Raw genomic sequence first — 56,596 nt, 5'->3', positions numbered from 1 at the left:
CCGCCCGGGGCGCCCGCGTCACCCTGATCGCCGCGAACACCGCGATGCCGGACCCGGCGGGCGTCGACGTCATCCAGGTCGGGACGGCCGTGCAGCTCCGCGAGGCCGTGCTCAAGGCCGCCCCGGACGCCGACGCCGTGGTCATGGCGGCGGCGGTGGCGGACTTCCGGCCCGCTGCATACGCGTCGGGAAAAATCAAGAAGAAGGACGGCCAGGAACCGGAACCGATCGTTCTCGTTCGAAATCCGGACATCCTCGCGGAGATCTCCGCGGACCGCGCCCGCCCCGGTCAGGTCGTCGTCGGTTTCGCCGCCGAGACGGACGACGTGCTGGCCAACGGCCGGGCGAAGCTCCTGCGCAAGGGCTGCGACCTCCTCGTCGTCAACGAGGTGGGCGAGCGCAAGACCTTCGGCTCCGAGGAGAACGAGGCGGTCGTGCTGGGCGCCGACGGAAGCGAGACCCCTGTGCCCCACGGGCCCAAGGAAGCACTGGCCGAGACTGTGTGGGACCTCGTGGCGCGCCGACTCGTGTGAACGCCCCAACAACTTCAGGACACCCCGGCCGTCGCACGCGGACACCACTTTTCACCGGCGCACAAGGGTGTGGGAACCTGGCGGAGACGGTAATTCGTGTCGCAGAATGCCCGTGCCGCAGGTCACAGCGCTTCCGAGAGGCGAGACAGTAGCCCCGCGACGGAGCGCGACCGATAAACTGTTCTCGGACGACGCCGGGCGCAGCTCCCGGCCGTCCGCCAATGATCAGCCAGCAGCCGCTGCAACCACAGGGAGCGTTGTGTCCCGTCGCCTGTTCACCTCGGAGTCCGTGACCGAGGGTCACCCCGACAAGATCGCTGACCAGATCAGCGACACCATCCTCGATGCGCTTCTGCGTGAGGACCCGTCCTCCCGGGTCGCCGTCGAGACGCTCATCACGACCGGCCTCGTGCACGTGGCCGGCGAGGTCACGACCAAGGCCTACGCGCCGATCGCGCAGCTCGTGCGCGACAAGATCCTCGAAATCGGCTACGACTCCTCGAAGAAGGGCTTCGACGGCGCGTCCTGTGGCGTGTCCGTGTCGATCGGCTCTCAGTCCCCGGACATCGCGCAGGGCGTCGACACCGCGTACGAGAAGCGGGTCGAGGGCGACGAGGACGAGCTGGACAAGCAGGGCGCCGGCGACCAGGGCCTGATGTTCGGCTACGCGACGGACGAGACCCCGGAGCTGATGCCGCTCCCGATCCACCTCGCGCACCGCCTCGCGCGACGCCTCTCCGAGGTCCGCAAGAACGGCACGATCCCGTACCTGCGCCCCGACGGCAAGACCCAGGTCACCATCGAGTACGACGGCGACAAGGCGGTCCGGCTGGACACCGTCGTCGTCTCCTCGCAGCACGCGTCGGACATCGACCTGGACTCGCTGCTCGCGCCCGACATCCGCGAGTTCGTGGTGGAGCCCGAGCTGAAGGCGCTCCTGGACGACGGCATCAAGCTGGAGACCGAGGGCTACCGCCTTCTGGTCAACCCGACCGGCCGCTTCGAGATCGGCGGCCCGATGGGTGACGCCGGTCTGACCGGCCGCAAGATCATCATCGACACCTACGGCGGTATGGCCCGCCACGGTGGCGGCGCGTTCTCCGGCAAGGACCCGTCCAAGGTCGACCGCTCCGCCGCGTACGCCATGCGGTGGGTCGCCAAGAACGTCGTCGCCGCGGGCCTCGCCTCCCGCTGCGAGGTCCAGGTCGCCTACGCGATCGGCAAGGCCGAGCCCGTCGGCCTCTTCGTCGAGACCTTCGGCACCGCCAAGGTCGACGCGGAGAAGATCGAGACGGCCATCTCCGAGGTCTTCGACCTCCGCCCGGCCGCGATCATCCGCGACCTCGACCTGCTGCGGCCGATCTACTCCAAGACCGCCGCGTACGGCCACTTCGGGCGCGCGCTGCCGGAGTTCACCTGGGAGAAGACGGACCGGGTGGACGCCCTGCGCAAGGCGGCGGGCCTCTAACCTCCCGCTTCCACGCCTCGTGCGCTCGCGCGCACACGGCGGAGGCCCAGCTCCTCCGCCGCACGGCTTGCACCGAGACCCGGCCTTCCCGCTTGAGGGGGGCCGGGTCTCGGCGTTTCAGGGCGGCCGACCGACCTCGGGTGGTGTGTCGAGGGGGTGGTGTCGGCCAGTGCTTCGGGGTGTTCGTGGTGTGTGGGTGGGGTGGTGGCGGGCGGGTGGGGGTGTCAGTGCGGTCTGGTAGGAATGCTGCTGTGAGCAGCGACGACGGGCAGACGGGTGGCGGGGCCGACGGGGCGCCGCCCGAGCAGCTTGCGTTGATCCGGGATGCCGTGCGCAAGGCGCCGCGGGCCAAGCCGCGGACCTGGCGCGGGGCCGCGGTCGCCGAGCATCTGCCCGTCGCGCGGGTGCTCGTCGACAAGGGCGTGCTGCATCTCGACCGGTACTTCGACTACGCCGTGCCCGAGGAGCTGGACGCCGACGCCCAGCCCGGGGTGCGGGTGCGGGTGCGGTTCGGGGCCGGGCGGCACCGGGTGCGGGAGGGGCGGCGCGAGGGCGGCGGGCTGATCGACGGGTTCCTCGTAGAGCGGCTGGCCGAGTCCGACTACTCGGGACCCCTGGCGGCCCTCGCCCAAGTGGTGTCGCCGGAGATCGTGTTGAGCGAGGAGTTGCTCGGCCTCGCGCGCGCCGTCGCCGACCGGTACGCGGGAAGCCTGGCCGACGTACTGCAACTGGCCGTCCCGCCGCGCAACGCCCGCGCCGAGGGGAAGCCTTCCCCCGAGCCGCTGCCCGTGCCCGAGGCGCCGGCGGTGGGGTCCTGGGCCAGGTATCCGCGGGGGCCCGCCTTCATCGAGTCGCTCGCGGGCGGCGGGGCACCCCGGGCCGTGTGGAACGCGCTGCCGGGGCCAGGCTGGGCCGAGGAACTGGCGCGGGCCGTCGCGGCGACGCTCGCCTCCGGGCGCGGCGCGCTCGTCGTCGTGCCCGACGGGCGGGCCGTCAGCCGGGTGGACGCGGCCCTCACCTCGGTGCTGGGGGAGGGGCGGCACGCCGTGCTGACCGCCGAGGCCGGCCCCGAGAAGCGGTACCGGCAGTGGCTGGCCGTGCGGCGCGGGTCCGTACGGGCCGTGGTGGGGACCAGGGCCGCCATGTTCGCGCCCGTACGGGATCTGGGGCTCGTGGTCATCTGGGACGACGGGGACGGCAGCCACAGCGAACCGCACGCCCCGCAGCCGCATGCCCGCGAGGTCCTGCTGCTGCGGGCCGCCCATGACAAGTGCGCGTTCCTGCTGGGGAGTTGGAGCTGCACCGTCGAGGCCGCGCAGCTCGTCGAGAGCGGCTGGGCGGCTCCGCTCGTCGCCGAGCGGGAGCAGGTGCGCGCGGCGGCTCCGCTCGTACGGACCGTCGGCGACCAGGACCTCGCGCGCGACGAGGCGGCGCGGGCCGCGCGGCTGCCCACCCTCGCCTGGCAGGCCGTCAGAGAAGGGCTGAAGACGGGGCCCGTACTGGTACAGGTTCCGCGCCGGGGCTACGTACCCCGCATGGCCTGTGCGCAGTGCCGGGCGCCCGCGCGGTGCCGGCACTGTGCCGGGCCGTTGGAGGGGCAGGACGCCGGGGGGCTGCAGTGCGGGTGGTGCGGCCGGGAGGAGAACAGCTGGCACTGTCCCGAGTGCGGTGGGTTCCGGCTGCGGGCGCAGGTCGTGGGGGCGCGGCGGACCGCAGAGGAGCTGGGGCGCGCGTTCCCGGCCGTCCCCGTGCGGACCTCCGGACGCGAACAGGTGCTGGACACCGTGCCGGGGACGCCCGCGCTCGTCGTCAGCACGCCGGGCGCGGAGCCCGTGGCCGAGGGCGGCTACGCGGCGGCGCTGCTGCTCGACGGCTGGGCGATGCTCGGACGCCCCGACCTGCGGGCCGGCGAGGAGGCGCTGCGGCGGTGGATCGACGCGGCGGCGCTGGTACGGGGGCAGCCGGACGGCGGGACCGTGGTGGTCGTGGCCGAGCCGACGCTGCGGCCCGTGCAGGCGCTGGTGCGCTGGGACCCGGTCGGGCACGCCGTGCGTGAACTGGCCGAGCGGGCCGAGCTGGGGTTCCCGCCGGTGTCGCGGATGGCGTCCGTGTCCGGGACCGCGGAGGCGCTCGCCGGATTCCTCGCCACGGTCGAACTGCCCGGCGAGGCCGAGCTGCTGGGACCGGTGCCGGTGGTCCCGGCGGACCCGGGGCGACCGCGGCGGGCGGGGGCGCCGCCGCCCGGCGAGCAGTGGGAGCGGGCGCTGATCCGGGTGCCGCCGGGGAAGGGGGCGGCGCTGGCGTCCGCGCTGAAGCATGCGCAGGCCGCGCGGATGGCTCGCGGGGGGAGCGCCCGTGGAGGCAGTGGGGGGAGCGGGGGGAACGGAGGCAGTGGGGGTGGCCGGGGTGGTGGCGGGAGTGAAGCGGTGCGGATCCGGATCGATCCGCCCGACATCGGGTGACCTGCGCGGACCAAGAGAGACGGGGAGACGGGGGAGATACGCGTCTGCCCCCGAAGTTCTCGGGGGCAGACAGGGGGACCGCTTCGAGGGCGCTCCGGTGAGGGCGTCAGCCGTTGCGCGGGCCGGGGAACGCGTTCGGCCTGGCCTCCTCGCGGAGGGTGGGGCTGCCCGCCGTCGGCTGGGTCGGCAGCGGCATGGGCATCGGCATCGGCATGGAACGGGCGGCCGGGACCGTGGGGATACCGGTGTTGACGCCGACCGCGCGGGTACCCGACGGCTCGGTCGCGCGCTCGGCCTCCGCGGCGGCCTGGGCGGTCGCCCGGCGGGCGCCGTAACGGCGGTGCACCGCCTGTTTGGTGACGCCGAGAGCCGAGCCCACCGCGTCCCACGAGAAACCCAGTGAGCGGTCGAAGTCCACGGCGGCCGTGACCAGGGTCTCGACGCTGTCCCGCAGCTCCTGGGCGAGGCGGACGGTCGGAGCGGGAGCGCGTCCGTAGACGACGAAGCCCGTGGAGGGGCCGGAGCGGCGCGGGCGGTAGACGTTGCCCAGCTGGGCTGTCAGCGTGCGCAGTGCGTCCACCTGCCGGCGGACCCGCTCGATGTCCCGCACCAGCAAGTGCAGGCTGGCCCGAGCCTGGGCGTCGTGGGTTGCGTGGTCGGCCATGAACAAGCCTCTCGAACCGGCGTTGAAAAGGACCGGGCCGCGAGTGCGGCCCGTTTTGGTCAACTCTTTCTTGACCAACGCGTTTCGGGGTGAGTGGTCACGCACCAGGGGCGTGGAGGCATATGCGTACGCCCCCGGCGGCCGGTTCGGGGGTACTTCGGGTGAGAGTTCCGGCTGCGGGTGCGGTGGGAGCCGGTCGCGCAGTTCCCCGCGCCCCTGGGAGCCGGGCCGCGCCCCATAGACTGGTGCGCTGCCCGTTGTGAATTCGACCGAGAGGCCGACTGCCACCCATGAAGCTCGTCTTCGCCGGTACCCCCGAGGTCGCCGTTCCCGCTCTGGACGCCCTGATCGCCTCCGGGCGGCACGAGGTGGCCGCCGTCGTCACGCGGCCCGACGCGCCCGCCGGACGGGGGCGCAGGCTCGTCGCGAGCCCCGTCGCCCAGCGCGCCGAGGAGGCCGGGATCGAGGTGCTCAAGCCCGTCCGGCCGCGGGACGAGGACTTCCTCGCGCGGCTGAGGGAGATCGCCCCGGACTGCTGCCCCGTCGTGGCGTACGGCGCGCTGCTGCCGCGGGTCGCGCTCGACATCCCCGCCCACGGGTGGGTCAACCTGCACTTCTCGCTGCTGCCCGCCTGGCGCGGGGCGGCGCCCGTGCAGCACGCCGTCATGGCCGGGGACGAGATCACCGGGGCGTCCACCTTCCTCATCGAGGAGGGGCTCGACTCCGGGCCGGTGTACGGGACCGTCACCGAGGAGGTGCGGGCCACCGACACCAGCGGGGATCTGCTGACGCGGCTCGCCTTCGCCGGGTCCGGGCTGCTCGCGGCGACGATGGACGGGATCGAGGACGGCACGCTGAAGGCCGTGCCGCAGCCGGCCGACGGGATCACCCTGGCTCCGAAGATCAGCGTCGAGGACGCGCATGTCGACTGGGCCGCGCCGGCGCTCCGGGTCGACCGGGTCGTACGGGGGTGCACGCCGTCGCCCGGGTCGTGGACCGTGTTCCGCGGGGAGCGGCTGAAGCTGATCCAGGTCGTGCCGGTTCCCGAGCGGACGGATCTTGCGCCGGGGGCGTTGGCGGTCGGGAAGAACAATGTGTACGTCGGTACCGGGTCGTACGCGGTCGAGTTGTTGTGGGTGCAGGCGCAGGGGAAGAAGCCGATGCGGGCGGCTGACTGGGCCCGGGGGGTTCGGATCGCCTCCGGCGAGGTGGTGGGGGGCTGAGTCTGTCGCTCCGCGGGCGGGACTGTTTTCGGCTGCGGGGTCGGTGGGGGCGGTTGCGCAGTTCCCCGCGCCCCTTGAGGGGGTGGAGGGGGGGCCAGGCCTGGAGGTGTGCGGGTCTGTTGTTGTGGGGGTTGCGCAGTTCCCCGCGCCCCTTGAGGGAGTGGAGGGGAGCCGGGTCTGGAGGTGTGCGGGTCTGCCGCTGTGGGAGTCGCGCAGTTCCCCGCGCCCCTAAGGGTGGACGTGCGCAGTTCCCCGCGGCCCTTTCGGGGCGCGTAACCTGGGGATGTATCTCTTCCCTTGAGCCGGAGCACCTTTTTCGTGAGTGAGCAGACTCGTCGGCCCCGTCAGCAGGGCAAGCCCTACCGTCGTCCCAAGAAGGACCCGGTGCGGATGCTTGCCTTCGATGCTTTGCGGGCGGTGGACGAGAGGGACGCGTATGCGAATCTCGTGCTGCCGCCCCTCCTGCGGAAGGCGCGGGAAGAGGGCGACTTCGACGGGCGCGACGCGGCACTCGCGACGGAACTGGTGTACGGGACACTGCGCAGGCAGGGGACGTACGACGCCGTCATCGCCGCATGCGTCGACCGGCCGCTGCGCGAGGTCGACCCGCCGGTCCTGGACGTGCTGAGCCTGGGTGCGCATCAATTGCTCGGGACGCGGATCCCGACGCACGCCGCCGTGTCCGCGACCGTCGACCTCGCGCGGATCGTGCTCGGCGACGGGCGGGCGAAGTTCGTCAACGCCGTGCTCCGCAAGATCTCCCGGCAGGAGCTGGACGCCTGGATCGAGCAGGTCGCGCCGCCCTACGACGAGGACGCCGAGGACCATCTCGCCGTCGTGCACTCGCACCCCCGGTGGATCGTCTCGGCGCTGTGGGACTCGCTGGGCGGCGGACGCGCCGGCATCGAGGACCTGCTGGAGGCCGACAACGAACGGCCCGAGGTGACCCTCGTCGCCAGGCCGGGCCGTTCCACCGCCGCGGAGATCCTCGGTGAGGTCGGTGAGGAGACCGCGCTGCCGGGCCGCTGGTCGCCGTACGCGGTGCGGCTGTCCGAGGGCGGGGAGCCGGGCGCCATCGACGCCGTACGCGAAGGACGGGCCGGCGTCCAGGACGAGGGCAGCCAGCTCGTGGCGATCGCTCTCGCGAACGCGCCCCTCGACGGACCCGACAGGGCATGGCTCGACGGTTGCGCGGGACCGGGCGGCAAGGCGGCCATGCTCGCCGGGCTCGCCGCCGAGCGCGGGGCCGTGCTGCTCGCCTCCGAGAAGCAGCCGCACCGCGCCAAACTGGTCGCGAAGGCACTCGCCGGGAACCCCGGCCCGTACCAGGTCATCGCCGCCGACGGGACCCGGCCGCCGTGGCGCTCGGGGACCTTCGACCGTGTACTGATGGACGTGCCCTGCACCGGGCTCGGTGCCCTGCGGCGGCGGCCCGAGGCGCGTTGGCGGCGGCGGCCCACGGACCTGGACGGGTTCGCGCCGTTGCAGCGCGGACTGCTGCGCACCGCGCTCGACTCGGTGCGGATCGGCGGTGTCGTCGGGTACGCCACCTGCTCGCCGCACCTCGCCGAGACCCGGGCCGTGGTCAACGACGTACTCAAGGAGAAGGACGCCGAGCTGATCGACGCCCGCCCGCTCTTCGTGGACGTCCCGGCCCTGGGCGAGGGTCCGGACGTCCAGCTGTGGCCGCATGTGCACGGGACGGACGCCATGTATCTGGCGCTGATCCGCCGGACCGGCTGACCTGGCCGTATCCCTTCCGCCCCCGCTGCGGGCCGGTCCGGGCTACTCCGGCGGGCCGCCCGCTCGTGGGGCCGGTGCGGCCGGGGATTGCGCGGCGGGTGCGGGAGGTGCCGGCGGGCCGGCCACGGGAGCGCTTCCGGTCTCGTGGGCCAGTCGGTTCGGCCACCAGATCTTCGGGCCCACGTCCAGGAACAGGGACGTCACGAGGACCGAGCGCACGATGAACGTGTCGAGCAGGACGCCGAGGGCGACCGTGAACCCGATCTCGGCGAAGGCGACCATCGGCAGCGTCCCCAGGGCGGCGAACGTGCCCGCCAGGACCAGGCCCGCCGACGTGATCACCGCGCCGGTCGCGGCGAGGCCCGTGACCACGCCGGGACGCGTGCCCTGGCGGGCCGCCTCCTCACGGATGCGGGTGGTCAGGAAGATGTTGTAGTCGATGCCCAGCGCCACCAGGAAGACGAAGACGAACAGCGGGAAGTCCGTCGTCTCGCCCGCGTAGTCGAAGACGTGCCGGAAGGCGAGCGCGCTGATCCCCAGCGCGGCGGCGAAGGACAGCACCACCGTGCCGATCAGGAGCAGCGGGGCGATCAGGGCGCGGAGCAGGGCGCACAGGATGAGCAGCACCACGAGCAGCACCAGCGGGATGATCAGGATGTTGTCGTGGGTCGTCGCCCTGTCCATGTCCAGCAGAGCCGCCGTACCGCCGCCCACCCGGGCGTTCGCGTCCGGGACCGCGTGCACGGCGTCCCGTACCCGCTCCACCGTCCGTTTCGCGGCCTCGCTGTCCGCCGGGGCGGTCATGGTCGCCTCGAAGAGGACCCTGCCCTCGAACTCCGGTTTCGTGCCGGGCGGCAGGCCCAGGGAGTCCGGTACGACCCCGCGGGTGCCCGCGACCGCCCGCCCGACCTCCTCGGCCTGTTCGCGGTCGCTGATGACGACGAGCGGATCGCCGCTGCCCGCCGGGAAGTACCGCGCGGACACCTCCTGGCCGACGATCGAGTCGGGTTTGTCGGTGAAGGCGTCGGCGTTGCTGATGCCCTCCGCGCGCAACTGGATCAGGCCCAGCGACAGCAGCGCGAGCGTGGCCGCCGTGACGGCCCAGACGAGCCGCGGGCGGTGCGAGAAACGGTTGCCCATCCGCGCCCAGACACCGCGCTCGGTCGGGTCCTCGGAGCCGAAGTGCGGGACCACCGGCCAGAAGATCCAGCGACCGCAGATGACCAGCAGGGCCGGGAAGAGCGTCAGCATCGCGAACAGTGCCACGGCGACGCCGATGGCGGCGACGGGGCCGAGGCCGCGCGTCGAGTTCATCTCGGCGGCGAGCAGCACCAGCATGCTCAGGACGACGGTGGCGCCGGACGCGACGACGGCCGGGCCCGCCCGGTGCAGGGCCAGCGCCATGGCCTCGTGGCGGTCCTCGTGGCGGCGCAGCTCCTCCCGGTAACGGGCCACCAGGAGCAGGGCGTAGTCCGTCCCCGCGCCGAAGACGAGCACCGTGAGGATGCCCGCGCTCTGCCCGTTGACGGTCAGCCCCGCGTGTTCCGCGAGCAGGTAGACCAGCGCCTGCGCGGTGAACAGGGCGGCGACCACACCGATCAGGGGCACGATCAGCAAGGTCGGGCTGCGGTAGGTCAGCAGCAGCATCACGATGACGACGGTCATCGCCGAGAACAGCAGGGTGGAGTCGATGCCCTCGAAGGCCTCGGAGAAGTCGGCGGACGTGCCGCCCGGGCCCGTGATGTGCACGGCGAGGCCGTCCCCGCTCTCGCCGACGTCCGCACGGATGGCGTCGACCGCGGGCGCGATGCGCTCCCAGCCCTTCTCGTCCATCGTGATCGGCACGGAGACCTGGGCCGCCCGCGGGGCCGGCCTCCGGTCGAACACGGGGCCACGGGTCTCCGCGCCGCGGATGCCGTGCGCGCGCAGTTCCCTCAGTTCCCGTACGTCCCGGGCGATCCGTACCCGGTCCTGTGCGGTGAGGCCGTCGGCGCGGGCGTACACCACGATCGCCGGGAGCTGTTCCGGCCTGAAGTCCTCGGAGGTCTGCAGGACTTGGGTGGACTCGGCGGAACCGGGCAGCCAGGAGGCCGCGTCGTTGTCCTGGGCGTCGGTGAGTTTCTGCGCGAAGGGCGCCATGACCACGAGCAGCACCAGCCACAGGCCCACCACGAGCCACTTGGACCGCCGGCCGCACACCAGCCAGCCGACACCCCGCCGCTGCTTTCCCCGAGATCCCTGAGAGTTCTGCGAGTCCCGTGAGACCTGTGAGGTCCGAGATCCCTGAGGTTCCCGCGTTCCCTGCGCGTCCGTCATGGCCATCCCCGTAGCCGCTCATGGAGCCGGTGGGCCGACAAGGATGGCATGGGCCGTCCGGCCGGTGCAGCCCCCCGGACCGAACGAGTCGGTACATACCGACCGGTCCGGGCCGGGACCGGGGAGGCAACCTGCTCCGGGCATGGCAGGCTTGTGGCATGGCCGCGCAGATCAACCCCAGCATCCTCTCCGCCGACTTCGCCCGCCTTGCCGAGGAGGCAAAGGCGGTGGAAGGGGCCGACTGGCTGCATGTCGACGTGATGGACAACCATTTCGTCCCCAACCTCACGCTCGGCGTGCCGGTCGTAGAGTCCCTGGCACGTGCGACGGACACCCCGCTGGACTGCCATCTGATGATCGAGGACGCCGATCGGTGGGCGCCCCAGTACGTAGAAGCGGGTGCCGGCTCCGTCACCTTCCACGTCGAGGCCGCCGCCGCACCCGTGCGGCTGGCCCGCGAGATCCGGGCCAAGGGCGCCCGCGCCTCCATGGCGCTGAGGCCCGCGACGCCCATCGAGCCGTACGAGGATCTGCTGCCCGAGCTGGACATGCTGCTGATCATGACCGTCGAGCCGGGCTTCGGCGGCCAGGCGTTTCTCGACATCATGCTTCCGAAGATCCGCCGTACCCGCGAGTTGATCAACAAGCACGGTCTCGAACTGTGGCTCCAGGTCGACGGCGGGGTCTCCGCCTCCACCATCGAGCGCTGCGCCGAGGCGGGAGCCGACGTCTTCGTGGCCGGCTCGGCCGTCTACGGCGCCGCCGACCCCGCCCAGGCGGTACGTGCATTGCGCACGCAGGCCGAGGAGGCGACGGCCCAGGCAGCATGGGCATGCGGCCACTGAGCCAAGGGAACGTGAACGCCGCCCCTCAGGGCTGATCAAGTACGCCGGATCTGCAAGGATGAACGGCGAATCCAGAGTGTGAACAGCAGTGAGGAGATCGCCGTGTCGGGTATGTCGGCGGGCCGGTCAGCCATGCGGATGGGACCCGCTGAGCTGGTGCAGGCGGCGGCCATGGCCCGCCGCTTCTACCTAGAGGGCAAGTCCAAGATCCAGATCGCCGAGGAGTTCGGCGTCAGCCGCTTCAAGGTGGCCCGGGTCCTGGAGACCGCCCTCGAACGGGATCTCGTGAGGATCGAGATCCGTGTCCCCGCGGAGCTGGACGCGGAGCGCTCCGATGCGCTGCGCGCCCGTTACGGCCTGCGGCATGCCGTGGTCGTGGAGTCCCCGGCCGAGGCCGAGGAGTCGCCCGACCCGGAGAACCTCGGCGAGGTGGCCGCCGACCTGCTCGGCGAGCTCGTCGCCGAGGGCGATGTGCTCGGCCTCGCCTGGGGCCGTTCCACCATCCACATGGCCGCGGCGCTCGACCGGCTGCCGCCGTGCACGGTGGTGCAGCTGACGGGTGTCTACGACGCCGGGACGGCCGAGCGCGGCTCGGTCGAGGCCGTCCGCCGGGCCGCCCAGGTCTCCGGCGGCGACGCCCACCCCATCTACGCGCCGATGCTCCTGCCGGACGTGGCCACCGCGGCAGCGCTGCGCAGCCAGACGGGGATCGCCCGGGCCTTCGAGTACTTCGACAAGGTCACCGTGGCCTGTGTGTCCATCGGGTCCTGGGAGGCCGGGATCTCGACGGTGCACGACATGCTCACCGAGGAGGAGCGCGCGCACTACGCGTCCCTCGGGGTCGAGGCCGAGATGTCCGCGCACCTCTTCGACGTCGAGGGCCGCCGGGTCGGGCGCGACCTGGGGGAGCGGTGCATCACCGTCGAGGCCGACCGGCTGCGCCGGATCCCCGAGGTCGTCGCGATCGCCGGGGGACAGCGCAAGTCGGGCGCCATCGACGCGGTGCTGCGGTCCGGGCTCGTCACCAGCCTGGTGACGGACACGGCGGCCGCGGACGCGCTGATGACGACGGGTCCGGCACCGCGTCCGGCCCTGGACCGGGCGGACCCCGACGGGCTCTGAGCCACCAGTCACCCGGTGTGATCCGCCGGCCGTTCGACAGCGCGCCGTGAGGGGACGGCCGTGGCAGCATCGACGACATGCTGCTCCGGTCCGTCCCCCGCCTGTTCTCCGGGCTCCTGGTGTGCCTGACGGCCCTGCTGCTCGCCGGCTGCTCGTCCACGGATCCGGCCGGGAACGCGGCCGGCAGGACGGCCGGGGGGACGGACACCGCGACGGCCTCGGCCCCCGCGTGGGCCGACGGCATGGACACGGTCCGGGAGGCGGAGCTGCCCGCCGAGGCCCGCCGCACGCTCGCCCTCGTCGACGCGGGCGGCCCCTACCCGTACGCCAAGGACGGTTCCGTCTTCGGGAACTTCGAGCGTGAGCTGCCGCGCCACGAGCGCGGCCACTACCACGAGTTCACGGTACGGACGCCGGGCGAGCGGGATCGCGGGGCCCGGCGCATTGTCACCGGGCGGGACGGCGAGGTCTACTACACCGATGATCACTACAACTCGTTCAGGGCGGTGCTGAGATGACGCACGACGAGCCGGGACGCGACCTGCCGGGCCGCCACGTGGTCACCCTGGACCTCGACGGGGTCGCGGACAAGGCGGACCTCATGGAGCGCTGCGCACGCGCCCTGGAGCTGCCCGAGTGGTTCGGCCGGAACTGGGACGCGCTCGCCGACAGCCTCGGCGACCCGTCCGTGTGGCCCGCGGCCGGCGGCGAACGGGGACTGCTGGTCGTCGTCACCGGCTGGCGGACGTACGCGCGCACCCGCCCCGACGAGTGGACGATCGCCGAGGACGTCTTCGCCCAGGCCGCCGACCGCACCCCGGCACTCACCGTCGCGCTGGCCCTCGGCACCTAGGACGATCCCACAAACAGCCCCCTGACCAGCTCGGACGATCGACCCAGGGCGTGTACGCGGCCCCGCATGGGACAATGAAGTACGTGCTCTCCCCCGGGCTGTCCTGTCCGGGGGCCGCCTCTGATCGACTGGGATGTGCAGCACGTGCGTTTCCTCAACGACATCCAGCCCGCGTACGACCTGACGTACGACGACGTCTTCATGGTGCCGAGCCGTTCCGCGGTCGGCTCGCGGCAGGGCGTCGACCTGGCTTCGCCGGACGGCACCGGCACCACGATTCCCCTGGTGGTCGCCAACATGACCGCGATCGCGGGCCGCCGGATGGCCGAGACCATGGCCCGCCGCGGCGGCCTCGTCGTCATCCCGCAGGACATCCCGATCGAGGTCGTCACCGAGGTCGTCTCCTGGGTCAAGAGCCGCCACCTCGTGCTGGACACCCCGATCATCCTCGCCCCGCACCAGACCGTCGCCGACGCGCTGTCCCTGCTCCCCAAGCGCGCGCACAACGCCGGTGTCGTGGTCGACGGCGAGGGCCGGCCCGTCGGTGTGGTCACCGACGCCGACCTGAACGGCGTCGACCGCTTCACCCAGCTGTCCGAGGTCATGTCACGCGACCTGCTGCTGCTCGACGCGGACATCGAGCCGGGCGAGGCGTTCGACAGGCTCGACCACGCCAACCGCCGGTACGCCCCCGCCGTGGACAAGGACGGCCGCCTCGCCGGCATCCTCACCCGCAAGGGCGCCCTGCGCGCCACGCTCTACACGCCCGCCACCGACGCGGACGGCAAGCTGCGCATCGCCGCCGCCGTCGGCATCAACGGCGATGTCGCGGGCAAGGCCAAGCAGCTGCTCGCCGCGGGCGTCGACACGCTCGTCGTGGACACCGCGCACGGCCACCAGGAGTCGATGCTCTCCGCGGTGCGGGCCGTCCGCGGACTCGACCCCCAGGTGCCGATCGTCGCGGGCAACATCGTCGCCGCCGAGGGCGTACGCGATCTGATCGAGGCCGGCGCGGACATCATCAAGGTCGGTGTCGGACCGGGCGCCATGTGCACCACGCGCATGATGACCGGCGTGGGCCGCCCGCAGTTCTCGGCCGTCCTGGAATGCGCGGCCGAGGCGAAGAAGCACGGCAAGCACGTGTGGGCCGACGGCGGAGTGCGGCACCCGCGCGATGTCGCCATGGCCCTGGCCGCGGGCGCGTCGAACGTGATGGTCGGCTCGTGGTTCGCCGGTACGTACGAGTCGCCGGGCGACCTTCAGCAGGACGCGAACGGGCGGCTGTACAAGGAGTCGTTCGGCATGGCGTCCGCGCGTGCGGTGCGCAACCGTACGTCGGAGGAGTCGGCGTACGACCGGGCGCGCAAGGCGCTGTTCGAGGAGGGCATCTCTACGTCGCGGATGTTCCTCGACCCGTCCCGGCCGGGGGTCGAGGACCTGGTCGACTCGATCATTGCGGGTGTGCGGTCTTCTTGTACGTATGCCGGTGCGAACTCTCTTGCGGAGTTCGCGGAGCGGGCGGTTGTGGGCGTGCAGAGTGCTGCGGGGTATGCGGAGGGGCAGCCGTTGCATGCCAGTTGGAGCTGACGGCTCCGCCAGGGGGGTGGGTGCGTGCGTTTGTGCGTGCGGGTTGACCGTGGCTGGTCGCGCAGTTCCCCGCGCCCCTAAAAGATTGCGCCGTTCCCCGCGCCCCTGAAGCAACAGGCTGCGCTGTCGCCCGTGCCCATGGAAGCAACGGGCTGCGTCGTTGCCCGCGCGCCTGAAAGGCAAAAGATTGCGCCGTTCCCCGCGCCCCCAGGAGCGACGGGTTGCGTCGTTCCCCGCGCCCCCGAAAAGCAGCGGTGCGCAATGAACGGTTGTCTGGTGGGGATGTGCGCAACGATCTTGCGGACACGCGCATGGTTGCTGCATTACGGGTGGGAAGCCCGGGCTCATAGAGTCGTGCGCTGAGCGAAGTGTGGCGGGGACCCCGTGCACGGTGGTCCCCTCCGCGGGGCTGTCGTGGGGTCTCGCCGCCTCGACCGGCAGCGATGAAGGAGCCACCCGCGTGCACGACCACGGCGCACCACCGCAGTCCCGCAGTCGTCCCCCGTCCGCCGAGCCCGGCGGACGAGGCCTGATGCGCCGCAAGCCCGTGGAGACCCTGGTCGCCGAGGGCGGCCAGGGCGAGGGCGGCAGCCTGCGCCGCTCCCTCGGACTGTGGCAGCTGACGATGATCAGCATCGGCGCCACCCTCGGCACCGGCATCTTCGTGGTGCTCGGCGAGGCCGTTCCGAAGGCGGGCCCGGCCGTCACCGTCTCCTTCGTGATCGCCGGACTCACCGCGCTCTTCTCCGCCCTCTCGTACGCCGAACTCGCGGGCACGATCCCGGTCGCCGGATCCTCGTACTCGTACACGTACGCCACCATGGGCGAGCTGATCGCCTGGATCTGCGGCTGGTGTCTCGTCCTGGAGTACGGCGTCTCCGTCGCGGCCGTGGCCGTCGGCTGGGGCGAGTACCTGAACGAGCTGCTCGCCGGCACGATCGGCGTCACCATCCCGGACGCGCTCTCCGCGCCGCCCGGCGACGGCGGGATCTTCAACCTGCCCGCGCTGCTCGTCGTGCTGCTCGCCATGGCGTTCCTGCTCGGCGGCGCCCGCGAGTCCGCGCGCGCCAACACCGTCATGGTCGTCGTGAAGATCGCCGCGCTGCTGCTGTTCTGCGTCATCGGGGTGCAGGGCTTCCGCTCCGGCAACTACGAGAACTTCATGCCGCTCGGCATGGCCGGCGTCAGCGCCGCCGGCGCGACCCTCTTCTTCTCCTACATCGGCTTCGACGCCGCCTCCACCGCGGGTGAGGAGGCCAGGAACGCCCAGCGCGACCTGCCACGCGCGATCATGCTCTCCCTGATCATCGTGACCGCCCTGTACGTGCTCGTCGCGGCCGTCGCCGTCGGTGCCATGCCCTGGCGGGAGTTCACCGACTCGGAGGCCGCGCTCGCCGGGATCATGAAGGACGTCACCGGCGACGCCGTCTGGGGCACGCTGCTCGCGGCCGGCGCGGTCATCGCCATCGCGAGTGTCGTCCTGACCGTGCTCTACGGGCAGACCCGCATCCTCTTCGCCATGTCGCGCGACGGACTCGTGCCCAAGGTCTTCTCCCGCGTCCACGAGAAGAGCGGGACCCCGCGCGTCAACACCGTCATCGTGTCCTCGTTCTGCGGTGTCCTCGCCGCCGCGATCCCGCTCGGACAGCTCGCCGACGCGACCAGCATCGGCACGCTCTTCGCCTTCGCGCTGGTGAACGTGGCCGTCGTGGTCCTGCGGCGTACGCAGCCCGGGATGCCCCGCACGTTCCGGGTGCCGCTGTCGCCGCTCATGCCCGCGCTGGGCTTCGGCTTCTGCGTGTGGATGATGGGCAGCCTCGACACCGTGACCTGGGTGGTCTTCGGGGTCTGGATGGCTGTCGGGCTCGTGTTCTACTTCAGTTACGGCTATCGCCGCTCCCGTCTCGCCACTCCAGAGAAGTGATCCACCCGCAGTGCTGAACGATCTCGACGAACGTATCGTGCACGCCCTTGCCGAGGACGCCCGGCGCTCCTACGCCGACATCGGGCAGGAGATCGGACTGTCCGCGCCCGCCGTGAAGCGGCGGGTGGACCGGTTGCGGGCCACCGGGGCGATCACCGGGTTCACCGTGCGGGTCGACCCCGCGGCGCTCGGGTGGGAGACCGAGGGGTTCGTCGAGATCTACTGCCGCCGGAACACTTCGCCGGAGACGATCCAGCGGGGGCTGGAGCGGTATCAGGAAGTGGTGGCCGCTTCCACCGTGACGGGGGAGGCGGATGCGGTGGTGCAGGTGTTCGCCTCCGACATGCGGCACTTCGAGCGGGTGCTTGAGCGGATCGCGGGGGAGGCGTTCGTTGAGCGGACGAAGTCCGTGCTGGTGCTCTCGCCGTTGTTGCGGAGGTTTTCTTCCGGGGCCCCGACGTGACGTTTCCACGGGGGGCGTTGTTCGGCTGCGGGTCCGGTGGGGGCTGGTCGCGCCGTTCCCCGCGCCCCTCAAAAGCAAAAGACTGCGCCGTTCCCCGCGCCCCTGACGGCGGAGGATCGCGCCGTTGCCCGCGCCCCTGAAGGGGCAAAGCCAAAAGATTGCGCCGTTCCCCGCGCCCCTAGGAACGGGCGGGCTAGCATTTGTGTGTGATCTGGCGACATTGAGTTAGACGTTGTGCCTCCCGAGGGCCGCCTCGGATGCCGTGTTTCGGCGTCCGGACTCTTCGTGGTTCTTTCGGGAAGGCCCCATGACACTCTCCTCCGCGCGGCGGCTGGCCGTCGTGCTGTACGGCTACGCGTTTCTCGACGACTTCGTGCTGCTCTATCCGGTGTACGCGCTGCTGTTCGCCGACAGCGGGCTCATCGTGTGGCAGATCTCCTCGCTCTTCGCCCTCTGGTCCGTCACCGGAGTCGTGCTGGAGATACCGTCCGGCGCCTGGGCCGACGCCGTCTCACGGAGGCTGCTCCTGTGGGTCGGGCCGCTGCTCACCGCCGCCGGATTCACGCTCTGGGTGCTCGTGCCCTCGTACTGGGCGTTCGCCCTCGGGTTCGTGCTCTGGGGTATCAAGGGGGCGCTCGGCTCCGGCGCGCTGGAGGCGCTGGTGTACGAGGAGCTCGACCGGCTCGGTGCCGCCGACGGTTACGGACGTGTGATGGGCCGGGCCCGTGCGGCGGGGCTCGTGGGTGTGATGGCGGCGATGGGCCTGGCCGGACCGGTCTTCGCGTACGGCGGCTATCCGCTGGTCGGGGCCGCCAGTGTGCTGGCCTGTCTGCTGACGGCCGCCGTCGCGACACGGTTCCCCGAGCACCGGGCGGTGGACCTCGGGGTCACGTCCGGCGAGGGGCGGGTCGGGCCGCTGCGGGCCGGGTTCGCCGAGGCCCGCGGGGACCGGTCCGTACACGCCGCCCTGCTGCTCGTACCTGCCGTCACTGCGGTGTGGGGCGCGCTCGACGAGTACACGCCCCTGCTCGTCCGGGACACGGGGGTCGCCGAGAACGACGTGTCGCACTGGCTGTTGCTGATCTGGGCGGGAGCGACGGTCGGCGGGCTGCTGGCCGGACCGGCACAGCGGCTGGGCAGGGGCGGGTTCGCCGGGATCCTGGCGGGCTCCGCGCTGGCGCTCGCCGCTGGTGCGGGGGCTCGGACGCCGGCCGGGATCGGCCTGGTCGCGCTCGCGTTCTGCGGGTTCCAGCTGGCGAGCGTCATGGCCGACGTCCGGCTCCAGGACAGCATCGAGGGAACCGGCCGGGCCACCCTGACCTCCGTCGCCGGGGTCGGCACCGACCTGACCACCGTCGCCGTGTTCGGCGCCTACGCGGTGGTCGGGTCGGCGGCCTCGCACGCCATCGCCTTCGTACTGGCCGCGGTGCCCTACCTCCTCACGGCGCTGATCGTCGCCGCCGGGAGGCGCGCGGCCAGAACGCCGGAAGCCGCGGCACGACCGTGACGCCGGCCCGTCCGCCCTTCGTACCCGGCAGGTCGGAGGCGGTGATGACGCCCGAAACGTCCGATGACAGCTTTCGGGCCCGGCGCGCGCAACGAATCGTCGCGTGAGTGCCGGTGGACGCAACGATTCGTGCGCCGACGCGCAACGGCTGCTCCTTGTCCGCCCGAACCCCCCGCCCGTACCGTCTATCTGGCTGCCGTCGCGGCCCCCCACACCCCTTCCGTCCGGTGAGGAACACGCATGCGCACCGCCCTGCTCCAGAGCTCCGGCCGCCCCGGATCCGTCGTCGGGAACCTCAAGGTCCTCGACGAGGCCGCGGGCCGTGCCGCCGCCGCGGGCGCCGGGCTGCTGATCGCCCCGGAGCTGTTCCTCACCGGCTACGCGATCGGCGCCGACGTGCACCGGCTCGCCGAGCCCGCCGACGGGGACTCCGCGGACGAGATCGCCGAGATCGCCGGCCGGCACGGCCTCGCCGTCGTCTACGGCTACCCGGAACGCGCGTCGGACCTGGTCTTCAACTCCGCGCAGCTCATCTCCGCCGACGGCACGCGCCTCGCGAACTACCGCAAGACCCATCTCTTCGGCTGCTTCGAGCAGGAGTGGTTCACCCCCGGCGACGAGCCGGTCGTGCAGGCCGAGCTGGACGGTCTCCGTGTCGGGCTCATGATCTGCTACGACGTGGAGTTCCCGGAGAACGTCCGCGCGCACGCCCTCGCCGGCACCGATCTGCTCGTGGTGCCCACGGCCCAGATGCATCCGTTCCAGTTCGTCGCCGAATCCGTCGTACCCGTGCGGGCCTTCGAGAACCAGCTGTACGTCGCGTACGTCAACCGGGTCGGCACGGAAGGGGAGTTCGAGTTCGTCGGGCTCTCCACCCTGGCCGGACCCGACGGCGGGGCCCGGACCCGCGCGGGCCGCACCGAGGAACTCGTCCTCGGTGACGTGGACCCGGTGTTCCTCGCCGCCTCGCGCGAGGCCAACCCGTACCTGAAGGACCGCCGGCCCGGCCTCTACGGGTCCCTGGCCTGAACACCACGGCTCGCACGATCACCATCAGCCCCACCCCGAGCTTTCGCGCAAGGAGTCCGTACCCCATGACGTCCACGGTGCCCCCCGCCGTCCCGCACACCGACGCCCAGCCGCCGATCACCATGTTCGGTCCGGACTTCCCGTACGCGTACGACGACTTCCTCGCGCACCCCGCGGGACTCGGCCAGATACCCGCGACCGAACTGGGCACCGAGGTGGCGGTCATCGGCGGCGGCCTCTCCGGCATCGTGGCGGCGTACGAGCTGATGAAGATGGGCCTCAAGCCCGTCGTGTACGAGGCGGACAAGATCGGCGGGCGGCTGCGGACGGTCGGGTTCGAGGGCTGCGACCCCTCCCTCACCGCCGAGATGGGGGCGATGCGCTTCCCGCCGTCCTCCACGGCGCTCCAGCACTACATCGACCTGGTGGGGCTGCGGACCGAGCCGTTCCCCAACCCGCTCTCCGAGACCACGCCCTCGACCGTCGTCGACCTCAAGGGCGAGTCGCACTACGCCCGGACGCTCGCCGACCTGCCGCAGGTCTACCGGGACGTGGCCACCGCCTGGAACGCCTGCCTGGAGGAGGGCGCCGACTTCTCCGACATGAACCAGGCCATGCGCGAGCGGGACGTCCCCCGCATCCGGGAGATCTGGGCGAAGCTCGTCGAGAAGCTCGACAACCAGACCTTCTACGGATTCCTCTGCGACTCCACGGCGTTCAAGTCCTTCCGGCACCGCGAGATCTTCGGGCAGGTCGGCTTCGGCACGGGCGGCTGGGACACCGACTTCCCGAACTCCATCCTGGAGATCCTGCGCGTCGTCTACACCGAGGCCGACGACCACCACCGCGGGATCGTCGGCGGCAGCCAGCAGTTGCCGCTGCGCCTGTGGGAACGCGAGCCCGAGAAGATCGTGCACTGGGCGTACGGGACCTCGCTCGCCTCGCTGCACGACGGGGAGCCGCGGCCGGCCGTGACCCGGCTGAACCGCACCGCGGGCAACCGGATCACCGTGACCGACGCCTCCGGGGACATCCGTACGTACCGGGCGGCGATCTTCACCGCGCAGTCCTGGATGCTGCTGTCCAAGGTCGCCTGTGACGACGCGCTGTTCCCGATCGACCACTGGACGGCGATCGAGCGCACGCACTACATGGAGAGCTCGAAGCTGTTCGTACCGGTGGACCGGCCGTTCTGGCTTGACAAGGACGAGGAGACGGGGCGGGACGTCATGTCGATGACGCTCACCGACCGTATGACGCGGGGAACCTACCTCCTCGACAACGGTCCGGACCGGCCCGCCGTCATCTGCCTCTCCTACACCTGGTGCGACGACAGTCTGAAGTGGTTGCCGCTGTCCGCGAGTGAGCGGATGGAGGTGATGCTGAAGTCGCTCGGCGAGATCTACCCGAAGGTCGACATCAGGAAGCACGTCATCGGCAATCCGGTGACCGTGTCCTGGGAGAACGAGCCGTACTTCATGGGGGCGTTCAAGGCCAACCTGCCCGGTCACTACCGTTATCAGCGGCGCCTGTTCACGCATTTCATGCAGGATCGGCTGCCCGAGGACAAGCGGGGGATCTTCCTCGCGGGTGACGACATCTCGTGGACCGCGGGGTGGGCGGAGGGGGCTGTGCAGACGGCGCTCAACGCGGTGTGGGGGGTTATGCGGCACTTCGGTGGCGGGACGGATCCTGTGAACCCCGGTCCTGGTGACGTCTTCGACGAGATCGCTCCGCTGGAACTCCCGGAGGACTGAGGGATCCCCCTCCGGGGGTGCGGGGCGCTGCGCTGAGCTGTGCGGTTTCGGCTGCGGGTCCGGTGGGGGCGGGCCGCGCAGTTCCCCGCGCCCCTTTGGGGCCCCGGCCCCAGGGGTGGCGACCTGTCTGCGGCCCGGTGGGGGCTGAGCGCGCAGTTCCCCGCGCCCCTTCAGGGCGCGTGCGCGGAGGCACCTCGTCAGGGTCCCGCAGACAGCGCGCCGCTCCGCCCGAATGGAGGCGCCCCAAAGGGGCGCGGGGAACTGCGCGACAAGCCCCCACCGGGCCGCAGACAGGTCGCTGCCCCGGGCCGGGGCTCTCCAGGGGACCGGGGCCGCAGGTGGTCATCGGGTGGGCAGCGGTGCGTACGGCGGCGCTGTGAGCGGAGTGAGGAGGCAGCGGCCTACCAGGCCCACCCCCGCGTCCAGGCGGTCCGTGAACTCCTCCGCCATGTCGGGGAGTTCCCGTAAGGCCCAGACGGCCCGCGCAGCGGACCACGCCGCGTCCCGGGCCCGGTCGAGGCTCCACGCCCCCAGCAGGTGGGTCAGCGGATCGGCGATCTGGAGGAGGTCGGGCCCCGGCATCAGGTCCTCGCGAATCCGCTCCTCCAGCGTGACGAGGACATCGCCGACCCGGTCGAACTCGTCCTCCAGTTCCCCCGGTTCGCAGCCGAGCGTACGACACGCGTCCACCACCGCGAGCGCAAGATCGTGCCCGATGTGCGCATTGATACCGGCGAGGGCGAACTGCAGCGGGCGTACCCCCGGATGCCCCCGCAACTGGAACAGCGGCCGCCAGCACGCGGGCGGCCGGCGGTCCCGGGCGACCGCCTCGACCGCCCCGAGGTACCGCTCCGCGAACCGCACATCCAGCGTGACCGCGGCCCGTACGTCGCGGAAGTGCCCCGCGTCCACCCGTCTGGAGACCTCCTCCGTGACGGCGAGGTACACCCGGTTGAAGACCGCGACACCGTCCCGCTCGGGCCAGAGCGCGTCGAGCGCACGCATACGGCGTACCACCGTGTCGAGGCCGTGGACGAGGACCGTGTCTTGCGCGAAGCGCTCCAACCGCACCATGGGGGCAGGGTCCCAGGCCTAGGCTGTGCCGCGGGCCGCCGGGCCGGTCGCTTCCCCAGAACGGGGGATTACGCGGGGCCCGGAGGAGGGGGAGCACCACGTGTCAGTCCGACGTGCCGAGCGTCTGGCCGCCCGCCGGGCGGAGCGCCGACGCGCCGCCCGGCGCGGTGCCATGGTGGCGCTGGCCACCGCCGTCGTCGCGGCCGGCACCGTGACGGGGGTGATGTCCGCGCTGGACGACGGCCGTGGCGGCGACGAGGCGCGACCCGACGTGACCGGCACACCGTTCCTGCAGCCCCTGCCCTACAGGCCCACCCCTTCGTCCTCGTCGGCTTCCGGCTCCCCGTCGCCCTCGGCGTCCGCGTCCGCTTCGAAGGCGAGGCCCGGCCCGACGCCGTCGAAGTCCGCGGCGACGAAGCCGAGGACCGAGCCCGCGTCCGTGCGGCTGTACCGCCACGGCGACTCGCAGGTCCTGGACTGGGTCCGGGCCAACCCCGACGACCCGCGCCGCCCGGTCATCGAGTCCCGGATAGCCGACCGTCCCGCCGCGGTCTGGTTCGCGGACTACACGCCGTCGAACATCACCGCCCGCGTCAGGGCGGTCACTTCGGCCGGGGCCGCGAAGGGCGGCGTGCCCGTCGTCGTCCCGTACGCGATACCGGACCGCGACTGCGGCGGGGCCTCGCAGGGCGGCGCGCCCGACCTCGGTGCGTACGACGGGTGGATCGAGAAGATCGCGGCGGGCCTCGGCAGCCGTGAGGTCGTGGTGATCCTGGAGCCCGACGCGATCGCCCAGTCGGACTGTCTCTCCGAGGGGCAACGGACGGCCCGTTTCCACGCGTTGGCCCGCGCGGGCCGGGTTCTGAAGGCCGCGAATCCGAACGCGCGGGTCTACTTCGACGCGGGTCACTCGGACTGGAACTCGCCGCAGAAGCAGGCCGGGCTGCTGCGCCGGGCCGGTGCCGCGTCCGCCGCCTCCTCGGACGGGATCTTCAGCAATGTCTCCAACTTCAACCGCACGGGCGACGAGGTCGCGTACGTCCGCCGGACCCTCGACGCGCTCGGCGGCCCCGCGAGTCTGGGCGCCGTCATCGACACCAGCCGCAACGGCAACGGCGCCCCGGCCGACGGCGAGTGGTGCGATCCCGCGGGCCGCGCACTGGGACAGGCGCCGACCCTGAGCACCGGGGAGGCCAGGATCGACGCCTATCTGTGGGTGAAGCTGCCGGGCGAGTCCGACGGCTGCCGGGGTACGCCGGGGACGTTCACACCGGACTACGCCTACGACTTGGCGCGCTGACCGTCCGCCGGGCCGGAGCCGGCCTCGGGGCCGCCTTCGGAGCTGTAGGAGGACGTGCCCTCGTCCAGCAGCGGTTCCTGCGACTTGAGGTGCGCGGGGGCCAGCGCCCGCAGCGCGTGGTAGCCGGTGATGACGACGAGCGTGCCGAGCGCGATACCGCTCAGCGAGAAGGTGTCGGTGAACTTCATCGTGACGTCGCCGACGCCGATGATGATGCCCGCCGCGGCCGGCACCAGGTTCAGCGGATTGCGCAGGTCCACCCCGGCGTTGAGCCAGATCTGCGCGCCGAGCAGGCCGATCATGCCGTACAGGATGACGGTGATCCCGCCGAGCACCCCGCCGGGGACGGCCGCCACGACCGCGCCGAACTTGGGGCAGAGGCCGAAGAGGAGCGCGAAGCCGGCGGCGGCCCAGTAGGCGGCCGTGGAGTAGACCCGGGTCGCCGCCATGACGCCGATGTTCTCGGAGTACGTGGTGTTGGGCGGCCCGCCGACGGCGGTGGAGAGCATCGAGCCGACCCCGTCCGCGGAGATCGCGGTGCCCAGCTTGTCGTCCAGCGAGTCGCCGGTCATCTCACCGACGGCCTTCACATGGCCCGCGTTCTCCGCGACGAGCGCGATGACGACGGGCAGGGCCACCAGGATCGCCGACCAGTCGAAGGCCGGGCCGTGGAAGGCCGGCAGCCCGATCCAGTCCGCCGAGCCGACCCCGGAGAGGTCGAGCCGCCAGTGGTCGGTGACCTTGCCGCTCGCGTCGGCCGAGTGGATCCGGCCGAGGGCGAGGTCGAAGAGCCACGAGATGCCGTACCCGAAGACCAGGCCGAGGAAGATCGCGATGCGGGACCAGAAACCGCGCAGGCACACCACCGCAAGGCCGGTGAACAGCATCACGAGCAGCGCCGTCCACTGGTCCTGCGGCCAGTACGTGGCGGCGGTGACCGGGGCCAGGTTGAAGCCGATCAGCATGACGACCGCGCCCGTCACGATGGGCGGCATCGCGGCATGGATGATCCGCGCCCCGAACCGCCGCACCGCGAGTCCGACCAGGAACAGCGCGACGCCCACGACGAACACGGCACCGGTCACGGTCGCGCTGGATCCGCCCTGCGCGCGGATCACCGCGGCGACGCCCACGAAGGAGAGCGAGCAGCCCAGGTAGCTGGGCACCCGGCCGCGGGTCGCGAGCAGGAAGATCACCGTCGAGACGCCCGACATCATGATCGCGAGGTTCGGGTCAAGGCCCATGAGGACCGGCGCGACGAAGGACGCCCCGAACATCGCCACCACGTGCTGGGCGCCGAGGCCGGCCGTCCGTGGCCACGAGAGCCGTTCGTCGGGGCGGACGACCGCTCCGGGTGCGGGCGTGCGCCCGTCACCGTGCAGTTTCCAGCGCACGCCGAGGTCCATGGTGGGTATCCGCTTTCTCTGCACCCCGGACGCCTGTCCGGGATTCCTTACGTGAAGATCAGCGCCATGGTAGGGGTGAGCCGGGGGAGCGGCCGGTTCAGGGCCGCGAATCCGGAACCTTCGCGTCCGCCACCTCGCCGCGCGCGCCCGGGACCTGGGCACTCGACGTACGGCCACTGGTCCGCAGGACACCGGCGAACGCGGCGAGCCCGAAGGCCAGTACGGTCACCAGCACGAAGGACGTCACCAGGCTCGTCGCGTCCGCAACGGTTCCGATGGCGGACGGCGCGATCAGCCCCGAGGTGTACGTGATGGTGGCGACGCCCGCGATGGCCTGGGCCGGGTTGGGGCCGCTGCGGCCCGCCGCGGCGAAGCAGAGCGGTACGACCACGGCTATGCCGAGGCCCAGCAGCGCGAAGCCGGTCATGGCCAGGACCGCGTTCTGCGCCAGTACGACGAGCAGGGCGCCGGCGGTGGCGAGGAGCCCGCTGACCCGTACGGTGCGCACCGGGCCGAACCGGTCCACCACCGCGTCCCCGGCGAGCCGCGCGACCGCCATGGTCAGGGTGAAGGCGGTCGTGCACGCGGCCGCGAGTCCCGCCGAGGTGCCGATGACGTCCCGCAGATAGACCGCCGACCAGTCCAGGCTCGCCCCCTCCGCGAACACCGCGCAGAACCCGATCGCGCCGATGAGCAGCGCCGACCTGGGGGGCAGCGCGAAACGCGGGGGCGCCTCCTCGTCCTCGGTGGCGCGCAGGTCCAGTACGCCCTGGCAGGCGACCGTGCCGAGGACGGTGAGGACCACCGCCGCGAGCGCGTGGTGCAGCCGGGCGTCCGTGCCCAGGTGCGCGGCGAGCGTTCCGCCGGCCGAGCCGATCAGGGCGCCCGCGCTCCACATGCCGTGCAGGCCGGACATGATCGACTTGTCCAGCCGGTTCTCGACCTCGACGCCCAGGGCGTTCATCGCCACGTCGGCCATGCCGGCCGTCGCCCCGTACACGAAGAGGGTCAGGCACAGGGTGAGCAGGTTCGGGGCGAGTGCGGGGAGGGCGAGGGCGAGCGTCCACAGCGCCATCAGTCCGCGCAGGGCGGTGCGGGCGCCGAAGCGGTGGCTGACACTGCCCGCGAGCGGCATCGCCAGGGAGGCGCCGATGGCGGGGAAGGCGAGGGCCAGGCCGAGCTGGCCCGCGCTCACCGAGGCGTGGTCCTGGATCCACGGGACGCGGGTCGCGAACGAGCCGGTGACGGCGCCGTGCACGGCGAACACCGCCGCCACGGCGTACCGGGAGCGCTTCACCTCGCGCCGGTCGTAGACCACTTCGCTCATTCTCCCGGCCCCTGTCTGTCGACCCCAGCAGTCGTCCGTGGTCTCTCCACTCTGCGGCCGTAAACTATCAGGCACCCTGCCTGATAGATAGATTGTTTTTGCGCCCGCCGCAGACGTCCGTATCGATCTGGAAGGATCCCGGCATGCCCGCATCACCGAGTACCGCCCGGGCCATCAACGACCGGCTCGCCCTGCGGCTGCTGCAGCAGGAAGGTCCTCTGACGGCAGGGCAGTTGAAGAAACTCACCGGACTGTCCCGGCCCTCGGTCGCCGACCTGGTGGAACGCCTCGCGGAGGCCGGGCTGATCGGCGTGGTCGGGGAGTCCGGCGAACAGCGGCGCGGCCCGAACGCCCGGCTGTACGGGATCGTCGCCGACCGGGCCCACCTCGCGGCCCTCGATGTGCGCACCGAGGGCGTGGCCGTGGTCGTCGCGGACCTGCTGGGCTCGGTCCTGGCCGAGGCGTCGGTGCCGATCGCGGACGAGACGGACACCGGGCCCGCGGTCGAGCAGGCGGTCGCGCTGGTCGAGCGCACGGCGAAGGAGGCGGGCGTCGAGCGGCTGCACACCGTCGGCGTGGGGGCTCCCGGGCTGATCGACCCCGCGACCGGTGAACTGCGCGACTCCACGGGGCTGCCCGAATGGCACCGGCGCCTTGCCGCGGCCCTTCAGGAGCGGTTCCAGGCCCGGGTCGTCGTCGAGAACGAGACGAACCTCGCGGCGCTGGCCGAGCAGCGTGACGGGGCCGCGCGGGACCGCGACACCTTCGTGCTGCTCTGGCTCGGGCACGGGATCGGGGCCGCGGTGGTCCTGGACGGGGTGCTGCGGCGAGGTGCGTCCGGGGGGACGGGGGAGATCGGCTTCCTGCCGGTGCCGGGTACGGGCGGGATGCCGTCCGCCACGGGGTGCGAGGGCGGGTTCCACTCACTCGTGGGGGCGGCGGCCATCGCCGAACTGGCGCGTGGGTACGGGGTGGTGGCCTCCGCCGTGGAGCATGAGCCGGATGCGGCGGCGTTGGTGCGGGAGGCGGTTGTGCGCTCGCGGACTCCGGCGCCCGGTGCCGTGCCGGCCTCGGCATCCGGCTCCGCGCCGGTCCCCGAGACCGAAGGGGTAGTGGATTCGCCTGCGGGGAGTGGGGGTGGGCCGCGCCGTTCCCCGCGCCCCTTCGGGGGCGCCGACCCGCGCCGATCCCCATCCGCCTCGGGGTCGCGCCCCCTGACGGGTGGTGCCTCGGGGTTTCTTGACGAGTTGGCCGATCGTGTCGCTCTGGGGGCCGCTTCCGTCATCGCCGTGCTCGATCCGGGGTGTGTCGTCCTGTCCGGGGAGATCGGGCGGGCCGGTGGGGAGGCGCTCGCGGCGCGGGTGCGGGAGCGGCTCGCGCGGATGACTCCGCTGCCCACCGAGGTGCGGGCCGGGGCCCTGGGTGGCGGGGCCGTGCTGCGCGGTGCCCTGCTGGTGGCCCGGGACGGCGCCCAGGACGAGCTGTTCGCGCCTCCGGAGCGCTGAACCCGGGCCCGTGATGGGGAACGGAGACCCGGCGGCGGGGCAAGGGCCTCCGTCACCGCCGCCGGGTCGATCTGGGGCGGGTCGGCGTACGCGACCCGGTGAGGCGCCGGTGCACGCTGACCCTAGAGAGGACTAGACCAAAGCGTCAATAGGTATGGACCACCAGGGAGACGCCCTGATCACGGAGAAGTTGATCAGAGCCTGGTGCCTCACGGGTGTCCCGTGAAGTCCATCGGTACACCTTGTGAGCCACCCCACAGAATTCACCCGCTTGGGCGTCGATCAGGCGTGGCACACTGAGTCTGTACCAGAAGCAGCGCACTCCGGGGTCGGTGAAAGTCCGAACCGGCGGTTACAGTCCGCGACCCGGTCGCTTCCAGCGGCCGGTTGACCAGGTGAAATTCCTGGACCGACGGTTAAAGTCCGGATGGGAGGCAGTGCGCGGCGGGCGGGCATTCGTGCGCGCCGCCGTCTGTTTCGACGTGTCCCACGGGCACGTCGTCCTAGGCGGCGTCGCCCCCGGTGTTCCCGCTCGTTTCACATCTGTCGTCATCGACAGGCCCCGGAGTCCGTGCCCTATGAGGCAGGAGGACCCGGGAAGTGTTCACCGGAATCGTCGAAGAGCTGGGTGAAGTCACCGCCGTCGAGAATCTCGGCGATGCCTCACGTTTCCGACTGCGTGGCCCTGTGGTCACCGAAGGTGCACGTCACGGGGACTCCATCGCCGTCAACGGCGTCTGTCTGACGGTCGTCGACCACGAGGACGGCGAGTTCACCGCCGACGTCATGGCGGAGACCCTGGACCGTTCCAGCCTCGGCGCCCTCACCGTCGGCTCCCGCGTCAACCTCGAACGGCCCATGGCCGTGGGCGAGCGGCTCGGCGGGCACATCGTGCAGGGCCATGTGGACGGCACGGGCGAGGTCATCGAGCGCAAGCCGTCCGAGAACTGGGAGATCGTGAAGATCTCGCTGCCCGCGGACCTCTCGCGCTACGTCGTGGAGAAGGGCTCCATCACCGTCGACGGCATCAGCCTGACCGTCGTCGACGCCGGCCCCGACTTCTTCACCGTCAGCCTCATCCCGACCACCCTCGACCTGACCACGCTGGGCCGCAAGCAGCCCGGCGACCCGGTCAACCTCGAGGTCGACGTGATCGCCAAGTACGTCGAGCGGCTGCTCGGTCCGCAGGGGCAGCGACCTGTGGCCCTGCCCGGCACCGAGGGAGCGACACGGTGAACTGGCTCAACTCCGAGGCGTTCACGCTCTTCGGCCAGCACATCAAGTGGGCCGACATGATCGGCAACGTGATCGGTCTGATCGGCCTCGCCCTCGGGTGGCGCCGCTCCATCTGGACCTGGCCCGTCCAGTTCCTGTCCGGCGCGATCCTTCTCGTCGCCTTCGCCACCGCCCATCTTTCGGGCAGCGCGGGCAAGCAGCTGGTGGTCATGGCCGTCGCGGTGTGGGGCTACTGGCAGTGGAACCGCGGCAGGGGCGGCGCGCAGGACGGCTCCATCGCCGTCCGGTTCGCCACCTGGCGCGAACGGGCGTACCTGCTCGGCGCCGCGGCCGTCGGCACCGTAGCGGTCGCGAGCCTGTTCACCGCGTACCCGTCGCTGTCCTGGGACCCGTGGCCCGACGCCTACATATTCGTCGGCACGGTCGTCGCGATGTACGCCCAGGCGCGCGGCATGGTCGAGTTCTGGTTCGCCTGGCTGCTCGTCGACCTGGTGGGCGTGCCGCTCAACTTCGCCAACGGCTTCGCGTTCTCCGGATTCGTCTACATCATCTACGGCGCGCTCGTCCTGTGGGGCATGCGCGACTGGTGGCTGCGCTCCCGCAAGGCCGGGCAGCCCGTCCTGGAAGGAGCCCCGGCATGACGACAACGCCGGTTTGGTACAGCACGGGTCATGACGAGGACGCCTCGGACTTCTCCCTCGACCCGGTCGAGAAGGCCATCGCGGACATCGCCGCGGGCCGCCCGGTCGTGGTCGTCGACGACGAGGACCGCGAGAACGAGGGCGACCTCGTCATCGCCGCCGAGAAGGCGACCCCCGAGATCATCGCCTTCATGATGAGCGAGTGCCGCGGTCTGATCTGCGCGCCCATGGAAGGCGACGAACTCGACCGCCTCCAGCTGCCGCAGATGGTCGAGAACAACACCGAGTCGATGCGTACCGCCTTCACGGTCTCGGTCGACGCGGGCCCCGCCTCCGGCGTGACCACCGGCATCTCCGCCACCGACCGCGCCACCACCCTGCGGCTGCTCGCGGGAGGGCAGGCGGGGGCGGCCGACTTCGTACGCCCCGGCCACATCTTCCCGCTGCGCGCCAAGCCCGGCGGTGTGCTCGTCCGCAACGGCCACACCGAGGCCGCCGTCGACCTCGCGCGGCTCGCGGGCCTGCGGCCGGCCGGCGCCATCGTCGAGATCGCCGGTGAGGACGGGCGGATGCTGCGCCTGCCCGAGCTGATCCCGTTCGCCCGCAAGCACGGGCTGACGATCATCTCCATCGAGGACCTGATCGCCTACCGCCGCACCGCCGAGCCCACGGTCCGCCGCGAGGCCAAGACGCAACTTCCCACCGCCTTCGGTGAGTTCACGGCGTACGGCTACCGCTCCACCGTCGACGGCGTCGAGCACGTGGCGCTGGTCCACGGCGAGATCGGCGACGGCGAGGACGTCGTCGTGCGCATCCACTCCGAATGCCTCACCGGGGACGTCTTCCACTCCCTGCGCTGCGACTGCGGCCCCCAGCTCGAAGCCTCCCTGCAGCGCATCCAGGCCGAGGGCCGCGGGGTCGTCGTCTACCTCCGCGGCCACGAGGGGCGCGGCATCGGGCTGCTGTCCAAGCTGCGCGCGTACGAGCTCCAGGAGCGCGGCCGGGACACCCTGGACGCCAACCTCGAACTCGGCCTGCCCGCCGACGCCCGCGACTACGCGGCCGGGGCCCAGATCCTTGAGGACCTCGGGGTGCGCAGCCTGCGGCTGATGACCAACAACCCCGACAAGACCGCCGCGCTCGTCCGGCACGGCCTCAAGGTCACCGAGCGCGAGCCGATGCCCGTGACGGCGGGCGAGCACAACCTCCGGTACCTGCGCACCAAGCGGGACCGGATGGGGCACGACCTGCCCTGGCTGGACACGACCACCGTGTCCGCCTGCGGCAATCAGTGACCCGTAACCAGTAGCCAGTAGTAGCCAGTTCAGTAGTTGGTTCAGTAGTCGGCAACGGCACAGCACTGCACGAGGAGACACAGACGTGAGCGGCAAGGGCGCACCCGAACTGTCCGTACGCAACTGCGGTGACCTGCGGGTCGCCGTCATCGCGGCACAGTGGCACGAGAAGGTCATGGACGGACTCGTCGACGGCGCGCTGCGCGCCCTGCACGAGCTGGGCATCGACGAGCCGACCCTCCTGCGCGTCCCCGGCAGCTTCGAGCTGCCGGTCGTCGCGAAGGTCCTCGCGGGCCGCGGCTACGACGCGATCGTCGCGCTCGGCGTCGTCATCCGCGGCGGCACCCCGCACTTCGAGTACGTGTGCCAGGGCGTCACCCAGGGCCTCACCCAGGTCTCCGTCGAGACCGGGGTCCCCATCGGCTTCGGCGTGCTGACCGTCGACACCGAGGAGCAGGCCCTGGACCGCGCGGGCATCGAGGGCTCGAACGAGGACAAGGGGCACGAGGCGGTGACCGCGGCCGTGGCGACCGCGGCCACCCTGCGCTCGGTATCCGAACCCTGGCGCTGACGTAGGCCCGCGACCGCGTAGGGTGAGGACCACCATGTCCAAGAAGACTTTCGAGGAGCTCTTCACCGAGCTCCAGCACAAGGCAGCCACCGGCGACCCCGCCACCTCCCGCACCGCGGAACTGGTCGGCAAGGGGGTCCATGCCATCGGCAAGAAGGTCGTCGAAGAGGCCGCCGAGGTCTGGATGGCCGCGGAGCACGAGGGCAAGGAAGCAGCCGCCGAGGAGATCTCGCAGCTGCTCTACCACGTCCAGGTGATGATGGTCGCCCGCGGCATCAGCCTGGACGACGTGTACGCCCACCTCTGAGCCGCCTCCGCGCCCTCGCGCCGACACCCGTATCCGCAACCGCACCCGCACCGCACGAACGAAGGAAGCCGACCTCATGCTGCGCATCGCCGTCCCCAACAAGGGTTCCCTGTCAGGCCCCGCGGGGGAGATGCTGCATGAGGCCGGCTACCAGCAGCGCCGGGAGGCCAAGGAGCTGCGGATCGTCGACCCGGAGAACGAGGTCGAGTTCTTCTACCTCCGCCCCCGCGACATCGCGATCTACGTCTCCTCCGGCCGCCTCGACATCGGCATCACCGGCCGCGACCTGCTGATCGACTCCGCGGCCGACGCGGAGGAGATCCTGCCCCTCGGCTTCGCCCGCTCCACCTTCCGCTTCGCCACCAAGCCCGGCACGGCCGAGGCCCTCGACGACCTCGCGGGCAAGACCGTCGCCACCTCGTACGAGGGCATCGTCGCGAAGTACCTCGCCGACCAGGGCGTCGACGCGGCCGTCGTGCACCTCGACGGCGCCGTCGAGACGGCCATCGAACTCGGCGTCGCCGAGGTCATCGCGGACGTCGTCGAGACCGGCACCTCGCTGCGCAACGCGGGCCTCGAGGTCTTCGGCGACCCGATCATGAAGTCCGAGGCGGTCGTCATCCGCCGCACCGGCGCGGAGACCACCGGGGACGCCGAACCCAAGGTCCAGCAGTTCCTGCGCCGCCTCCAGGGCGTCCTCGTCGCGCGGACCTACGTGATGATGGACTACGACTGCCGCGTCGAGCAGCTGGAGAAGGCCGTCGCACTCACCCCGGGCCTGGAGTCGCCGACCGTCTCGCCGCTCCACAACGAGGGCTGGGTCGCCGTACGGGCCATGGTCCCGTCCAAGGAGGCCCAGCGGATCATGGACGACCTGTACGAGATCGGCGCGCGGGCCATCCTGACCACGGCCATCCACGCCTGCCGCCTCTGACTCCGAGGATCAGCTTCACCATGCCGGACACCACCGAGCCGCCCGCCCTCCCCGTGACCTTCAGCCCCGGGCGCACCCGGGCCGTACTGCTGACCGCCGGTGCCACGATCTTTGTGGTCATCACCACGGTCGCGCTGCTGCTCGAAAAGCTCGGACCGGGGGAGCGGCTCAGCTTCGTCTTCACCGCGGCGCTGCTCTTCGGCGTACTCGTGCTGCTCGCCCGCCCCAAGGTCGTCGCGGACGAGTCCGGGGTCACCGTCGTCAACATCGCCAGCAGGCGACGGCTGGCCTGGGCGGAGATCCTGCAGGTCAACCTCCGTCCAGGAGACCCCTGGGTCTTTCTGAACCTCAGCGACGGCACCAGCCTGCCCGTGCTCGGCATCCAGCCGGGCATCGCCAAACAGCACGCCATCAGCGACGCCCGCGCACTGCGCGCCCTCGCCGAGGCCCGCTCCCTCGGAGAGCCGGACGGGCCGTCCGACGGACAGCACGACGAACATCACGGCTGACTCTCGGCCTTCCACCCTGCCGTACGGGCCCATGTCTTGATTAATCTGTTGGCGGAGGCGTTTTCGTTGCGCCTCCGCCGCTGACTTCCCCCCGGAACTCAGCGGCCCCCTGCTATTCGAGGAGTGACTCCCTCCAGCGATGGACGGATCGTCCTGTAGTACCTGCGCCGCCCCCTCCCGACCCATCGAGGCGGCGGCATGACCATCCCCCTGCTGCTCCTCGGGGCGGCGTTCCTTTTGATCCTCGCCAACGGCTTCTTCGTGGCGGCCGAGTTCGGCCTCGTCACGGTGGAGCGCGCCGACGCCGAGAAGGCGGCGGCCGAAGGCGACCGACGGGCCGGCACCGTCGTCAGCTCCCTCAAGGAACTCTCCTTCCAGCTCTCCGGCACCCAGCTCGGCATCACCATCACCTCGCTGGTCGTCGGCATGCTCGCCGAACCGGCCCTCGCCGAGCTGCTGAACGGGCCCTTCACCGCCGTCGGCATCCCCGAGGGCGCCGTGTCCGGTGTCGCCGTGGTCGTCGGCATGCTGCTGGCCTCGGCCGTGCAGATGGTGATCGGCGAACTCGTGCCCAAGAACTGGGCGGTGTCCAGGCCCCTGCAGGTCGCGCGGTTCGTCGCGGGCCCGCAGCACGTCTTCTCGACCCTGTTCCGGCCGGTGATCGCCGCCCTGAACTCCGTCGCCAACCGGCTCGTACGTGCTCTGGGCGTCGAGCCCACGGCGGAGCTGGCCTCCGCGCGCACACCCGGCGAGCTGGTCTCCCTGGCCCGGCACTCGGCGCAGGCCGGCGCGCTGGAGCAGGACACCGCGGACCTGTTCGTACGCACCCTGTCGCTGGCCGACCTCACCGCGCAGCACGTCATGACCCCGCGGGTGAAGGTCAGCGCCCTCCAGTCCTCCGCGACCGCCGAGGACGTCGTCAACCTCACCCGCGCCACCGGCCTCTCCCGCTTCCCCGTCTACCGGGAGCGGATCGACGAGATCGTCGGCATGGTGCACCTCAAGGACGCCCTCGCGGTGCCCTCGCACGACCGGCTGCGGATGCCCGTCACCCGGATCGCCCAGGCCCCGCTGCTCGTCCCGGAGACCCTGCCCGTGCAGCCCCTCCTGGAGCGGCTGCGCAACGAGCAGCCCATCGCCGTCGTCGTCGACGAGTACGGCGGCACGGCCGGGGTCGTCACCCTGGAGGACATCGTCGAGGAGCTCGTCGGCGAGGTCCGCGACGAGCACGACGGGCAGGACGTGCCGGAACTCGCCGTCGCGCCGCCCGAGGACGGCCGGCCCGCCTGGGACGCCGACGGCAGCTGCCGCGTCGACATCCTCCGGCGCATCGGCCTGGAAGCCCCCGAGGGCCCGTACGAGACGGTCGCCGGCCTCGTCGCCGACCTGCTCGGACGCATCCCGGCGCCCGGCGACCGGGCCGAGCTGCCCGGCTGGCGCCTCTCGGTGCGCCAGGTCGGCCACTACCGCGCGGAGCGGGTCAGGCTGGTCAGAACGGCCGAGGCCGGGACCACGCCCGTCTCCCCTCCCGCGTCCGCCCCTGTTTCCGTCTCCGCGGCGGAGGCCGTCCGATGAGCGTGCTCCAACTCTTCTTCGCCGGCCTGCTCGTGCTCGCCAACGGCTTCTTCGTCGGTGCCGAGTTCGCCCTGGTCTCCGTACGGCGCAGCCAGATCGAACCGCTCGGCACGGCACGGGCCCGGCAGGTCATGTACGGCCTGGAGAACCTGCCGCACATGATGGCCGCCGCGCAGTTCGGCATCACCATGTGCTCACTGACCCTGGGCGCGGTCGCCGAACCCACCGTGGCGCACCTCCTGGAGCCGGTCTTCCACGCCGTGCACCTGCCCGAGGGCATGATCCACCCGCTCGGGTACGTCATAGCGCTCGCCGCGGTCGTCTTCCTCCACCTGGTGGTCGGCGAGATGCTGCCGAAGAACCTGGCGATGGCCGCCCCCGAGAAGACCGCGCTGTGGCTCAGCCCCGGCCTGGTCGCCTTCGCCCGGCTGTGCAAGCCGGTCACCGTGGGCCTCGGTGCCTGCGCCCGCGTCATCCTGAAGCTCTTCGGTGTCGAGCCCAGGGACGAGGTCGAGGCGGTCTTCACCAGCGAGCAGCTCAACCGGCTCGTCGAGGACGCGGGACAGGCCGGTCTGCTCGACCCCGGGGAGCAGGAGCGCCTGGAGGACGCGCTGGAACTGGGCTCGCGCCCGGTCACGGACGTCCTCCTGGACCGCGAGTCGCTGATCAGCGTGGGCCCCTCGGTCACACCGGGCCAGGTCGTCGCCCTCACCGCCCGCACCGGCTTCTCACGGTTCCCGGTGGTCGCGGAGAACGGCGCCTTCATGGGCTACCTGCACGTGAAGGACGTACTCGACCTGGAGGAGTCCGAGCGGGCGGTGCCGCAGCAGGTCTGGCGGCCCATGACCACGCTCAGCGCCGAACTCCCGCTCGACGACGCCCTGACCGTGATGCGCCGCGCCGCGACGCACCTGGCCCAGGTCGCCGACCCGTCGGGCCGGGTCCTGGGCCTGGTCGCCCTGGAGGACGTCCTGGAACTCCTGGTCGGCGAGGTCCGCGACCCGGCACACCGGGACCGCCCGGCGGCACGCGTGGCCGAGCCCCGCTCGGGCCACACGGAACCGGCGGAACCCCCACAACAGGCCCTGGCCAGCTGACACAGCCGACCCGCGCCCCCACTGCTCGGGGCGCGGGTCGGCTGTTTCGCTTCAGGGGCGCGAGGAACTGCGAGACAAGCCACGACGGTGCCGCACCCGCGAGCCGCACAGCACCCCACCACCCCGGTGGGCGCACCCGACCCGGAGGGCTCTCGGGGCGCGGACCCGACGGGGGCTACACCCCCGAGGGTCCGCGCCCCGAGAGAACCTCCCCGTACGCCTGCATCAGATCGGCCAGCCGAAGCGTCGCCAGATCGTCCCGCGTCAGATGCCCCGGATACCCGGAGAGCCGCAGATCCCGATAGGCACAGCTCTTCTCGTACAACGTACGCAGGAACCGCCCGTTCCCCAGCTCGTCGATCCACCCCTGATCGACGACGTGCCCACTGATGGAGCGCAGCTCGTCGAGCGCCTCCTCGTCCCACACGTCACCGTTCTCCCCCGCCAGCACCTCACCGATCGAGGTGAGCTCAAGCGGCCGGTACGAGGGAAAGTCGACCCGGGTCGTGAACCGGGACGACAGCCCGGGATTGGCGGCGAGCAGCCGGTCCATGCCCTCCGGATACCCCGCGAGGATCACCACCAGATGATCCCGGTTGTCCTCGGCCCGCTTCAGCAGCACCTGCAGCGCCTCGTCCCCGTACGCGTCCCCCTTGCCGTACCCGGAGTTGGACAGCGAGTAGGCCTCGTCGACGAAGAGCACCCCGCCGATCGCGGAGTCGATCAGCTCGTTGGCCTTCACCGCGGTCTGGCCGAGATACTCGCCCACCAGATCGGCCCGCTGCGCCTCGACGAGATGGTCGCCGCCGAGCAGCCCGAGCGCGTAGAAGACCCGGCCGAGAATGCGCGCCACGGTCGTCTTGCCGGTGCCGGAGGGCCCGGAGAAGACGAAGTGCCGTTTCGGCGGCTGGACCGGCAGCCCCTGCCCGGCCCGCAGCCGGGCCATGTTCAGCTGCGCCGAGAGCGCCTTCACCTGGCGCTTCACCGGTTCGAGGCCGACCATGCCCTCCAGCTCGGCCAGCGCCTCTTCGAGGAGCGCGGGATCGGTGGGCCCGGTCGGCAGATGCGGTGGCAGCACCGGCACGATGGCCTTCTCGCGGACCCGGTCCGACTCGGACGGCAGCGTGCCGGGCGGCGGCAGCTCGGGCTCGGAGAGCTTCAGGTCGCGGCCCTCGCCGCCGAACAGCGGGTCGATGCCGTCGGGCCCGTCCAGGATGTCCTGCCCGACCCCCGTCAGCGTGATCGCCGCGAGGTCGGCCGTCTCGTCGTACCCGTCGCCCTCGGAGATCGCGGCGAGCCGGGCCGAGGTGTCCATGAAGGCCGGATCCACCCGGTGCACGGCCCGGTAGAGGGGGAGGGCCGCCGCCGAGCGGCCCGTGCCCTCGTGCGCCCGCGCCAGCCAGTACCGCAGCTCCTTGCGCTGCGGCTGCTCGCTGCGGCAGCGCATCAGCGCGGACGACAGCAGCGGCTCGGCCTGCCCGTACATCTCCAGCCGTACGCGCGCCATCCCGCCGAACAGGCCCGCCTCGATGCCCAGCATCGGATCGTCGATCAGCGGGTCCGTGTGGCGGACCAACTGCTCCCAGTCCTTGACGAGATAGGCCCGGCAGGCGTGCAGGAACCGGACCTGCGGATCCGCGTCGACCGGGGGCAGGCCCGCCAACGCCCGGTCCAGCTCGGGGACATGGCGTCCGTCGAGCCAGTGCGAGGAGTGCGCGAGCAGCAGATCGCGCGGCGACTCCAGGACCGGCTGCACCCACCAGCCCAGCCAGTACCAGGAGTTGAGCGTGCGCCGGTGCCGGGTGCGCTGTTCGCCGAAGCGGTCGCGGTGCCGGAACATCCGGAGCAGTGCGGTCGTCGTGTCGATGCGCAGCGCGTGCAGTCCCAGCCAGCCGTCGGCCATCCCCGGATCCATCCGGACCGCGGCGCGGAACTCCTCCTCCGCCTGCGGATAGGCCCCCATGGTGTAGGCATCCACACCTCGCAGCCAGGCGAGGTCGGCCGGGGCCTCGGGGCCCTGCGTGCCGAAGTCCATCACGTCCCCCACATACCGTGCCCCCGTTGATCACCGGGCGGGCCGGTGCCCGTCGGCAGTCTTCGTCGAACCGCTGTGCCGCGGACGGGAGTTGCGTGCGGTGCGGAGAGCAGCCGTCCGAAGGTCGCACCAAGAGGCATCGTACCTGCGGGGGAGCGCCGGACCGTAGGGTGCCGCACGACGGGTTCTTCGAGGTGGGAGCGTACGGGACGCACTCAGGACGGTCACGCAGAGTGAGTGAATTGCGTGTCGCGGCGTCCGCACAACGCCTGAGGACAGAACGAAGCCCCCGATCACGGGGGAACAACCGGGGGCTTCGCGTCTGTGAGGCGGCCCCGAAGGCCGCTCCTTGAGAACGTAAGACCTGTACGGCCCCTCGGTCAAGCCGAGTTGGGGCACTCAGGCAACTTCTCGGACAGCGGTCTTCACGAGTTCAGCACACAGAAGCAGGCCCGTCACGGTCCGTGACCGAGAGCGTTCTCAGTGACGTCTCGGCAGGTCCTGGCAGTACCTCATATCCGTCTGAACACTGTCGTACCAGAAGGTCGGCGAACGGCTCCGAAGGGTCCTCGGCGAAGTGCCGGCGCTCCGCGGGGACCCACCCTGCCCAGAAATCGCTCTGCGCCGAACCGTCCCGCAGGCGCCCGCGGGCCCATGCGTCCTCGTCGGGCATCTCCATCCACAGCAGTCCCGCCAGTTGCGGCCGCAACGTCCGGCGGCCGGCGCCGACCCCCTCGACGAGGATCACGGGTGCGGGCGGCAGGGCGCGGGCCGGTCCGAAGTCGCGCAGCCGCCAGTCGTAGGGGCGGTAGTGCGCGCTCTCGCCGCGGCCCAGCGGTTCGACGACCTCCCGGAGCAGCCGCCCGGTCCACGCGAAGAGCTCCTCGTGGGTGGCGATGTCGTCCAGGTGCAGTACGGGAGCGTCGCCCAGCGCCCCGGCCAGGCGCTCCGCGAAGGTGGTCTTGCCGGAGCCCGCGTGCCCGTCGACGCCGACGAGCCGGACGGGACCGCAGGACGGCGGCAGCCGGCGCAGCCGGTCGGCGAGGGTGTGGAGGTGGATGGGGCTTCCCGGGGGAGAAGTGCGGACGGAGGGCTGAGGAGGACTGGGGAGGGCCGCGGACGGGGGCGTACGCATTATGGAGGAACACTCTACCGAGACCGATATGGGGTGAATCGGGTCTCCCGCCCCATCAGTGGTCTCGACCAATATTGGTCGGCGCCGCGACGCCCGAAGTGCTGGCAGAAGCCGTGATCGCGTTCCATAGTTGGCCCACACCCGTGCATTCGTACCCGCGCGTCTCCCGCGCACTGGACCAGCCCGTTCCGGACACCTGGGGGTCTTCCGTCCATGACCAGAGCCGAACAGCCGTCCCGCAGAACCGTCCTGGCCGCGGCGGTGGCAGCCGCCACCGCCGGAGCGGCGAGCCCGGCCGCCGCCGCGAGCCCGGCCGCCGCCGCGAGCCCGTCGGCCCGCCCCGCGAGAACCCCGGCCGCCCCTTCGTCGAAAGCACCCTCCGGCCTCGTGGACAACCATGCCTGGACCTCGTACGCCGACTGGCGTGACGGCACGGCGGCAGGGACCCGTGCCGTGCAGGGGGCCCGCCCGGGGCTGGAGATCCGGACCCCGGAGGGGCGCGTCGACTACCCGGACCCGCACACCGGCACGACCGCCACCTGGGAGTACGCCCGCTGGACCTCGCCGGTCCACCGTCTCGCCGTCCCCTCCACCGAGGTCATCGCCTCCTGGAACGCGCGGACCCCGGCGGGCACCTGGCTGCAGATCGAGCTGACGGGCACGTACTCCGACGGCACGGACACCCCCTGGTACGTGATGGGCCGCTGGGCGGCCGGTGACCAGGACATCCGGCGGACCTCGGTCGACGACCAGAGCGACGGGAGGAGCACGGTCTGGACGGACACCTTCGCCATCGACGACGCGGCCTCCGGGCTGCGCCTGGTGGCGTACCGGCTGCGGCTGACCCTCTACCGCAAGCCCGGGACCAAGGCCACGCCGACCGTGTGGCGGCTCGGCGCGATGGGCTCCGACATCCCCGACCGCTTCACGGTCCCGGCGTCGGCGCCCGGTCTCGCACGGGAACTGAAGGTGCCGCGCTACTCGCAGGAGATCCACGTCGGCCAGTACCCCGAGTACGACAACGGCGGCGAGGCCTGGTGCAGTCCCACCTCCTCCCAGATGATCATCGAGTACTGGGGGCGGAAGCCCACGGCCGCGGACCTGGCCTGGGTCAAGCCCGAGTACGCGGACCCGCAGGTGTGCCACGCGGCCCGGTTCACCTTCGACTACCAGTACGACGGCTGCGGCAACTGGCCCTTCAACGCCGCGTACGCCGCCACGTACAAGGATCTGCAGGGCGTGGTGACCCGGCTCCGGTCGCTCACCGATCTGGAGACGCTGATCGCCGCCGGTGTGCCGGCCATCACGTCCCAGTCGTTCCTCGCGTCCGAACTGACCGGCGCGGGGTACGGCACGGCCGGGCATCTGATGACGGTCATCGGCTTCACCGCCGACGGAGACGTGATCGCCAACGACCCGAACTCGCCGGACAACGACGCGGTACGTCGCGTCTACAAGCGGCGCGAGTGGGAAAATATCTGGCTCAGGACGAAGAGGTACAACGCCGCCGGGAACGTCGTCTCCGGCACCGGCGGGGTCTGCTACCTCTACTTCCCGGCCCACCCCACGGACGCCCAGCGCAAGGCCCTGGCGGCGGTGGGCGTGCGCTGAGCCCTACGCCCGCACACCCGCCCACACGTCACAGGGGTGGCCCCGCACGGCGGAGCCGCCCCTGTGGCGTGTGCCACACCGGGCGGTCGCGGGTGACCAAGCTCTCCCCCGCAAAAGCCCGATCCGATGGCAAGGTGGACGAACCGGTGGGACAAGTCCGTCCGAACCGGCGGGGGAGTCCATCGCAAGCCGACCGTGAGTGAGCCGCCATGACCACGACCTCTGTCACCGCCGGACAGGTCCGCGCCCGGACGGGCGGTCCCAAGGACGACGGCCCGAAGATCCTTGAGCACGTCATGGGCTGGACCTTCGTGCTGGTGCTCGCGATGTTCGTGACGCAGCTCGGCCTGGTCTGACGCCAGGGCCACGACCGCCGGTCGCGGGGAGTCGAAGCGACTCGAACAGGCTGCTCGTACGGCTCTGCCATACTGCGGAAGTCCCGCTCGCGGTTGGAGACCAGGTCCGCAATTGACTAACAGTCCACAGCGCGGTGTCGACCGCCCCGGAGCGCGCGGCACCGACCGTTCCCTGGCGCGCCGTGCCGAACTCATCGTCATCGGGCGGAAGTTGTTCGCCGACACGTCCTACGACGCCCTGTCGATGGACGACATCGCCAAGCAGGCGCATGTCGCCAAGGGACTGATCTACTACTACTTCCGCTCCAAGCGCGGCTACTACCTGGCGATCGTCGAGGACTCGGTGGCCGAGCTGATCTCCCGGGCGGCCAGCGGTCTCGAACTGCCCCCGGAAGAACGGGTGCACCGCACCATCGACGGCTATCTCCGCTACGCCGAGCACCATCAGGCCGCGTACCGGACCATCATCAGCGGCGGTGTCGGCTTCGACGCCGAGGTGCTCGCCATCCGCGACAGTGTGCGGGAAGCCATCGTCGAGACCATCGCCGAAGGGGCGTACGGGCGACGCGATGTCGGCCCGCTCCCGCGCACCGCGCTGCTGGGCTGGCTGTGCAGTGTGGAGGGCGCCACCCTCGACTGGATCGACCACCGCGGTCTGCCGCGCGACCTGATGCGCGAGCTGCTGGTGAAGATGCTCGGCGGCACGATGCGGGCCATCGAGGAACTGGACGTCTCCTACCCGGCCCCGCAGGCCGCGCGCCGCACCACCTGAGACGGCGGGAAACCGGCTGGGACGACACGGCTGAGACGGCGGTCGGGGCGGGGACCGTTTCCGGTCCCCGCCCCGACCGCCGTACCGGTGCGGCTAGTTGATCGCCTTGATCAGTTCGCCGTTCGCCGTGTCACCGCTCAGCTCCCAGAAGAACGTGCCGCCCAGACCCTGCGCGTTCTTGTAGCTCATCTTCCCGGCGATGGTCGACGGGGTGTCGTAACTCCACCAGTCGCTGCCGCACTTGGCGTACGCGGTGCCGCCCACCGTGCCGGTGGCCGGGCACTTCGTCTTGAGCACCTTGTAGTCGTCGATGCCCTGCTCGTACGTACCCGCCGCCGGTCCGGTGGCCGAGCCGCCGGGCGCCGCCTGGGTGACTCCGGTCCAGCCGCGCCCGTAGAAGCCGATGCCGAGCAGCAGCTTCGAGGCCGGTACGCCCATGCCCTTGAGCTTGGCGATGGTGGCGGAGGTGTGGAACTCGGCCTTCGGGATCCCCGAGTAGGAGTTCAGCGCGGAGTGCGGAGCCGTGGGCCCTGCCGCGTCCCAGGCGCCGAAGAAGTCGTACGTCATCGGGTTGTACCAGTCGACGTACTGGGCCGCGCCCGCGTAGTCCGCCGCGTCGAGCTTGCCGCCGGCGGTGGCGTCGGCCGGGATCGCCGAGGTGACCAGCGCCGAGCCGCCGAACTTGGCGCGGACGGCCGACATCAGGTTCTTGTACGCGGCCCGTCCGCTGGTGTCACAGCTGAGGCCGCAGCTGTTGGGGTACTCCCAGTCGATGTCGATGCCGTCGAAGACGTCGGCCCACTTCGAGTTCTCGACCAGGTCGTAGCAGGACTGGGCGAAGGCCGCCGGGTTCTTGGCCGCCTCCGTGAAGCCGCCGGACCAGGTCCAGCCGCCGAACGACCACAGGACCTTGAGGTTCGGGTGCTTCTTCTTCAGCTCACGGAGCTGGTTGAAGTTGCCGCGCAGGGGCTGGTCCCAGGTGTCCGCGACCCCGTCGACCGACTCGGCAGCGGTGTGGGTCCGCTCGGTGGCCGCGTAGGAGTCGCCCATCGCGCACTTGCCACCGGTCACATTGCCGAAGGCGTAGTTGATGTGCGTCAGCTTGGCCGCGGAGCCGGACGTCTCCACGTTCTTGACCAGGTACTTCCGGTCGTAGGTGCCCCATTCGGTGAAGTAGCCGACGACCTTGGAACCGGCCGCCGCGGTCGAGGCCGCCGTGGGGGTGGCGGCCTTCCCGGTCGTGGCGGTGGCCGTGCCCGCGCCGGCCAGCAGCCCCGCGCCGAGGGCTGCGCAACACGCGGCGGACAGAAGCGCCCGGAAACGGACTCGAGGGCGGAGTGAGCTGAGCATCGGACTCCTCGTGGGGGAGAGGGGAACATGCGCCGATCGGCATGTACGCGGTGAAGCGTTGGAGCGAAACAGTAGGAGGACTAGACCAGTTGGTCAATGGTTCGGACCAATTCCCCGCAGGAATTCCGCACGGGAATTCTTTACTCTTGAGTAAGCGGTCGTTAACTGGTGACTCCATGCCTCCGATCGGGCATACTCACTGCGCACAGCCGCTGATCAGGCGCTTCCGCGACCCGGAGGCGCGAGCATCGCCGGTGCTCAGTGAGACCCGGCGGCGCAACCCCACCCAGGTGTGCGCCCGCCGAAGTGCCCGACAGGGAGGATCGTCGCCATGCCCGACCGCGCCCCGCAGCCGGTGGACCGTCAACTGCCCACGGACGAGGCCCGGGATCTGATCTCGCTCGTCCGCGACATCGCGCAGCGCGAGATCGCCCCGAAGGCGGCCGAGGAGGAGGACGCCGGACGCTTCCCCCGGGAGATCTTCACCCTGCTCTCGGAATCGGGACTGCTCGGCCTTCCGTACGACTCCGAGTACGGCGGCGGTGACCAGCCGTACGAGGTCTACCTCCAGGTTCTCGAAGAGCTCGCCGCCGCCCGCCTCACCGTGGGTCTCGGCGTCAGCGTGCACTCGCTCGCCTGCCATGCCCTGGCCAACTACGGCACCAAGGAGCAGCAGGTCGAGCACCTCCCGGACATGCTCGGCGGCGGCCTCCTGGGCGCCTACTGCCTCTCCGAGCCGGCGTCCGGCTCGGACGCGGCGTCCCTGCGGACGAAGGCCGTGCGCGACGGCGACTCCTGGGTGCTCACCGGGACCAAGGCCTGGATCACGCACGGCGGGGTCGCGGACTTCTGCACCGTGCTCGCCCGGACCGGTGGCGAGGGGGCGCGGGGCATCACGGCGTTCCTGGTGCCTGGTGACGCCGAGGGCCTGAGCGCCGCGGTGCCCGAGAAGAAGATGGGCATGAAGGGCTCACCGACCGCCCAGGTGCACTTCGACGGGGTACGGATCCCCGACGGCCGGCGCATCGGCGAGGAGGGGCAGGGCTTCGCGATCGCCCTGTCCGCGCTGGACTCCGGGCGGCTCGGCATCGCGGCCTGTGCCGTCGGCGTCGCCCAGGCCGCCCTGGACGAGGCGGTCGCCTACGCGACGGGGCGCGAGCAGTTCGGGCGGCCGATCGCGGACTTCCAGGGCCTGCGCTTCATGCTGGCGGACATGGCGACGCGGATCGAGGCGGGCCGTTCGCTGTATCTCACCGCGGCCCGGCTGCGGGACGCGGGACGGCCCTTCGCCCGGCAGGCGGCCATGGCGAAGCTGTTCTGCACCGACACCGCGATGCAGGTCACGATCGACGCCGTGCAGGTGCTCGGCGGGTACGGCTACACCGCGGACTTCCCCGTCGAGCGGTACATGCGCGAGGCCAAGGTGCTGCAGATCGTCGAGGGCACCAATCAGATCCAGCGGATGGTCATCGCCCGTCACCTCGCGGGTCCCGAGTCGCGCTGAACCTTCCGTACGCGTACATCGCCGCGGGCGCCACCAGCCGGGCCCACTCCGGATCGTGGTGACCCGGCAGGGTCCGGCCGCGGTCGGACCAGGCACGCATCATGGCGCGGTAGATGGGCGGGTCCGCGGGTTGATGGGGCGCCTGCGGCCCCTGTGATCCCTGGGACCCCTGATGTCCCTGTGGCTCCTGGGGTGCGGGCGCCTGCAGCACTCGCGTCCACTGTGTCCCCTGGGGCACCACGTGCTCCTGGGGCTGCTGCGTCCCTTGGGTCCCCTGGGAAACCGATTCTGCCGGGGGAGGAAGAAACCCGCGACGACGGCCCGTCTCTGGGTATGTCTCTGCGTACGAAGGGGTCATACCGGGCCAACGTGCTTCGGGGCGGGCAGGTCACCGACTGGCGAATTCGCCTGTGCGTTCGCGGGGGTTCCGGCGCCGCGAAGGGCTGCCGGACTCTGGCCCCGCACGCTCATCTGACGTACCGTCATCTCCCCCGTGCCGCGTGCCCCGGGAGGCAGCCGATGCCCGACGACCGTCCCGTAGCCCTCGACGAGTACCCCGTGCACCAGGTCCCCCTCTCGATGAAGCACGTGGCGACGGGGGACCGGAACGCGTACGACCGGTGCATCTTCCACGTCTTCGACCACCGGGGCAGGGCACTGCTCGTCCTGGGCCTCGGGGTGTATCCGAACGTGGGTGTCATCGACGCGTACGCGACCCTGCGCGTCGGGGACACCCTGCACGCCGTGCGTGCCTCGGACGCCCTCGACGACGACGAGCGGATGCGCCTGTCCGTCGGGCCGCTCCGGATCCAGGTCGAGCGCCCGCTCAAGAACTTCGTCCTGAGCTGCGCGGCCGACCCCGACGACCCGGACGGACTGTCGTACGAGATCACCTGGTCCGCGGACTTCCCCGCCCTGTGGGAACCGCATCACCTGCAACGCCGGGGCGCCCGCCTGACGTTGGAGGGCAGGCGCTTCGTGCAGGCGGGCCGCTGCGACGGCTGGATCAAGGTCGCGGGGGAGGAGACACGGCTGTCCGGCGACGGCTGGACCGGCACCCGCGACCGCAGCTGGGGCACCCGTCCGCTGCCCGGCGAGGAGGGCGGCCGGCTGGCCGAGGAACACCGGACCGAGGGCTTCCACTGGCTCTGGTGCCCCGTCCGCTTCGACGACCGCTTCCTGATGGTCGTCACCCAGGAGGACGCCGACGGCTACCGCACCCTGAACGACGCGACCCTCGTACGGGCCGGGCGGCGCGACAGCCAACTCGGCTGGCCCCGGGCGGAGATCGCCTACCGGAGCGGCACCCGTCACCCGGAGGGCGCGACCGTCCACCTCGGCGACCCCCGCAAGCCGCTCGAACTGGGCGTCGAGATCCTGGCCTCCTCCCCGCTCGCCGTCGGCGCGGGCTACCCGCCCGCCGAGGACTGGCAGCACGGCACCTGGCAGGGCAGGGGCTGGACCGACCGCCGCACGTACGACCTCTCGGACCCGGCCGCGCTCGGACTCGCCGCGTACGGGGTGACCGATCACGCTGCCCGCTACACCCTCGAAGGGCGGACCGGGTACGGGATCTTCGAGCACGGCTCGTTCGGGCGGCACGACCCGAGCGGGTTCACCGGGTTCGACGCGGTCGCCCCGTGAGCCCCGTGAGCCCCGTGAGGGGGAACGCGCGGGTCGCGAAGGAGTGGTGGCATGGCTGAGGCACCTCGTCCCCGCCCTCGTACGACGACCCGGGACCCGGAGGAGATCGCACGGCGGCTGACCGCGTGGCTCGCCGCCCGGCTGCCCGGCGCCGAGGCGGTCGACGTCCGTGTCCCCGCGTCCAACGGGATGTCGAGCGAGACCCTGCTCTTCGACATCGAACACCCCGAACCGCCGCTCCGGTCCTGCGCGTTGAGGCTCGCGGCGGACCCGGCGGCGTACACCGTCTTCCCCGTCTACGACCTGCCGCGGCAGTACCGCGTCATGCGGCTCGTCGCGGACCGTACGGACGTCCCCGTGCCCCGTGTGCTGTGGCTGGAGGAGGACCCCGGGCCGCTCGGGGCGCCCTTCTTCGTCATGGAGCGCGTCGAGGGACGCGTGCCGCCCGACGTCATGCCCTATACGTACGAGGGCAATTGGCTGCACGCCGCGAGCGGGGCCGAACGCGAACGGCTGGAGACGGCGTCGGTCGGCCTCCTCGCCCGGCTGCACGACCAGGTCCCGGTGAAAGAGGCCGGATTCCTCGCGGCACCCGGACAGGGGAGCCCCCTGCGATGTCACGTCGAAGCCCAACGCGCCTACTACGCCTGGGTGGTTGACGGGCTGTCACGCTCACCGCTCATCGAGGACGCCTTCGACCGGCTCGACGCGCTCTGGCCGCGCGACGAGGGCGAAACGGTGCTCAGCTGGGGCGACGCACGCATCGGGAACGTCGTCTACGACGGATTCGAGCCCGCCGCCGTCCTCGACTGGGAGATGGCGGGCCTGGGCCCGCGTGAGGTCGACCTCGGCTGGATGATCTACCTGCACCGCTTCTTCCAGGACCTCACGGAGAGCTTCGGGCAGCACGGACTGCCCGGCTTCCTGCACAGGGGCCGGGTCGAGGCCCGCTACGCCGAACTCACCGGCCACACACCGCGGGACATGGACTTCCACATCCTGTACGCGGCCCTGCGGCACGCCGTCGTCATGCTGCGCGTCGCCTACCGGCAGGTGCACTTCGGCGAGACCGACGTCCCGGCGGATCCGGACACGCTGATCCTGCACCACGACAGCCTGCGGGCCATGGTGCAGGGCGACTACAGGGATTGAGGACCCTTCAGCGCTTCGGCGGGGTCCCGGCCGTGCCGGACCGGACAGGTCCTAGGCGGCCAGGCGCCGGATCACCGGCACCTGCATGGGGCGCGAACCGGGGCCTCCGACGTGCGAGAAGGGCTGGGTCCGCCAGTCGAGTCCCTGCGGGAGCGTCAACAGCAGGGCCGTTTCCTGCTCCTGGACCTCCATCGTCTCGTCGGCGGGCTGGGCGTCGGCCGCCGCGCGGCCCGTCCCGGCACAGACCGTCAGCCCGAAGGGGTTCCACGGCGACGCGCAGAGCGCGTGCTCCGGCAGGCTCTCCTCGTCCGCCAGCAGCGCGATGGGCTGCGCGCAGTCCGGGCAGATCACCCGGTACATCTCGAAGGTGTCGTACGCGTCGAGCTCCTCGCCGTCCAGGGCGTCCGGTTCGACGCCCTCCGGCTCGGGTTCGAAGACCGACTGCTGCCGCTTGGGCGCGGTACGTCCAAGACGCTTGAGACTCTGCATGGGTTACTCCCCCTCGGATGGGCCGACAAGGTGCTGCGACCTCGGCCACAGCAAGCACTTCCCGTCCCGTCTGCGCGGTAATCACGAGAACATCACGGAAGCGGGCGGTGTCATGTGGTGTTCGTCACATGCTGACCGCAGGTGCCCGACCCGGCCGGTTTCCGGGGGGATCAAGGGCACTGTAGGTTCTCCGCCATGGAGGAGCTGGACCGCCACATCGTGCAGCTGCTCGTCGAAGACGGGCGGATGAGCTACACCGACCTGGGCAAGGCCACGGGCCTGTCCACTTCGGCCGTGCACCAGCGGGTGCGCCGGCTGGAGCAGCGCGGCGTCATCCGCGGCTATGCCGCGGTCGTCGACCCGGAGGCGGTGGGGCTGCCGCTGACGGCGTTCATCTCGGTGAAACCGTTCGATCCCAGCGCGCCGGACGACATCGCCGAACGGCTGGCGGGGGTACCGGAGATCGAGGCGTGCCACAGCGTGGCCGGCGACGAGAACTACATCCTGAAGGTGCGTGTCGCCACACCGCACGAGCTGGAGGAACTGCTGGCGCGGCTGCGGTCGCTGGCGGGGGTGTCCACGCGGACGACGGTGGTGCTTTCCACGCCGTACGAGGCTCGGCCGCCGAAGATCTGACGGCGGGGGTTCGCTGGGCGCGGGCCTGCTGGTCGGGGTGTGTGCTGCGTCTGCGGGCCGGTGGGGGCCGTTCGCGCAGTTCCCCGCGCCCCTGAGGGGTGGGTGCCGCGCGTGCGTGAGGTGTCTGCGGGGCCGTTGTGGCTGGTCGCGCAGTTCCCCGCGCCCCTGAAAGGCGCCCCTGAAGAGCGCCCCTGACGGGGCCCGCGCGCCGGGGTGTCCTGCTCAGGGGTGAGACTGTCGGTATGAGCGACAGCACCACCGCATTCGAGGCGGACCGTATTCACCCAGGGGCTCCCCGTACCGTGCTGCTGCGTGGTGGTGAGGTGCACAGCCCCGCCGACCCGTTCGCCACCGCGATGGTCGTGGAGCGCGGACAGGTCGCCTGGGTCGGTTCGGAGGGCGCCGCCGACGCATTCTCGGACGGCGTGGACGAGGTGGTCGACCTCGAAGGGGCGCTCGTCACCCCGGCGTTCACCGACGCGCACGTGCACACCACGGCCACCGGCCTCGCCCTCACCGGCCTCGACCTCTCCGACACCCGCACCCTCGGCGACGCCCTGGCCCGCGTACGGGACTTCGCCGCCTCCCGCCCCGCCGACCCGGTGCTCCTCGGCCACGGCTGGGACGCCTCCCGCTGGCCGGAGCGACGGCCCCCGGGGCGCGCCGAGCTGGACGAGGCCACCGGCGGCCGTCCGCTCTACCTCAGCCGGATCGACGTCCACTCGGCCGTCGCCACCACGGCCCTGCTGGACATGACACCGGGCGTCCGCGGTGCGGCCGGTTTCCAGGACGGCGAACCCCTCACCCGCGACGCCCACCACGCCGTACGCGCCGCGGCGTTCGCAGCCGTGACCCCGGCGCAGCGCACGGAGGCCCAGCGCGCGGCCCTGAGACACGCCGCCTCGCTCGGTATCGGCTCCGTGCACGAGTGCGCGGGCCCCGAGATCTCCTCCGAGGACGACTTCACCGGGCTGCTGCGGCTCGCCGCCGAGGAGTCGGGCCCCCGCGTCGTCGGCTACTGGGCCGAGCAGGACGTGGCGAAGGCCCGCGCCCTGGGGGCGGCCGGCGCCGCGGGCGACCTCTTCGTGGACGGCGCCCTCGGTTCGCACACGGCCTGTCTGCACGGTCCTTACACCGACGCGGAACACACGGGCACCGCCTACCTGGACACCGCCGCCGTCGCCGCCCATGTCGTGGCGTGCACCGAGGCGGGGCTCCAGGCGGGCTTCCACGCCATCGGGGACGCCGCCGTGGCCTCCGTGGTCGACGGCATGCGCGCAGCCGCCGAGAAGGTCGGCCTGGCCCGCGTACGGGCCGCCCGGCACCGCGTCGAGCATGCCGAGATGCTCACGTCCGACACGATCGCCGGTTTCGCCGACCTCGGCCTCACCGCCTCCGTCCAGCCGGCCTTCGACGCGCTGTGGGGCGGCGAGGAGGGCATGTACGCCGAGCGTCTGGGCGCCGAGCGCGCCCGTACGCTCAACCCCTACGCCGCCCTCCTTCGCGCCGGCGTACCGCTCGCCTTCGGTTCCGACAGCCCCGTCACCCCGCTCGACCCCTGGGGCACGGTCCGCGCCGCCGCCTTCCATCGAACGCCCGAACACCGAGTGTCCGTCCGCGCCGCCTTCACGGCGCACACGCGGGGCGGCTGGCGGGCGGTCGGACGGGACGACGCGGGGTCCCTGGTGCCGGGCGCGCCCGCGGACTACGCGGTGTGGCGCACCGAGGAACTCGTGGTCCAGGCCCCGGACGACCGGGTGGCCCGCTGGTCGACCGACCCCCGCTCCGGAACCCCGGGACTGCCCGACCTGACCCCCGGTGCGGACCTGCCCGTCTGTCTGCGCACCGTGGTGGACGGTCGAACCGTATTCGTACGGCCGGACGAGTGATGTCCCGGGGTGGCGCGGTGGGGATCATGGTCCGACGGGCTGTCGCGCGACCTGCGCATCCTCGGCGCTGACCAGGTACTTCTCGGAAAAACCGCAGGTGGAACGACTGTTGACAGTGAGCGGCAGGTGGCCGGTAGGTTCGGCCGGGTCCACCACCGGACGTCCGGCCGGTGAACTTCCGCGCAGTCGCCGCAGCGCAGTTGGGTCAGGGGTGGTGTGCCGCACCGGCGCACCACCACTGGGAGCCAGGCCCAGCGTCCGCGCCACGGGGCGAGGGAACGTTCCGGCCGGATGGTGTGACCCGGGTGGGGCCCGGCCGCTCAGTAGACAACGGCTTTCGGTCGACCCGCAGCCAGCGGGTCCCAGGTCGGCCCGAAGGGCGCCGGGCCCCGATCCCGCAGTTCCGCTCCCTCGTACGACCCCTTTTTCCCTCGTACGACCCCGTTGTGCGACTTTTCAAGTCGGCGCCTTACCTGCGGGAAGAGTGGCGCTCGCTATGGTGGTGCTCCTCTCGCACGGAAGTTTTAAGGGGAAGCTGTGAACGACGGCGTTGAGCGACGGTTCGGTCCGCTCGGCACGACCTTGGTGATCATTCCGACCTTCAACGAGGCGGAGAACATCAAGAGGATCGTCGGCCGGGTGCGGGCGGCCGTACCCGCGGCGCACGTCCTGATCGCCGACGACAACAGCCCCGACGGCACCGGCAAGCTCGCCGACGAACTGGCCGTCGAGGACGAACACGTCCACGTCCTGCACCGCAAGGGCAAGGAGGGCCTCGGCGCCGCCTACCTCGCCGGCTTCGGCTGGGGCCTGGAACACGGATACGGCGTCCTGGTCGAGATGGACGCCGACGGCTCCCACCAGCCCGAGGAACTGCCCCGGCTGCTGACCGCGCTCAAGGGCGCCGATCTCGTGCTCGGGTCCCGCTGGGTGCCGGGCGGCCGCGTGGTGAACTGGCCGAAATCCCGTGAGTTCCTCTCGCGCGGCGGAAGCCTGTACTCGCGTGTCCTGCTCGACGTGCCGATCCGTGACGTCACCGGCGGCTACCGGGCCTTCCGGAGCGAGACCCTGGAGCGCCTCGGCCTCGGAGAGGTCGCCTCGCAGGGGTACTGCTTCCAGGTCGACCTGGCCCGCCGGGCCGTCCGGGCCGGCTGTCACGTCGTCGAGGTGCCGATCACCTTCGTCGAACGGGAACTGGGCGACTCCAAGATGAGCCGCGACATCCTGGTGGAGGCGCTGTGGCGGGTCACCACGTGGGGTGTGGGGGAGCGGGCGGGACGCGTGCTGGGGCGCAAGAAGCCCTGAGCCGCCTCCCAGTCGCACAGGCCGGGCTGACCCCCTCCTTACGCTTTATGCCGTACTGAGCCCTGGCCAGGCACACTGGAGGCATGACGACTGGCGCACCGATCCCGCCCTCCTCCGCCTCCGGCTCCACCTCTCGTCGGCCCCGGCGCTCACGACTGCTGAGGTTCCTGCCCCTGGGCGTGGCCGCGTGGCTCGTGCTGGAGGTCTGGCTGCTGACGGTGGTGGCGGGCGCGGCGAGCGGTTTCGCGGTGCTCCTGCTGCTGATCGGTGGGTTCGTCCTCGGCGCCGTGGTCATCAAGCGGGCCGGCCGGCGGGCCTTCCGGGCGCTGAGCGAGACGCTGCAACAGCAGCAGAGCGGGGCGTTGCCGGAGGGCAGGGCCAATTCCGAGGGCAACGGCCTGATGATGCTCGGCGGGCTGCTCCTGATGCTGCCGGGGCTGATCTCCGACGCGCTCGGGCTGCTTCTGCTGGTGCCGCCGGTGCAGAAGGCGCTCTCGCGGTATGCGGAGCGGACGTTCGAGCGGAAGGTGCGCGAGGCTTCCGGGTCCTTCGGGAGCGCGTTCCAGCAGGCCCGGATTCACCGTCCCGACGGGAAGGTCGTCCAGGGCGAGGTCATTCGCGACGACGCGCCGCGCGACCGCGAGAACGAGAACAACCAGGGCTCACGCCCGCCCCTGACGGGCTGAGGCCCGGGGGCCACGTACTCGGGGGCTCCGCCCCCGAACCCCCGCTCCTCAAACGCCGGAGGGGCTGAGATACCCAGGGGCGCGGGGAACTGCGCAACCCCAGCCACAGCGGGCCCGCACCCATCCAGAACCCCCGAGCTCCACGCAAACGCACAGAACCGCAGGAACCGTGTCCGAAGACACGGCGCCCGCGGTCGCGTGCGTGCGTTGTATGCCGCTCAGCCCCCTGAAGGGCTACGCGGACTTGCGGCTGTCCCGAGGGTGGACCGCAATGTTCATGGCTCCGGATCGAAGCACGGCCAGGCGCTCTTCGAGGACCTCTTCGAGCTCCTCTCGCGTACGCCGTTCCATCAGCATGTCCCAATGCGTACGCGCGGGCTTGGCCTTCTTCTCTTCAGGGCCGTCGCCGTCCACCAGGAGTGCCTGGGCCCCGCAGACCTTGCACTCCCACTCCGGCGGGATCTCCGCCTCCACCGAGAAGGGCATCTCGAATCGATGGCCCTTCTCGCATGCGTACTCCACGGCCTGGCGCGGGGCCAGGTCGATGCCGCGGTCCGTCTCGTAGCTAGTCACCACGAGGCGCGTGCCGCGAAGAGCTCGCTCACTCATGAATCGTGCCTCCCGGGCTTGTCGCCCACAGGACAGGTGTCGCTGTCGTCGTCATCCGGTCAACGTCCGGTCGGCGGTAAAGATTCCCGCTCCGGGACATGCGTCGCCGTCGTAGCCGCCCGTTGTTGTACCCACCTGCGCCCGGTTTGTCACATCTGACAGCAGATGTCACCCGGTGTTGCGGCATCTTTGACGCGCAGTAACGGTACGCCTGGCAGGCCAAACGCGTACACTACCGCCCTTTGGCGCTGAGCGCTAAATCCTCGCCGGAACGGGGTTGCCCGCGTCGCGCACCGCCCGGCGCACCGGAACCCTCGCGAGCAGCACGAATCCCAGGACGAAGAAGGCCACGAGCGAGATGATCGCGTCCCGGTAGCTGCCCGTCAGCTGGTAGGTCACGCCGAACAGGAGCGGCCCCAGCCAGCTCATGCCGCGATCGCTCATCTCGTACGCCGAGAAGTACTCGGCCTCCTTGCCCGGCGGTACCAGATGCGAGAACAGGGACCGGGAGAGGGCCTGGCTGCCGCCGAGGACCAGCCCGATGCCCGCCGCGAGGACGAAGAACCAGCCGGGCGCTCCCGCGGGCAGGAAATATCCGGCGGCCAGCGTGAGGGTCCAGGCGACCAGCGACCCGAGAATGATCCGTTTGGCGCCGTACGTGCGGGCCAGTCGGCCCATCCCGAGCGCCCCGGCCACCGCGAGCAGCTGGACCAGCAGCACGGCCACGATCAGCGTCGACTGGTCGAGGCCCAGTTCCTCGGACCCGTACACGGAGGCCTGTGAGATGACCGTCTGGATGCCGTCGTTGTAGACGAGGTACGCCAGCAGGAAGGCGAGCGTGAGCGGCTGGCGGCGCATGTCGCGCACGGTCGCCGCCAGCTGGCGCCAGCCGCGTCCGGGCGTGCCCGGCGACCCCGCCGGGGAGTCCGCCGTCCGGCGGTCGCGCAGGCGCTTGAGCGGGATGAGCGTGAAGGCGCCCCACCAGATGCCGGCCGAGGTCAGGCAGATGCGGACCGCCATCGCCTCCGAGACGCCGAAGCTGTCGTGGGCGCTGTAGAGCACCAGGTTCGCCACCAGGACCAGCGAGCCCGCCGCGTAGCCGAACGCCCAGCCCCTCGACGAGACGGCGTCGCGCTCCTCCGGCGGGGCGATCTGCGGCAGGTAGGAGTTGTAGAGCACCATCGACACGGCCAGCGAGGCGTTGGCCACGATGAGCAGGAGGCCGCCCAGCAGATAGCGGTCGCCGTCCAGGAAGAACATGCCCGCCGTGGCCGCGGCGCCCAGATACGCCGAGAACGCGAGGAGCGGCTTCTTGCGGCCGCTGCGGTCCGCCGCCGCGCCCGCCAGGGGCATCACGAAGATCGACAGGATCACGGACGCCGACACGGAGTAGGCGAAGAACGAGCCCGCGCGCAGGGGTATCCCCAGCGGGTGCACGAATCCGTCCGCGTCCGCGGCGGCCTTGGCGACCGAGGTCAGATAGGGGCCGAGGAACACGGTGAGCACGCTCGTCGAGTAGACGGAGCAGGCCCAGTCGTAGAAGTACCAGCCGCGTTGTTCGCGCCGCCGTTCGGCGGCCCCGTCGGCCGCCCGTTCCCGCACGGTGTCGGTGCCCACCCGTGCCCTCGCTTCCCCGTGTCGTGCCTGTGCAGGGCGTACCGCGTGGTGTGCCGGGACCGCTCAGGCCCAGGTGCCGCGGTCCCGCAGGACCCCGCGCAGCGTCTCGATGTGATCGGTCATGATGCCATCGACTCCCAGGTCCAGAAGCCGGTGCATCCGCTCGGGCTCGTTGACCGTCCACACGTGGACCTGCAGCCCGCGCGCGTGGGCGGCGGACACGAAACGCCGGTCCACCACCGGGATGCCCGACTGGGCCTCGGGAACCTGCGCGCAGACCGCCGAGCGCCGCAGCGCGGCGGGCAGACCCCACGACTTCAGGCGCAGCCCCAGGACTCCCCGGACGCCGTACGAGGTGGCCAGCCGCGGGCCGGCCGCGCGCTGGGCCCTGGCGACCCGCGCCTCGGAGAACGAGCCGACGCAGACGCGGTCCCAGGAGCCGGTGGCGCGGATCAGATCGAGGAGGGGGAGCAGCGCGGGCTCCGCCTTCACATCGACGTTCCAGCGGACGTCGGGGAACGTCTCCAGGAGCTCGTCGAAGAGGGGGACCGGTTCGGCGCCCGCCACGCGCGCGTGCCGTACGTCGCCCCAGGGGAGGTCCGCTATCCGGCCCGCGCCGTCGGTCACCCGGTCCAGCGTCGCGTCGTGGAAGGCGACGAGTTTCCCGTCCGCCGTGGCGTGCACATCGGTCTCGATGTACCGGTAACCGGCCCCGACCGCCCGGCGGAACTGGGCGACGGTGTTCTCCAGGCCGTCGGCGGCCCCGCCCCGGTGGGCGAAGGCTATGGGCCCGGGATGGTCGAGGTAGGGGTGGCGTATGCGCGAGATCACCCGCGCAGTATCGCCCGCTCCGATGGCCCTCCGGCAACGACCGTGCTGCCGTCCGGTGATGCCGCAGGGACGGCGAACACCCGCAGGAACAGCTGGGCCAGCGGGCCGATGCCGAGCGCGTACAGGACCGTGCCCACCCCGACCGTGCCGCCGAGGACGAAGCCCGTCGCGACCACGGCCACTTCGAGGGTCGTGCGCACCAGGCGGATCGAGCGGCCGGTGCGCCGGTGGAAGCCCGTCATCAGGCCGTCGCGCGGACCCGGACCGAAACGGGCCGCAATGTAGAGGCCGGTCGCCACACCGTTCAGCAGGATGCCCGCCGCCATCAGCGGGACACGGACCCCGAGGGCGTGCACGTCCGGCAGCAGGGCGAGCGTGCCGTCCATCGCGATGCCGACCACGAAGACGTTGGAGACCGTGCCGAGGCCCGGGCGCTGGCGCAGCGGTATCCACAGGAGAAGGACGACGGCCCCCACGATGATCGACACGACACCGATCGTCAGCCCGGTCAGCTCGGCGAGACCCTGATGCAGCACACCCCAGGGCTCAAGCCCCAGGCCCGCCTCCACGAGGAGGGCGGAACTCACTCCGTACAGGGCCAGCCCCACGTACAGCTGGAGAAGTCGGCGAGTGAGGCGCCTCGGCGGCGGGCTGGACACTATGGGCTCCTTGGAGATGGTGCGGTGGTGCCGGTGGACTGAC

At 71.5% G+C, this 56,596-nt stretch carries 49 protein-coding genes and 1 riboswitch (2 of these 50 only partly in view); of the genes, 36 read left to right on the top strand and 13 right to left on the bottom strand.

Annotation, left to right across the window (positions count from 1 at the left end):
• The 3 genes from coaBC to ACFVH5_RS07925 form a co-directional block, all read left to right on the top strand.
• On the top strand, positions 1 to 533 hold the 3' end of the coding sequence (gene coaBC / locus ACFVH5_RS07935) for a bifunctional phosphopantothenoylcysteine decarboxylase/phosphopantothenate--cysteine ligase CoaBC (RefSeq protein ID WP_385832681.1). Its footprint begins 670 nt before the window's first position; only the last 533 of its 1,203 coding nucleotides appear in the window; its start codon lies beyond the left edge, outside the window; the stop codon is at positions 531 to 533.
• A gap of 259 nt (positions 534 to 792) precedes the next feature.
• Complete coding sequence (metK, locus tag ACFVH5_RS07930; protein ID WP_107019661.1) at positions 793 to 2,001, top strand: methionine adenosyltransferase; 1,209 nt, start codon at positions 793 to 795, stop codon at positions 1,999 to 2,001.
• 251 nt (positions 2,002 to 2,252) lie between these two features.
• On the top strand, positions 2,253 to 4,463 hold the full coding sequence (locus ACFVH5_RS07925; RefSeq protein WP_385832680.1) for a primosomal protein N': 2,211 nt from the start codon (positions 2,253 to 2,255) through the stop codon (positions 4,461 to 4,463).
• 106 nt (positions 4,464 to 4,569) lie between these two features.
• On the opposite strand, the gene ACFVH5_RS07920 is transcribed toward ACFVH5_RS07925, so the two are convergent.
• On the bottom strand, positions 4,570 to 5,127 hold the full coding sequence (locus tag ACFVH5_RS07920) for a hypothetical protein (RefSeq protein WP_385832679.1): 558 nt from the start codon (positions 5,125 to 5,127) through the stop codon (positions 4,570 to 4,572).
• A 290-nt stretch (positions 5,128 to 5,417) separates the two neighbouring features.
• Here ACFVH5_RS07920 and fmt point away from each other — a divergent pair, with 290 nt between their 5' ends.
• Together fmt and ACFVH5_RS07910 are read left to right on the top strand one after the other, a co-directional pair.
• Entirely contained in the window at positions 5,418 to 6,350 is a 933-nt protein-coding gene (gene fmt / locus ACFVH5_RS07915; protein WP_384810112.1) for a methionyl-tRNA formyltransferase, read from the top strand.
• 318 nt (positions 6,351 to 6,668) lie between these two features.
• Positions 6,669 to 8,093, top strand: a complete 1,425-nt coding sequence (locus tag ACFVH5_RS07910) for an RsmB/NOP family class I SAM-dependent RNA methyltransferase (protein WP_385832678.1) — start codon at positions 6,669 to 6,671, stop codon at positions 8,091 to 8,093.
• Between the two features lie 42 nt (positions 8,094 to 8,135).
• Here ACFVH5_RS07910 and ACFVH5_RS07905 read toward each other — a convergent pair whose 3' ends face one another.
• Positions 8,136 to 10,295, bottom strand: a complete 2,160-nt coding sequence (locus ACFVH5_RS07905; RefSeq protein ID WP_385832689.1) for an MMPL family transporter — start codon at positions 10,293 to 10,295, stop codon at positions 8,136 to 8,138.
• Between the two features lie 272 nt (positions 10,296 to 10,567).
• On the opposite strand from ACFVH5_RS07905, the gene rpe reads away from it, so the two are divergent.
• The 10 genes from rpe (at position 10,568) to ACFVH5_RS07855 (ending at position 21,496) form a co-directional block, all read left to right on the top strand.
• Positions 10,568 to 11,254, top strand: a complete 687-nt coding sequence (gene rpe, locus ACFVH5_RS07900) for a ribulose-phosphate 3-epimerase (protein WP_055618141.1) — start codon at positions 10,568 to 10,570, stop codon at positions 11,252 to 11,254.
• Between the two features lie 78 nt (positions 11,255 to 11,332).
• Positions 11,333 to 12,376, top strand: coding sequence for a sugar-binding transcriptional regulator (locus tag ACFVH5_RS07895; RefSeq protein ID WP_107019654.1), 1,044 nt, complete (start codon positions 11,333 to 11,335; stop codon positions 12,374 to 12,376).
• 77 nt (positions 12,377 to 12,453) lie between these two features.
• Positions 12,454 to 12,894 carry a ribonuclease domain-containing protein gene (locus tag ACFVH5_RS07890; RefSeq protein WP_385832676.1) on the top strand — a complete coding sequence of 147 codons (441 nt, stop codon included), beginning with the start codon at positions 12,454 to 12,456 and terminating at the stop codon, positions 12,892 to 12,894.
• The gene (locus tag ACFVH5_RS07885; RefSeq protein ID WP_385832675.1) at positions 12,891 to 13,229 is read left to right on the top strand and encodes a barstar family protein; all 339 of its coding nucleotides are present in this window, start codon (positions 12,891 to 12,893) and stop codon (positions 13,227 to 13,229) included. Before ACFVH5_RS07890 ends, ACFVH5_RS07885 begins: the two co-directional genes overlap by 4 nt.
• Positions 13,230 to 13,373: 144 nt before the next feature.
• The gene (locus tag ACFVH5_RS07880; protein WP_384810149.1) at positions 13,374 to 14,816 is read left to right on the top strand and encodes a GuaB1 family IMP dehydrogenase-related protein; all 1,443 of its coding nucleotides are present in this window, start codon (positions 13,374 to 13,376) and stop codon (positions 14,814 to 14,816) included.
• Positions 14,817 to 15,276: 460 nt separating this feature from the next.
• Positions 15,277 to 16,740, top strand: a complete 1,464-nt coding sequence (locus ACFVH5_RS07875; protein WP_385832674.1) for an amino acid permease — start codon at positions 15,277 to 15,279, stop codon at positions 16,738 to 16,740.
• Between the two features lie 10 nt (positions 16,741 to 16,750).
• Positions 16,751 to 17,203 carry an Lrp/AsnC family transcriptional regulator gene (locus tag ACFVH5_RS07870; protein ID WP_384810101.1) on the top strand — a complete coding sequence of 151 codons (453 nt, stop codon included), beginning with the start codon at positions 16,751 to 16,753 and terminating at the stop codon, positions 17,201 to 17,203.
• A gap of 307 nt (positions 17,204 to 17,510) precedes the next feature.
• Complete coding sequence (locus tag ACFVH5_RS07865) at positions 17,511 to 18,710, top strand: MFS transporter (RefSeq protein ID WP_385832673.1); 1,200 nt, start codon at positions 17,511 to 17,513, stop codon at positions 18,708 to 18,710.
• Positions 18,711 to 18,950: 240 nt separating this feature from the next.
• On the top strand, positions 18,951 to 19,739 hold the full coding sequence (locus tag ACFVH5_RS07860; RefSeq protein WP_385832671.1) for a carbon-nitrogen hydrolase family protein: 789 nt from the start codon (positions 18,951 to 18,953) through the stop codon (positions 19,737 to 19,739).
• Positions 19,740 to 19,804: 65 nt separating this feature from the next.
• Positions 19,805 to 21,496 carry a flavin monoamine oxidase family protein gene (locus ACFVH5_RS07855; protein WP_385832670.1) on the top strand — a complete coding sequence of 564 codons (1,692 nt, stop codon included), beginning with the start codon at positions 19,805 to 19,807 and terminating at the stop codon, positions 21,494 to 21,496.
• 342 nt (positions 21,497 to 21,838) lie between these two features.
• Here ACFVH5_RS07855 and ACFVH5_RS07850 read toward each other — a convergent pair whose 3' ends face one another.
• Positions 21,839 to 22,570: a DUF5995 family protein gene (locus tag ACFVH5_RS07850; RefSeq protein ID WP_385832669.1), complete on the bottom strand. Its 732-nt coding sequence runs from the start codon at positions 22,568 to 22,570 to the stop codon at positions 21,839 to 21,841.
• 172 nt (positions 22,571 to 22,742) lie between these two features.
• Between ACFVH5_RS07850 and ACFVH5_RS07845 the strand changes: the two genes are divergently transcribed.
• Positions 22,743 to 23,870 (top strand): glycoside hydrolase family 6 protein, encoded by a 1,128-nt coding sequence (locus ACFVH5_RS07845; RefSeq protein ID WP_385832688.1) that lies wholly within the window; start codon positions 22,743 to 22,745, stop codon positions 23,868 to 23,870.
• On the opposite strand, the gene ACFVH5_RS07840 is transcribed toward ACFVH5_RS07845, so the two are convergent.
• Together ACFVH5_RS07840 and ACFVH5_RS07835 are read right to left on the bottom strand one after the other, a co-directional pair.
• Positions 23,852 to 25,276: a uracil-xanthine permease family protein gene (locus ACFVH5_RS07840; protein WP_385832668.1), complete on the bottom strand. Its 1,425-nt coding sequence runs from the start codon at positions 25,274 to 25,276 to the stop codon at positions 23,852 to 23,854. The genes ACFVH5_RS07845 and ACFVH5_RS07840 overlap by 19 nt on opposite strands.
• Before the next feature lie 97 nt (positions 25,277 to 25,373).
• Positions 25,374 to 26,603, bottom strand: a complete 1,230-nt coding sequence (locus ACFVH5_RS07835; RefSeq protein ID WP_385832667.1) for an MFS transporter — start codon at positions 26,601 to 26,603, stop codon at positions 25,374 to 25,376.
• A gap of 143 nt (positions 26,604 to 26,746) precedes the next feature.
• Here ACFVH5_RS07835 and ACFVH5_RS07830 point away from each other — a divergent pair, with 143 nt between their 5' ends.
• From ACFVH5_RS07830 to ACFVH5_RS07785, 10 genes are all read left to right on the top strand, one after another.
• Positions 26,747 to 28,108, top strand: coding sequence for an ROK family transcriptional regulator (locus ACFVH5_RS07830; RefSeq protein ID WP_385832666.1), 1,362 nt, complete (start codon positions 26,747 to 26,749; stop codon positions 28,106 to 28,108).
• 314 nt (positions 28,109 to 28,422) lie between these two features.
• Positions 28,423 to 28,553: riboswitch (FMN riboswitch) on the top strand.
• A 155-nt stretch (positions 28,554 to 28,708) separates the two neighbouring features.
• Positions 28,709 to 29,344 (top strand): riboflavin synthase, encoded by a 636-nt coding sequence (locus ACFVH5_RS07825; RefSeq protein WP_385832665.1) that lies wholly within the window; start codon positions 28,709 to 28,711, stop codon positions 29,342 to 29,344.
• A complete protein-coding gene (locus ACFVH5_RS07820; protein ID WP_107019640.1) occupies positions 29,341 to 29,985 on the top strand; it encodes a nicotinamide mononucleotide transporter family protein in 645 nt (214 codons plus the stop codon). Before ACFVH5_RS07825 ends, ACFVH5_RS07820 begins: the two co-directional genes overlap by 4 nt.
• On the top strand, positions 29,982 to 31,280 hold the full coding sequence (locus ACFVH5_RS07815) for a bifunctional 3,4-dihydroxy-2-butanone-4-phosphate synthase/GTP cyclohydrolase II (RefSeq protein WP_385832664.1): 1,299 nt from the start codon (positions 29,982 to 29,984) through the stop codon (positions 31,278 to 31,280). The genes ACFVH5_RS07820 and ACFVH5_RS07815 overlap by 4 nt, the downstream gene beginning before the upstream one ends.
• Before the next feature lie 85 nt (positions 31,281 to 31,365).
• Positions 31,366 to 31,851, top strand: coding sequence for a 6,7-dimethyl-8-ribityllumazine synthase (gene ribH / locus ACFVH5_RS07810; RefSeq protein ID WP_189772856.1), 486 nt, complete (start codon positions 31,366 to 31,368; stop codon positions 31,849 to 31,851).
• 34 nt (positions 31,852 to 31,885) lie between these two features.
• The gene (locus tag ACFVH5_RS07805) at positions 31,886 to 32,158 is read left to right on the top strand and encodes a phosphoribosyl-ATP diphosphatase (protein WP_107019637.1); all 273 of its coding nucleotides are present in this window, start codon (positions 31,886 to 31,888) and stop codon (positions 32,156 to 32,158) included.
• A gap of 76 nt (positions 32,159 to 32,234) precedes the next feature.
• Entirely contained in the window at positions 32,235 to 33,092 is an 858-nt protein-coding gene (hisG, locus tag ACFVH5_RS07800; protein ID WP_385832662.1) for an ATP phosphoribosyltransferase, read from the top strand.
• A 20-nt stretch (positions 33,093 to 33,112) separates the two neighbouring features.
• Entirely contained in the window at positions 33,113 to 33,601 is a 489-nt protein-coding gene (locus ACFVH5_RS07795; protein WP_385832661.1) for a PH domain-containing protein, read from the top strand.
• A gap of 198 nt (positions 33,602 to 33,799) precedes the next feature.
• A complete protein-coding gene (locus ACFVH5_RS07790) occupies positions 33,800 to 35,176 on the top strand; it encodes a hemolysin family protein (RefSeq protein WP_385832660.1) in 1,377 nt (458 codons plus the stop codon).
• Positions 35,173 to 36,273 carry a hemolysin family protein gene (locus tag ACFVH5_RS07785; protein WP_385832659.1) on the top strand — a complete coding sequence of 367 codons (1,101 nt, stop codon included), beginning with the start codon at positions 35,173 to 35,175 and terminating at the stop codon, positions 36,271 to 36,273. Before ACFVH5_RS07790 ends, ACFVH5_RS07785 begins: the two co-directional genes overlap by 4 nt.
• Before the next feature lie 175 nt (positions 36,274 to 36,448).
• On the opposite strand, the gene ACFVH5_RS07780 is transcribed toward ACFVH5_RS07785, so the two are convergent.
• Positions 36,449 to 38,308 carry an AAA family ATPase gene (locus tag ACFVH5_RS07780; protein ID WP_385832658.1) on the bottom strand — a complete coding sequence of 620 codons (1,860 nt, stop codon included), beginning with the start codon at positions 38,306 to 38,308 and terminating at the stop codon, positions 36,449 to 36,451.
• A gap of 433 nt (positions 38,309 to 38,741) precedes the next feature.
• Positions 38,742 to 39,443 carry a uridine kinase gene (locus ACFVH5_RS07775; protein WP_385832657.1) on the bottom strand — a complete coding sequence of 234 codons (702 nt, stop codon included), beginning with the start codon at positions 39,441 to 39,443 and terminating at the stop codon, positions 38,742 to 38,744.
• Positions 39,444 to 39,656: 213 nt separating this feature from the next.
• Between ACFVH5_RS07775 and ACFVH5_RS07770 the strand changes: the two genes are divergently transcribed.
• The 3 genes from ACFVH5_RS07770 (at position 39,657) to ACFVH5_RS07760 (ending at position 42,182) form a co-directional block, all read left to right on the top strand.
• Positions 39,657 to 41,054 (top strand): peptidase C39 family protein, encoded by a 1,398-nt coding sequence (locus ACFVH5_RS07770; protein WP_385832656.1) that lies wholly within the window; start codon positions 39,657 to 39,659, stop codon positions 41,052 to 41,054.
• A gap of 209 nt (positions 41,055 to 41,263) precedes the next feature.
• Positions 41,264 to 41,410 carry an SCO1431 family membrane protein gene (locus tag ACFVH5_RS07765; protein WP_210891742.1) on the top strand — a complete coding sequence of 49 codons (147 nt, stop codon included), beginning with the start codon at positions 41,264 to 41,266 and terminating at the stop codon, positions 41,408 to 41,410.
• Between the two features lie 112 nt (positions 41,411 to 41,522).
• A complete protein-coding gene (locus ACFVH5_RS07760) occupies positions 41,523 to 42,182 on the top strand; it encodes a TetR/AcrR family transcriptional regulator (RefSeq protein WP_385832655.1) in 660 nt (219 codons plus the stop codon).
• 93 nt (positions 42,183 to 42,275) lie between these two features.
• Here the strand turns inward: ACFVH5_RS07760 and ACFVH5_RS07755 are convergent, their stop codons facing one another.
• Positions 42,276 to 43,532: a glycoside hydrolase family 18 protein gene (locus ACFVH5_RS07755; RefSeq protein ID WP_385832653.1), complete on the bottom strand. Its 1,257-nt coding sequence runs from the start codon at positions 43,530 to 43,532 to the stop codon at positions 42,276 to 42,278.
• 331 nt (positions 43,533 to 43,863) lie between these two features.
• Between ACFVH5_RS07755 and ACFVH5_RS07750 the strand changes: the two genes are divergently transcribed.
• The 3 genes from ACFVH5_RS07750 to ACFVH5_RS07740 all read left to right on the top strand — a co-directional run bounded on the left by ACFVH5_RS07750 (position 43,864) and on the right by ACFVH5_RS07740 (position 47,832).
• Positions 43,864 to 45,036, top strand: a complete 1,173-nt coding sequence (locus ACFVH5_RS07750; protein WP_385832652.1) for an acyl-CoA dehydrogenase family protein — start codon at positions 43,864 to 43,866, stop codon at positions 45,034 to 45,036.
• Positions 45,037 to 45,555: 519 nt separating this feature from the next.
• The gene (locus ACFVH5_RS07745) at positions 45,556 to 46,680 is read left to right on the top strand and encodes a hypothetical protein (protein WP_385832651.1); all 1,125 of its coding nucleotides are present in this window, start codon (positions 45,556 to 45,558) and stop codon (positions 46,678 to 46,680) included.
• A gap of 51 nt (positions 46,681 to 46,731) precedes the next feature.
• Entirely contained in the window at positions 46,732 to 47,832 is a 1,101-nt protein-coding gene (locus tag ACFVH5_RS07740) for a phosphotransferase family protein (protein ID WP_385832650.1), read from the top strand.
• Positions 47,833 to 47,883: 51 nt separating this feature from the next.
• Here ACFVH5_RS07740 and ACFVH5_RS07735 read toward each other — a convergent pair whose 3' ends face one another.
• Positions 47,884 to 48,321, bottom strand: coding sequence for a hypothetical protein (locus tag ACFVH5_RS07735; RefSeq protein WP_385832649.1), 438 nt, complete (start codon positions 48,319 to 48,321; stop codon positions 47,884 to 47,886).
• 195 nt (positions 48,322 to 48,516) lie between these two features.
• Here ACFVH5_RS07735 and ACFVH5_RS07730 point away from each other — a divergent pair, with 195 nt between their 5' ends.
• The 4 genes from ACFVH5_RS07730 (at position 48,517) to fxsA (ending at position 52,837) form a co-directional block, all read left to right on the top strand.
• On the top strand, positions 48,517 to 48,957 hold the full coding sequence (locus tag ACFVH5_RS07730; protein ID WP_107019623.1) for an Lrp/AsnC family transcriptional regulator: 441 nt from the start codon (positions 48,517 to 48,519) through the stop codon (positions 48,955 to 48,957).
• A gap of 242 nt (positions 48,958 to 49,199) precedes the next feature.
• The gene (locus ACFVH5_RS07725; protein WP_385832648.1) at positions 49,200 to 50,846 is read left to right on the top strand and encodes an amidohydrolase; all 1,647 of its coding nucleotides are present in this window, start codon (positions 49,200 to 49,202) and stop codon (positions 50,844 to 50,846) included.
• Positions 50,847 to 51,383: 537 nt separating this feature from the next.
• Positions 51,384 to 52,151 carry a polyprenol monophosphomannose synthase gene (locus ACFVH5_RS07720; protein WP_385832646.1) on the top strand — a complete coding sequence of 256 codons (768 nt, stop codon included), beginning with the start codon at positions 51,384 to 51,386 and terminating at the stop codon, positions 52,149 to 52,151.
• 83 nt (positions 52,152 to 52,234) lie between these two features.
• Positions 52,235 to 52,837 carry an FxsA family membrane protein gene (fxsA, locus tag ACFVH5_RS07715; protein ID WP_385832645.1) on the top strand — a complete coding sequence of 201 codons (603 nt, stop codon included), beginning with the start codon at positions 52,235 to 52,237 and terminating at the stop codon, positions 52,835 to 52,837.
• Between the two features lie 234 nt (positions 52,838 to 53,071).
• Here the strand turns inward: fxsA and ACFVH5_RS07710 are convergent, their stop codons facing one another.
• From ACFVH5_RS07710 to ACFVH5_RS07695, 4 genes are all read right to left on the bottom strand, one after another.
• Positions 53,072 to 53,446, bottom strand: coding sequence for an RNA polymerase-binding protein RbpA (locus tag ACFVH5_RS07710; protein ID WP_003977404.1), 375 nt, complete (start codon positions 53,444 to 53,446; stop codon positions 53,072 to 53,074).
• 255 nt (positions 53,447 to 53,701) lie between these two features.
• The gene (locus ACFVH5_RS07705; RefSeq protein WP_385832644.1) at positions 53,702 to 55,063 is read right to left on the bottom strand and encodes an MFS transporter; all 1,362 of its coding nucleotides are present in this window, start codon (positions 55,061 to 55,063) and stop codon (positions 53,702 to 53,704) included.
• Between the two features lie 63 nt (positions 55,064 to 55,126).
• Positions 55,127 to 55,894 (bottom strand): glycerophosphodiester phosphodiesterase, encoded by a 768-nt coding sequence (locus ACFVH5_RS07700; RefSeq protein ID WP_385832643.1) that lies wholly within the window; start codon positions 55,892 to 55,894, stop codon positions 55,127 to 55,129.
• Positions 55,891 to 56,596 carry the 3' portion of a YitT family protein gene (locus tag ACFVH5_RS07695; protein WP_385832642.1) on the bottom strand. The gene runs 38 nt beyond the window's last position, so 706 of the gene's 744 nt are visible here — the last part of the coding sequence; its start codon lies beyond the right edge, outside the window; its stop codon occupies positions 55,891 to 55,893. Before ACFVH5_RS07695 ends, ACFVH5_RS07700 begins: the two co-directional genes overlap by 4 nt.

The organism is Streptomyces sp. NPDC127119 (assembly GCF_042677425.1).
Classification (GTDB): domain Bacteria; phylum Actinomycetota; class Actinomycetes; order Streptomycetales; family Streptomycetaceae; genus Streptomyces.
The sequence above is the reverse complement of the archived record's forward strand: the minus strand, read 5'-3'. Positions and strand labels throughout refer to the sequence as shown.

What these genes read in the sequence shown, in the direction of transcription:
- ACFVH5_RS07920 (WP_385832679.1), bottom strand. Translation starts at nt 5,127, where the DNA reads ATGGCCGACCACGCAACCCACGACGCCCAGGCTCGGGCCAGCCTGCAC.
- fmt (WP_384810112.1), top strand. Translation starts at nt 5,418, where the DNA reads ATGAAGCTCGTCTTCGCCGGTACCCCCGAGGTCGCCGTTCCCGCTCTG.
- rpe (WP_055618141.1), top strand. Translation starts at nt 10,568, where the DNA reads ATGGCCGCGCAGATCAACCCCAGCATCCTCTCCGCCGACTTCGCCCGC.
- ACFVH5_RS07890 (WP_385832676.1), top strand. Translation starts at nt 12,454, where the DNA reads ATGCTGCTCCGGTCCGTCCCCCGCCTGTTCTCCGGGCTCCTGGTGTGC.
- ACFVH5_RS07885 (WP_385832675.1), top strand. Translation starts at nt 12,891, where the DNA reads ATGACGCACGACGAGCCGGGACGCGACCTGCCGGGCCGCCACGTGGTC.
- ACFVH5_RS07865 (WP_385832673.1), top strand. Translation starts at nt 17,511, where the DNA reads ATGACACTCTCCTCCGCGCGGCGGCTGGCCGTCGTGCTGTACGGCTAC.
- ACFVH5_RS07860 (WP_385832671.1), top strand. Translation starts at nt 18,951, where the DNA reads ATGCGCACCGCCCTGCTCCAGAGCTCCGGCCGCCCCGGATCCGTCGTC.
- ACFVH5_RS07855 (WP_385832670.1), top strand. Translation starts at nt 19,805, where the DNA reads ATGACGTCCACGGTGCCCCCCGCCGTCCCGCACACCGACGCCCAGCCG.
- ACFVH5_RS07850 (WP_385832669.1), bottom strand. Translation starts at nt 22,570, where the DNA reads ATGGTGCGGTTGGAGCGCTTCGCGCAAGACACGGTCCTCGTCCACGGC.
- ACFVH5_RS07845 (WP_385832688.1), top strand. Translation starts at nt 22,743, where the DNA reads ATGGTGGCGCTGGCCACCGCCGTCGTCGCGGCCGGCACCGTGACGGGG.
- ACFVH5_RS07840 (WP_385832668.1), bottom strand. Translation starts at nt 25,276, where the DNA reads ATGGACCTCGGCGTGCGCTGGAAACTGCACGGTGACGGGCGCACGCCC.
- ACFVH5_RS07835 (WP_385832667.1), bottom strand. Translation starts at nt 26,603, where the DNA reads ATGAGCGAAGTGGTCTACGACCGGCGCGAGGTGAAGCGCTCCCGGTAC.
- ACFVH5_RS07830 (WP_385832666.1), top strand. Translation starts at nt 26,747, where the DNA reads ATGCCCGCATCACCGAGTACCGCCCGGGCCATCAACGACCGGCTCGCC.
- ACFVH5_RS07815 (WP_385832664.1), top strand. Translation starts at nt 29,982, where the DNA reads ATGACGACAACGCCGGTTTGGTACAGCACGGGTCATGACGAGGACGCC.
- ACFVH5_RS07805 (WP_107019637.1), top strand. Translation starts at nt 31,886, where the DNA reads ATGTCCAAGAAGACTTTCGAGGAGCTCTTCACCGAGCTCCAGCACAAG.
- hisG (WP_385832662.1), top strand. Translation starts at nt 32,235, where the DNA reads ATGCTGCGCATCGCCGTCCCCAACAAGGGTTCCCTGTCAGGCCCCGCG.
- ACFVH5_RS07795 (WP_385832661.1), top strand. Translation starts at nt 33,113, where the DNA reads ATGCCGGACACCACCGAGCCGCCCGCCCTCCCCGTGACCTTCAGCCCC.
- ACFVH5_RS07790 (WP_385832660.1), top strand. Translation starts at nt 33,800, where the DNA reads ATGACCATCCCCCTGCTGCTCCTCGGGGCGGCGTTCCTTTTGATCCTC.
- ACFVH5_RS07785 (WP_385832659.1), top strand. Translation starts at nt 35,173, where the DNA reads ATGAGCGTGCTCCAACTCTTCTTCGCCGGCCTGCTCGTGCTCGCCAAC.
- ACFVH5_RS07780 (WP_385832658.1), bottom strand. Translation starts at nt 38,308, where the DNA reads ATGGACTTCGGCACGCAGGGCCCCGAGGCCCCGGCCGACCTCGCCTGG.
- ACFVH5_RS07775 (WP_385832657.1), bottom strand. Translation starts at nt 39,443, where the DNA reads ATGCGTACGCCCCCGTCCGCGGCCCTCCCCAGTCCTCCTCAGCCCTCC.
- ACFVH5_RS07770 (WP_385832656.1), top strand. Translation starts at nt 39,657, where the DNA reads ATGACCAGAGCCGAACAGCCGTCCCGCAGAACCGTCCTGGCCGCGGCG.
- ACFVH5_RS07765 (WP_210891742.1), top strand. Translation starts at nt 41,264, where the DNA reads ATGACCACGACCTCTGTCACCGCCGGACAGGTCCGCGCCCGGACGGGC.
- ACFVH5_RS07755 (WP_385832653.1), bottom strand. Translation starts at nt 43,532, where the DNA reads ATGCTCAGCTCACTCCGCCCTCGAGTCCGTTTCCGGGCGCTTCTGTCC.
- ACFVH5_RS07750 (WP_385832652.1), top strand. Translation starts at nt 43,864, where the DNA reads ATGCCCGACCGCGCCCCGCAGCCGGTGGACCGTCAACTGCCCACGGAC.
- ACFVH5_RS07745 (WP_385832651.1), top strand. Translation starts at nt 45,556, where the DNA reads ATGCCCGACGACCGTCCCGTAGCCCTCGACGAGTACCCCGTGCACCAG.
- ACFVH5_RS07740 (WP_385832650.1), top strand. Translation starts at nt 46,732, where the DNA reads ATGGCTGAGGCACCTCGTCCCCGCCCTCGTACGACGACCCGGGACCCG.
- ACFVH5_RS07735 (WP_385832649.1), bottom strand. Translation starts at nt 48,321, where the DNA reads ATGCAGAGTCTCAAGCGTCTTGGACGTACCGCGCCCAAGCGGCAGCAG.
- ACFVH5_RS07730 (WP_107019623.1), top strand. Translation starts at nt 48,517, where the DNA reads ATGGAGGAGCTGGACCGCCACATCGTGCAGCTGCTCGTCGAAGACGGG.
- ACFVH5_RS07725 (WP_385832648.1), top strand. Translation starts at nt 49,200, where the DNA reads ATGAGCGACAGCACCACCGCATTCGAGGCGGACCGTATTCACCCAGGG.
- fxsA (WP_385832645.1), top strand. Translation starts at nt 52,235, where the DNA reads ATGACGACTGGCGCACCGATCCCGCCCTCCTCCGCCTCCGGCTCCACC.
- ACFVH5_RS07710 (WP_003977404.1), bottom strand. Translation starts at nt 53,446, where the DNA reads ATGAGTGAGCGAGCTCTTCGCGGCACGCGCCTCGTGGTGACTAGCTAC.